Origin of the sequence: Micromonospora sp. NPDC050695 (assembly GCF_040654415.1) — a bacterium.
In the GTDB taxonomy this organism is placed as follows: domain Bacteria; phylum Actinomycetota; class Actinomycetes; order Mycobacteriales; family Micromonosporaceae; genus Micromonospora.
This window is the reverse complement of sequence record NZ_JBFAHZ010000022.1, coordinates 55874-96279: the sequence shown is the minus strand read 5'-3', so window position 1 is coordinate 96279 and position 40406 is coordinate 55874. Positions and strand designations below refer to the sequence as shown.

Sequence of the window (40406 nt, the reverse complement as noted above, 5' to 3'; positions counted from 1 at the left end):
GCCCTACGAAAGAACAGCCGAAACCCGCGCCGATCCCTACAACTACCAGGAATCACCTAGAACGGACATATCTCTACCTTGCGAACGCCCTGGGTCCGTCACCAGTCGAACACCTCGACGTGAGGCTACTGGAGAACCAGACTCGGCCTCGCTTGCGGGCGATCCAGGAGGGAGCTCGATCAGCACAGTCGGACATTCGATCTCGTATCCACGAGACCAGGTAACAGAGCCGATAAGGTCACGCGGAGTGGGTGCGATCGAGCCGTCTAGGGCGCGGGGATGGCGCACGACGCGGGTGTGCATCGCACCGCGACCCGCTACGTTCGAAGAGCGCCACGCAGTAGCGCCTTCACCGATGAAAACTCGGCCGGAACGAGTCGTCGTCACGGCCCCATCCGCATAGTGTACAGTGCGACCCCGAATCATTCGGGCTAAAGAAACCGCGTAAGAATCCTTGCCGCCGGATCCCGCGTGACAAACGATCAGCTCGATCGATTTCGCCTTCGACCCATATCGAGCTATCCATGCAGCAAGTGTCTTTGCCGGCACGACACCACCCTCGACCACCGGCATGTGCTGTGCACGTCCATTGCGCTGAACTAGCATGGCATGTGCGAAAACCCGCAACGTCCCGGCGTCTTTAGGAAATGCGGATGCGGCACGGAGAGTCTCGGCCTCAAGGATGTCGGCGAGAATGATGGCACTATCGGTGAATATGGCACCCTTGGGGGGAGCATCTGATGCGTCCCAAACGCCGATGCTATCGGGTCGAAAATGATCGTCCATTTGTTCTTAACTCCCTTTCGGGAACAAGGTGTTACTTCCGGGATGGCCTGTATGTTCAACGCACATCCTGAACCAGAGGTTCATCCTGGCGGTGGTTTGTCGCGTTCGTCATCTTTCTCTGCTCTGTGGGGTTACCTGAGGTGGATGTTGGGTCGAGCGGTTGGGGCGCCGGTGGAACCCAGCCGAGTCACCCATCGCCACCCCTGCACCAACCGGCAGCAGGTGACCACCGCTCCATCAAAGTGGGGGTAACTCAGAGCCACCCTTTTGGCACTACCCAGGTTGATGCGTTCGAGAGGGTTTGTGGATTTAAGGGCTCTGTCTCGCATTCGGCTCTGGCTCACATTCGGTGGTGACATTTCGTGACGGCATCGCCAGCGTCCGCCCAAGCCTCCGGTGCTCGCGCTTCGGTGCTGATCGGTCCCCGCCTGGCTGCCACAACCACAATCCGCTACACCGCTTGCCCTGACTGCACCAATTTGGGCAGCTGTACGCACACGAAGATAGGCCACTACTCCCAGTCACCACCCGCAAGTGAGTCAGAGCCGTTGGCGAGACAGTCCCCGCCGAAGGCCAGCAATGAGACGATGTTCGGATGGTCCACTCGGTGAAGCGCCTCGACCTCGCGCCGGAAGGGCACCCGCTGGATCTCGTCGGCGTTACGCCGAGAGATCAGCTTCAGGGCGACGTGGGCCCTGTCTCCCTGTCAGGGGTCAGTGAATCGACGGCGGCGGGCGTGAGACAGGAGCTACGCCCAAGTTCGCGTGAGTGCTTCTCAAGGGATGAAATACCGGCGTCGAACAGCTACGAACGATAGACAGGTTCCATGTAGGGGCTGTGCTCGTAGGCCAGGCGCTCAAGGTCTACGACAGCTTCCTCGATAGCGGCGGCGACACCGGCGTCTTCGTGGGCTTGAACATGGTCGCACCATGAGCGAGACACCATGACTAGATCATGGGCGATATCAACACACGCCCACTCCGGGTTCCCTGTGCTTACTCGTTGCCATGTCACACCGCGGGGGCCGGTGCCGACCGGGCACCGGCCCCCCGCGGATGTCACCTGAGGCCGAAGGCCCGCATGACGGTCTGCGTGACACCGCCGCCGTTGCGCTGCTTGGCGGTGACGCGGATGGACACGTAGTCGGCGCGGTGCGGCGCGTTCAGGGACGCCGTCCAGGTGCCCTTGCGTTCCTTCAGGTCCTGCCGCTGCCAGGTGCGCCCGTCGTCGTAGGAGACCTCGAGGCCGAGTGCGGAGACCCCGTCCCGGGCGGCGGTGCTGCCCACCACCACCGGCGTGATGGCGAGGTCGGTCCGGCGCGTAGCGCGGCCTGCCAGGTCCAGATCTGTCCCGTAGTCCAACTGGACCAGTGGGATGGCCTGCACGTCCTCGGCCGCACCGGAGAGGAAGTTCCACTCGGTGCGCCCGCTGCTGGAGTACGGGCTGTAGTCCGGGTTGGTCTCCGTCTCGACGACCAGCCGGTACGGCAGCTTCTGCGGTGACAACTCGCTGGCGTTGAACTTCGGCCACCCCTCCAACTGAACCAGCTGCTTGTCGCCCTGGTACAACGTGATCCGCTGGAGCATGCCGCTGCCGCCGCTGTGCGCGGCGCCCGCATCACCGAATCCCTGGATGTAGGCGCTCAGGTAGCCCTCGCTGCGGAATGGGATCTCGTTGGTGAGCAGACGTGGCCGGGTGATGGGCCCGAACCAGCGGTCCTTCTGGTCGCTGCCCGGCCGGTAGGCGATCTCGTCCGTGTGCGATCGCGTCCAGCCGTCGACGTAGGCGTCCTGCTTCCACCTGATGCCGTCACCGGCGGAGACCCAGTCGGTACGCGGCCCCGGGGTGACCGGATCGAACGGGAACGAGCGGGCGGCGGACCACTCGTACGGCGGGAAGTCCACCCGCGTCTCGGCGGACCGCTTGCCCGGCGGCGGGGTGAACTGGAGGTCGATCCGGGCGAGGCTGCGGGGGTCGGTCCTGGCCGACGGGTCACTGGGCACCCCGCCACGGTGGTAGTCGACCAGGTCGTACAGGTATTTCGGCGAGGGGTGGGCGGTGACGGTGAGTCGTACCCCCTTCCGGCCGGCGGCGGTGATCGTCGTGATCAGGGTTTCGCCCTCGCCCTTGACCAGCGAGGCGACCGGGACCGGCCCGGCGGTCGTGCCGTCGGCGTTTCCGTACCAGCCGCTGGTGCGGCCTTCGCCGTCGTTGACCACGAGGAGCATCGCCGCGCCGGCGGCCTGCGCCGCCGCCACCTGGTCCGCGGGGGTCACGGCGTCGCTGTCGCGTACGACCACGGCCCTGCCGCGGGCGGACACGCCGGTGTAGTCGGCCTTCGAGCCGGTGCCGGCGAAGACGGCGTCCAGGCGCGAGGTGCCGTCGGGCAGCGGTCGGGAGCCGGGTTGCACGAGGGGGTCGCCGACTCGGTGGCCGTTGTGGATGATCTCCAGCGGCGTCTGTGCGGCGCGGATCCGGGTGGTGAAGACGAAGCTGCCCTTCGTCACCTTGTCCCTGGTGGGCAGTGCCCACAGGCTGTCGTAGGTGGTGCCCGGCCAGAACGTCTCGCGCAGGGCGCTTCCGTCGCTGGGCGTCGGCTCGCGGGACGTGAACGAGCGGTAGACGTCGATGCGGCTGTTGGTGACGGCGGTCGGCTGGGTGGTCGCGACTGTGACCTGGCGGGCCTTCGAGGCGTCGAGGTCGACGACCCGGTTGCTCGTCAGGTCCACCTCGGGGGCGGTCAGCATCGCGAGCCCGAGGGAGTGGGCGCCGTGCAGACCCTTTACGTCGGTGGCGGCGACGACCGTGTAGGAGCCGGGGTCCCAGCGGCTGGTGAGCTTCCCGTCCCGTACCCACATGAAGGTGGAGATCCCGTCGGCGCTGACGATCTCCACCTCGCCGCTCGCGGGCTGTCCGGCGCGGTCCTTGAGGTTGATGGTCAGGTCGTACTTCTTGGATTCCACGGCGACCCCGACGGCCGTGTGCACCTCACCGGCCGGGTGGCGGGCGGTGACCTGGGCGGAGTAGCGGCCGGCGGCGAGCCCTTCCGGGTCCACCACCACGTCGACCGTCGACGTGCCGTGCGCCGGCACCGTGACCTGGGCGGCGCTCGCCGTGAACGTCGTGGCGGGGGAGTCGCCGCGATCGACGGAGAGATCGAGCGTGAGGGGGCTGCCCGTGGTGTTGGTGTAGCTGATCTTCCGGGTGATCCGCTGCGGCTGGATGCCGGGCGACCAGCCGACGAGGCCGGCGTCCACCGACCCGGTCGCGATGATCTGGTCCTGGTGGTAGGCGGCGGCCACGTTCAGCCGACCGCTGCCGGCCCGGTAGGCGTTGTAGTCGGGCGTGCGCACGCTGGTGCCCATCAGGGCGTCCTTGATCTGCTGCGCGCTCCACTGCGGGTGCTTCTGGGCCAGCAGGGCGGCGGCCCCGGTGACGTGCGGCGCCGCCATGGAGGTGCCGCTGTCCAGCTGGTAGAAGCCCTCACCCCAGGTGAGGTGCTGCGAGCGGGCCGCGAGCACGTCCACGCCGGGTGCGGTCATGTCGGGCTTCAGGGCGTCGTCGGCCATCCGCGGGCCGGCGCTGGAGAAGTCGGCCAGGTGGTCGGAGCCGTCGACCGCGCCGATGGTGAGCGCGGCGTCCGCGGTTCCCGGCGCTCCGAGGGTGTACGGGTCGGGTCCGCTGTTGCCGGCGGAGACGACGAAGAGCGCGCCCGTCTCGGCGGTCAACTGGTTCAGGGACTGGCTCAGCGGATCGTCCTGGGTGTGCCAGGCGTTGACCCCCAGGCTCATGTTGATCACCTTGGCGTGTTCGGTCCGCGCCGCCCACTCCATGCCGGCGATGATCCCCGAGATCGACCCGCTTCCGTTGCTGTCGAGGACCTTGCCGATCACCAGGCTGGCGTCGGGGGCGACCCCTCGTTCCTTGCCGCCGGAGGCGGCGCCGGTGCCGGCGACGGTGGAGGCGGTGTGGGTGCCGTGTCCGTTGCGGTCGATGATGTCCTCGCCGGGGATGAAGCTGCGCGACGCCACCACCCGGTTCGCGAGGTCCGGGTGGGTCGTGTCCACTCCGGTGTCCAGCACGGCGACGCGGACGCCGCTGCCGGTGCCCCCGGCGGCCCAGGCGGCGGGGGCACCGACCTGCGCCGTGGTGTCGGCGAGGGCGGCCTTCGCCCGGCCGTCGAGCCACACCGTGTCGACGCCGGCGGTAAAGGAGGGCGTGGCCGTGCCGGCGCTCCGGCCGCTCGACGGCGGAGCCGCCTGCGCCGCACCGCCGGTGAGGGCCGACCAGAAGTCGGCGGCCTGCGCCCGACGCGTACGGATCGCCTGGCCGCCGATCGAGGGCAGGTCCAGAGTGGTCTGCGCGCCGGGCAGCGCGGCGCTGGCCCGGAGGGCCGCCGCACCCGTCGTACGGGTGACGATCAGGGGGAGTGCGCTGGTCCGCGCGTCGTCGAAGCCCTGGGCGACGAGTTGGGTGACGTCGAAGAGCTGCTTGTCGAGTCGACCGGTCGCGAGGTACGGCATCGCCTCGTCCGGGTACACATAGGTGTCCCCACCCTCGGTGGCGACGCGGACGGCGCCGGTGGCGCCCGGCGCGCGCTCCACGTCCACGCCGGGCGGCGTCCCGTCGCGTCCCGGCGTCACCGTCACCGTGTCGCCGGTGATCAGCGTGACCGTGACCGGTGCGCGGTCGGCGGTGCCGGTCGTGGCCGGTGGCGCCGGCGGCGGTGGGGACGCGGGGGCGCCGTGGGCCGTCGTGGGGGTGACCAGAGCGGTGACGAGGGTGACGCCGACCGCTGCTGCCGCAGATCTTCGGGTGAGAGAGAGCCGCACAGTGCCTCCAGAGTTGAACCTGGAGGGATCCGATCACCTCGGGGGATTCATGTAAAGATCATCAACTTTGCCGGGAGGTTGCGGGATCGTTGCGTACCGGTGGGCTCACCTGGGGCCCCGGTCCCGTGAATTCGGCGCGGACCCACGTGCCGAGGTTGCGCCCTTCGGCGAGGATGGGCGCATGTCTTCATTCGGTAGGTGGTGGGGCCGGCTCAGCGCGGTCCTCGGTACGGTCGTGCTGGCGGTGTTCGTGCCCGTCGCGGCCTGGGCGTCCACGGGCACCGGCGAGCTGGTGGTGGAGGCGGCCCGACGGCGGTCCCGCGGCGGCGGGTTCGGATTCCTCGGGCTGCTCTGCTGCCTGGTGGTGGTGGCGGTGATCGTCTTCCTGGTACTGCGACTGGTGCGCAATCGTCGCGGCCCGCAGCGCTGACCGGGGGCGACGGGAGGTCACCAGCGGCCGGCCCTGGGCCGGCCGCCGGTGCTCACACCGCGAGGGCCGCGATGGCCTGCGACAGGAAGCGCGCGGTGGCCTCGCGGGTGCCGTCGCGCTTGACGCGGATGCGCTCGGCGGCGGTGACCAGCAGGGTACGAACCTTGGCGTGCCCCTTGGGCGGTGGCGCCGGTGCCGGACCGAGCAGGTCGGCGATGCTGGCGCCGAACGCGGCGGCGCGCCGCTGGGCCGGGTCGGTGATGCTGCCCTCGGCGTAGCGGCGGACGAGGAGGCTGGCGTTCAGCCCCCGCTCGTGGCCGAGGACGGTGCCGGCCTCGCCGTTCGTGGTCAGAAAGTTGATCACGTCGGTGACCGTGTCCGGGTGCCGGGTGCCCCGGAACGCCGCCCAGTACATCGACGCCCGCGCCCACTGGGCTCCCGGCGGGCCGGGGAAGCCGACCACACCCAACTCGGATTTGGTGAGGCGTTGCAGCTCCGGTAGCTGATGCGACCAGGCGAACGACGTGGCGGTCAGCCCGGTCACCACCGGTTGCCGGGCCGGCTCGCCGCTGTCGGCCTGCTCGACAAGCGCCGCGCCCGGCGTCGCCCGCTCGGCGCGGGCCCGCTGCCACAGCTCGAACCAGCTGATCAGCTCGTCCGCGCCGAAGCCCAGCTGCCGCCCCCGGTAGAACTCGCCGCCCTGCGAGCGCAGCCACAGCCACAGCGCCCGGTAGTCGCCGGACGCGTCCATGGTGCCGGCCACCCGGCCGTCGCTGGCCTCGGTGACCTGCTCCGCCCAGGAGATGTACTCCGCCCAGGTCATCCCGCCGCGCGGCTCCGGCACCCGCAACTCCCGCAGCAGGTCCCGGTTGAAGACCACGCCGGCGAGGGTCTGCCCGCTGGCGACCGCCATCGTCCGGCCGTCCACCGTGCCGTAGCGGATCAGGCCCTCCGGCAGGCCGCGCAGGTCCAACCGGTGGTCGGTGACCCGGTCGGTGAGATCGAGGACGATCTGGCGCTGGGTGTACTCGGTCAGCATGGAGTCGTCGAGCTGGATCAGATCCGGCACGTTGCCACCGGCCGCCTGGGTGGCCAGCCGGTCGTAGTAGCCGTCGATGCCCTGCCAGGTGACCCGGAAGGTGACCTGTGGGTTGCGGTCCGAGTAGAGCCGGAGCGCCTTCTCGGTGAGCTCCGCCCGTTTCGCGCTGCCCCACCAGAAGACCGACAGCTCGACCGGCCCGCTCTGGCTGGAGGTGGTGGCGCCGTCGCTGCAACCGGCCAGCCCGCCGGACGCCAGCAGGGGAGCGCCGAGCATCGCGGTGAGCAGGCGGCGCCGGCCCGGGTCGGCGCCGAGGCGGTCGATCGGGGGTCGAACAACGGGCACGGGGGTCTCCTGGCACCTGCGTGGGCAGCGGTCGGACCATTCACGCAGGCGGCGCAGGAGGGTGTCAACGTCCGTCCGGTCACCCCGCGTCGCCCCTCGGCGTGGGTAGTCGGATCAGCCTCTCCGGTGCCGCGTGGTGTACTAGGGCGCGTGGAACTTCTGCACTCGGGCAAGGTCCGGGACGTCTACGCCGACGGCGACGACCTGATCCTGGTCGCCTCGGATCGCATCTCGATCTACGACGTGGCCCTGCCGACGCCGATCCCGGACAAGGGTCGCCTGCTCACCGCGCTCTCGCTCTGGTGGTTCGAGCAGCTCGCCGACCTGGTGCCGAACCACGTCATCTCGTCCACCGACGTGCCCGCCGAGTTCGCCGGGCGGGCGATCCGCTGCCAGCGGCTCGACATGGTCCCGGTCGAGTGCGTCGCGCGCGGCTACCTCACCGGCGGCGGCCTGCGGGAGTACGAGCGCACCGGCACGGTCTCCGGTGTGTCGCTGCCCCGGGGGCTCGGCGAGGCGTCGATCCTGCCCGAACCGATCTTCACACCGTCGAGCAAGGCGCCGATGGGGGAGCACGACGAACCCATCACGTACGACGACGTGGTGGCCAAGGTCGGCGAGGCCACCGCCGAGCGGCTTCGGCAGATCACCCTCGACATCTACCGGCGCGGCGCGGAGCTGGCCGCCGACCGGGGCATCCTGATCGCCGACACCAAGATCGAGCTGGGCTGGGCGCCGGACGGCACCCTGGTCCTCGCCGACGAGCTGCTCACCTCCGACTCGTCGCGGTTCTGGCCGGCCGAGTCGTACCAGCCGGGTCGGGTGCAGTTCTCCTACGACAAGCAGTACGTGCGCGACTGGGCCACCGGCACCGGCTGGGACAAGCAGGCCCCGGCGCCGGACGTACCCGCCGAAGTCGTCGAGGCGACCCGCGCCCGCTACGTCGAGGTCTACGAGAAGCTCACCGGCAACCGCTGGAGCTGAACCACGCGGATCTCAGAACCGGTCCGGCCGACTGTTGCCCGTACGCGCGGCCCGCACCCGGTCCCGCGCCCACCGCAGCGCGTCGCACCCGTCGGATCGGCAGCGCCCACACCCGCCGTCGACGTGATGCTGGGTGATGATCCGCCTGGCCAACAACGGCACCCACTCGCTGCGGGGCAGCTCGCGCTCCAGCATCGCACCTCCAAGAAGGGCAGGTCCGGCCACCGGCCCCTGGTCAGGCAGCCGGACCGCTTCCCCGAGGGCCGAGCTGGCGCGGTGCCACCGGCCCCGGGAAGAGCCTCCCTGTCATACCAGACAGTGTCAAGTCTGACAGCTGCCACATGTGACACTGACGGGTGCGCATAGCGTCCGATCCATGGTCCGCAGGCTGTACGGCAGCGCCGAGCTACAGGAACGTCTCCAGGTGTCCCGCGCTCGCGTCGTGCAGATCACCAGTCGACCGGACTTCCCGGAGCCGTTCGATCGGCTGGCCGGGGGAGCGGTGTGGCTGGTCACGGACGTAGAGGCGTGGATTTCTGAGCACCGGCCGCACCAGGCGCGGGACGCCGAGTCGGACGAGGAGAGCTAACGCTTCCAGAACTGGCGCGGGGCGTAGCCGTCGCGGCGTAGCCAGTGCTCGGTGTAGACGATCCGATCCGCCTCCACCACCACGAGCGGCCCGTCGGGCGGGTCGTCCAGACTGCGTGACCGCTCGACGTGGTCGGACTGCCAGCGCACCGCCGGCCAGTAGTGGGCGAAGTCCTCATCCTGTGAATCGAGGACCCGGGCCCGGCCGAAGAGCTGTGCGCCTCGGCTGCTGGCCTGGCCGACCAGCGGGGCGAAGACGCCGATCGACACCCGGGGGTCGGCGGCGATGTTGCGCATCTTCGGCGAGTTCGCCGCCGCGGTGAACAGCAGCGCGAAGTCGAGGTGGAAATACCGCACGGGGGTGGCCAACGGGCCGTCCGGGCCGGTGGTGGCCAGTACGCACATGTTCTGCGAGGACAGCAGGTTGAGGATCCGCTCCTGCAACCTCGGACGGTCGAGGCGTTCCCGGGGGCTGGGGCCGCCCAGCCACGGGTTGGTCACCGGCACGGCTCACTCCACCCAGTCGAGGGTGCGCTGCACGGCCTTGCGCCACTGGTGCAGCTCCTGCTCGCGCAGCTCCGGGGCCATGGCCGGCTCCCACTGCGCGTCGGAGCGCCACTGCGCCCGCAGGGTGGCCAGGTCGGGCCAGAAGCCGACCGCGAGACCGGCCGCGTACGCCGCGCCGAGGCAGGTGGTCTCGGTGATCCGGGAGCGGACCACCGGCACGTCGAGCACGTCGGCGAGGAACTGCATGAGCAGCCCGTTGGCGGTCATCCCACCGTCCACCCGGAGTCGGCGCAGCGCCACGTCGGAGTCGGCGTTCATCGCGTCGACCACCTCGCGGGTCTGCCACGCCGACGCCTCCAGCACCGCCCGCGCCAGGTGCCCCTTGGTGATGTAGCCGGTCAGGCCGGCGATCACGCCGCGCGCGTCGCTGCGCCAGTGTGGAGCGAACAGCCCGGAGAACGCCGGCACGACGTAGCAGCCGCCGTTGTCGTCCACGGTGCCTGCCAGATCCTCCACCTCCGCGGCCGACGAGATCAGCCCGAGGTTGTCCCGCAGCCACTGCACCAGCGAGCCGGTGACCGCGATGGCGCCCTCCAGGGCGTACGCCGGGGGTTGGCCCTCGATCCGGTAGGCGACCGTGGTGAGCAGGCCGTGTGTCGACGGGACCGGGCTGGCTCCGGTGTTGAGCAGCAGGAAACTGCCGGTGCCGTAGGTGCACTTCGCCTCGCCCGGCTGGAAGCAGGTCTGCCCGAACAGAGCGGCCTGCTGGTCGCCGAGGGCGCTGGCCACCGGCACCCCGGCGAGCACGCCGGTGCCCGTGCCGTACACCTCGGCGGAGCAGCGGATCTCCGGCAGCATCGCCGCCGGCACGCCCATCGCGTCCAGCAGATCCGGATCCCAGTTCAGGGTGGTGAGGTCCATCAGCATGGTCCGGCTGGCGTTGGTCACGTCGGTCACGTGCTCGCCGGTCAGATTCCAGATCAGCCAGCTGTCCATGGTGCCGAACAGCACCTCGCCGCGTTCGGCGCGCTCGCGCAGGCCGTCGACCTCGTCGAGCAGCCAGCGCAGCTTCGGCCCGGCGAAGTAGGTGGCCAGCGGCAGGCCGGTGCGGGTCCGGAACCGCTCCTCGCCGTACGCCGAAGCCAGCTCGCGCAGCAGCGGCCCGGTGCGGGTGTCCTGCCAGACGATGGCGTTGGCCACCGGGCGGCCGGTGGCCCGGTCCCACACGACGGTGGTCTCCCGCTGGTTGGTGATACCCACGGCGGCCAGCCCGGCCGTGTCGGTGCCGGCGGCCCGCAGCGCCTCGGAGACCACCTGCTGGACGTTGTCCCAGATCTCCTCGGCGTCGTGCTCCACCCAACCGGGTCTGGGGAAGATCTGCCGGTGCTCGCGCTGGGCCACGGCGACGATCTCCCCGGCGGAGTCGAAGACGATGCACCGTGACGAGGTGGTGCCCTGGTCGATGGCGGCGACGTACTGGGGGGTCACCGCAGCACCGTACCCAAACCGGCGGCGCGGAGCGACCGACGTCACGCGGGCCTCCGCTTCGCCTACGATGTGCGAACGTGCGCGACATCGCCGTTTTCAGTGGAACCGCCCATCCCGACCTCGCCGCCGAGATCTGCGCCCACCTGGGGGTGCCGCTGCATCCGGTGCGGGTCTCCCGGTTCGCCAACGACTGTCTGGAAGTGCAGCTGCAGGCCAACTGCCGGGAGCGGGACGTCTTCCTGATCCAGCCGCTGGTGCCGCCCGTCCAGGAGAACCTGGTCGAGCTGCTACTGATGATCGACGCGGCGCGGGGTGCCTCCGCCGGCCGGATCACGGTGGTGCTGCCGCACTACGCGTACGCCCGCTCGGACAAGAAGGACGCGCCGCGGATCTCGATCGGCGCCCGGCTCGTCGCCGACCTGCTCACCTCGGCCGGGGCGGACCGGGTGCTCGCGATGACCCTGCACTCGCCGCAGGTGCACGGCTTCTTCAGCGTCCCCGTGGACCACCTGCACGCCCTGCGGGAGCTGGCTAACCACTTCCGGCGCTACGACCTCAGCGACACCGTGGTGGTCTCGCCCGACCTGGGCAACGCCAAGGAGGCCGCCGCCTTCGCCCGGCTGCTCGGCACGCCGGTCGCGGCCGGTGCGAAGCAACGGTTCAGCGACGACCTGGTCAAGATCAGCGCGGTGATCGGCGAGGTCGCCGACCGGGACGTCATCGTGCTGGACGACGAGATCGCCAAGGGCAGCACGGTCGTCGAGCTGATGGAGCACCTGCGCGGCCTGAAGGTCCGCTCGATCCGGTTGGCCTGCACGCACGGCCTGTTCTCCGGCGACGCGCTGCACCGGCTCAGCGATCAGGACGGCGTACTGGAGATCGTCTGCACCAACACGGTTCCCATCCCCGCCGCCAAGCGGGTGCCGAAACTCCAGGTGCTCTCGGTGGCTCCCGCCCTGGCCGAGGCGATGCGCCGGATCCACAACGGAGAGTCCGTCTCCGCCCTCTTCGCCTGACCCCGCGCCGCCCCGACCTCGCCCCGTCCCGTCCCGTCCCGCGATCTTGCAGTTTCTGTCCCCGTGATGGGCGGGTTTGCGTCATTCGTCGGGACAGTTTGTGCAAGATCGGAGGGGTGGCGGGCCGGGGTGGGGGCGGCCCGGCGTGGGTTAGCGGGACGTGTGGTTGGTGAGGGCGCTGGTGATGCGGACGGTCGTGCCCGCGGCGCTGGTGGCGACATCCATGTCGTCGGTCAGCTCACGGGCCAGCCAGAGGCCCCAGCCGCCGGCCGTGTCGGGTGCCGGGCGGCTGCGGTCGCCCAGCCGCTGCGGGCTGATCCCGTGCCCGTGGTCGGCGACCTCGCAGACCAGTGCCCCCGGCTCCTGCCAGAGCCGCAGCCAGCCCCGCCCTCCGCCGTGCCGCACCGCGTTGGTGATCAGTTCGTTGATGGCCAGCACGAAGTCGTCCAACCGTTGGCCGGCCAGCCCGGAGGCGTGCGCGCAGGAGGTGACCGAGTGTCGAATCTCGGTCACCTGGGCCTGGTCGAAGGCCTCGGCGATCAGGAGGGATGGTTCGATGGGCACAACCGTACGCGGTGCGTGCGGATCTGCATTCGTCATGGCCCCGTCCCGACGGCGAATCTCGGAGTATTTCGCGGCATTTCCACCGTACGTCAGGGTTTCCCGAAGCGCACTCGTTGCCTACCGCGCGCGCGTCCCGGCTGTGGCATCCTGACCGCCATGTCGTCGCCGCCCGGTGGTTTCGAGGTGCCACTCTGGCGTGCCCTCGCGGTGTTCCGGTTCGCGTCGCTCGCGTACGTCTGCGCGCTCTCGGTGCGCGACGCCGACCGGTACGCCCACCCGTACGCCGCCGGCGCCCTGGTCCTCGTCATGATCGCCTGGACCGTGGCGACCGCCGTCGGCTACGCCCGTCCGGCCTGGCGGCGCTGGCCGCTGCTGCTGGCCGACCTCGGGGTGGTGATGGCCATCGTGCTGTCCACGCCCTGGGTGGTCGGACGGGAGGCGCTCACCCACGGCGTACCCACCCTGGGGGTGGCCTGGATGGCCGGCCCGGTGCTGGCCTGGGCCGTCGCCGGCGGCCGGCGGCGAGGCACGGTGGCCGCGCTGCTGGTCGCCGGCGCGGACCTGGCGACCCGCGAACGGGTCGGCCAGTCCTCGTTCACCGGGCTGATCCTGATGCTGCTCGCCGGTGTGGTGGTCGGGCACGTGGCCCGACTCGCGGTGGCCGCCGAGGAGCGGCTGCAACACGCGGTGGAGCTGGAGTCGGCCACCCGGGAGCGGGAGCGGCTGGCCCGGGACATCCACGACTCGGTGCTCCAGGTGCTGGCGCTGGTCCAGCGGCGTGGCGCGGACCTGCCCGGGGAGGCCGGCGAGCTGGCCCGGCTCGCCGGCGAACAGGAGGCCGCCCTGCGGGCACTGATCGCGGGCAACGCCCCGGCTCCCGGCGGGTCGGACGGCGACGCGGTGGACCTGCGGGGCCTGCTCGGCCGGTACGCGTCGTCGGCGGTGTCGCTCTCGGCCCCCGCCACGCCGGTGCCCCTGCCCCGACAGGTGGCCGGCGAGTTGGCGGCCGCGACCGGCGCGGCCCTGGACAACGTGGGGCGGCACGCCGGTGGACGGGCCTGGGTGCTCATCGAGGACGAGGGGACGACGGTGACCGTGTCGATCCGTGACGAGGGGCCGGGGATCCCGGACGGCCGGCTGGCCGAGGCCGCCGCGCAGGGCCGGCTCGGCGTGACCCAGTCGATCCGGGGCCGGGTCACCGACCTGGGCGGGACGGTCCGGATCATGTCGGTGCCGGAGGCCGGCACCGAGATCGAACTGACCGTACCGAGGACGCAGCGGTGACCCCGGTGCGCGTCATGGTGGTCGACGACCATCCGATGTGGCGCGAGGGTGTGGCCCGCGACCTGACCGAGGCCGGCTTCCTGGTGGTGGCGACCAGCGGCGAGGGGCGGCAGGCGATCCGGGTGGCCGCCGCCGCCCGACCCGACGTGGTCGTCCTCGACCTGCAACTACCGGACATCTCCGGGGTCGAGGTGATCCTCGGGCTGCGCGCGGCGCTGCCCGACGTACGGGTGCTCATGCTCAGCGCCAGCGGCGAACAGCAGAGCGTGCTGGACGCGGTCAAGGCGGGTGCCACCGGTTACCTGGTGAAGTCGACGGCGCCGGCCGAGTTCCTCGACGCGGTCCGTCGTACCGCGGCCGGTGACCCGGTCTTCACCCCCGGCCTCGCCGGGCTCGTCCTCGGGGAATACCGCCGGCTGGCCGCCGGACCGGGGCCGGGGGTCGACCCGGGCGACGGCGGTGAGCCGGGTACGCCCCGGCTCACCGACCGGGAGACCGAGGTGCTGCGGCTGGTGGCGAAGGGGATGTCGTACAAGCAGATCGCCCAGCGGCTCGGGCTGTCGCACCGCACCGTGCAGAACCACGTGCAGAACACGCTGGGCAAGCTGCACCTGCACAACCGGGTCGAGCTGACCCGGTACGCCATCGAACGCGGCCTGGACGACTGACCCGGCTCAGACCGAGCGCGGCGGTTCCGTCTCGTGGATCGCCAGCTCCTCGGCGGTCGCACCGCCACCGGCCGAACCGGCGTCGTACGCCACCGAGTCGGTCTCCTGATCGGTGTGCGCCCCCTCGTCCGGCTCGACCAGCCGACCGACCGTCGCGTCGGCCACCGTGCCGAGCTGGCCGTGGTCGTACAGCGACACCGGCGAGTTCGGGTCCGAGGTCGGCCCCGGGTCCATCACGTCGGCGTCCAGCTGGGCCTCCGCCGCGGCCTCCAGGTTGTCCGCCTCGAAGGCGATCTTCGGGTCGATCGTCCCGGCCAGCGGGTCGTCCGCCGGGCGTTCGTAGACCTCCCGGTCCAGCTTGTAGTCCAACGACTCGCCGTCGAGCTGCTCCTCGGCGGTGGTCCCGAAGCGGTCCACCGCGATCGGCGTCCGGTCACCCGGCAGCTGGGCCGGGTCCGGGCCGTCCGCCTCGCGCCCGGTGAGGACGTCGTCGTTGGCGGTCGAGTCGTCATCGGCGGTGTCGGGAAAACCCTGGGCCTCGGTGTCGGACACGGGGGTCGGGTACTCGTTGTCGCGCATGTCTGATCACTACCCGCTGCCCTCCCGCCGTAACCGGGCCACCGCCAGCCGAACCGGGCATCGGGGTGGGAAAGCCCCGTCAGCCGACCTCGTCGTCGGGGTGCAGCACACACCAGACGACCTTGCCGTCCGGTACGGCGCTGCTGCCCCACCGGCGGGTCACCGTGTCGATCAGCAGCAGCCCCCGGCCGCCCACCCGGTCCGGCGGGGACAGCCCCGCGAACGTCGGCCGCCGCGAGGAGTGGTCCCGGACCGCCAGGCGCAGGGTGCTGTCCTCGTGCGGGGCCAGCCGCACCGTCATCGGGGTGTGGGCATGCGCCACCACGTTGTTGACCATCTCGGTGACCGCGATGCACGCCGGGTCGGCGAGCGTCGGCACACCCCAGCGCTCGCACCCGGTGGTGACCAGCTCGCGGGCCTCCCGTGCGGCACCCACCGTCGGGGTCAGCTCGGCGGTGAGCACCGCCGCCAACGGAGTCTCGGCGACCGCCGCCAACGCGCCGTCCAGGGTCGACCAGGCCGGCACGCCCGCCACCGCGGCGCCCACCGGGTCGGGGCCGGCGACCGTCGGGTCGCAGAGCAGCAGATCCGCGGCCGGCCAGTCGGCAACCTCCCGGCGCACCTCGGCGAAGACGCCCCGCACGGCCGGGTCGGCGAACCGCAGCCCGGTCACGTCGACCACCACCGGACCGGGACGGTCACTGAGCCGCGCGAGCAGCGCGTCGCGGACCGTGCCCGCCGCGCCGGCATCGAGCACGCCGGTCAGCCGGACCACCGCCGACGACTCGTCGATCTCCACGAAGCACCGCACACCGGTCGACATGATCGCCCCATTGTGCGCGCCGGTGACGAGTGGCGCATCCGGTCGGTCGACGGCCGACATCAGCGCGCCAACCGGGAGCGCCGGTTGATCGCTGCCATCGTGCCGACCGCGGTGCCCGCGGCGGCGAGACCGAACGCGGCCGTCATCCGCACCAGCTGCCGACGCCGACCGTGCCAGCCGCCCTCCCGGCGCGCCTCGGCGTCGGTGCCGAACACGTTGCCACTGCTGTCCACCCGCGCGCCCGGACCGAACTGGGTGCGGTGGGCGTACCAGGCGAGGGTGCGCTCGACCAACGCCGGCGCCAGCCGCCACTGCAAGCCGACGAGCCGGGCGGCGCCGCCCGCGTACGCCTCGCGGCGTGGCCGGCGGAGCACCCGGACGATGGTCTCGGCGACCACCTCGGGCGGATAGACCGGCGGAGGTGGCACCAGCTCCCGGCCGGTGTGGTTGGCCGCGTGCCGGAAGAACGGGGTGTCGATGGTGGCCGGCAGGACGGTGCAGACGGAGATCTGCCCCCGCCCGGTGACCCGCAGCTCCTGCCGGACCGTGTCGGCGAGCCCTCGGATGCCGTGCTTGGTGGCGTTGTACGCCGACTGGTAGGGCATCGCCACCTCGGCCAGCACCGACGCGTTGTTGACCAGAACCCCGCCGCCGGCCGCTCCCAGGTACGGCAGCGCGGCCTTGATGCCGTGCACCGCCCCCAGCAGGTTGACCTCCAGCACCCGGCGGAACTCGGCGACCGGAATCTCGTCGAACAGGCCCACCGCGCTCACCGCGGCGTTGTTCACCCAGGCGTCGATCCGCCCGAACTCGGCCGCCGCCCGGTCCGCCAGCTCCCGCACCGACTCCAGGTCCGTCACGTCGGTCGGTACGACCAGCGCCCGGCCACCGAGCGCCCGGCAGCGCTGTGCCACCTGCTCCAGGGCCGGCTCGCTGCGGGCGGCGAGCACGACGGCGACGCCCCGGCGGGCCAGCGCGTACGCGGTGGCCGTACCGATCCCGCTGGACGCGCCGGTGATCACCACGGTCGAATCGTCGAGGCTGCGGGTCAACGGCATTCTTCAGCGGTACCCCCGCACGGGCCTGCTCATACCAGCGGAGGGTGGCAGATCATGGCGCGGGTTCTCATGATTGTCGTAGCGCAACCGTCGGCGGCACCTGCGGGGACTGTTCCCGATCTGCCAGGTTTCGACTCCGGGCCACCGGGTTAATGGGACGCTCGACCGGGAGGACCACCGCCGAGGGACAAGATCGCAGGGAGGTGACCCATGCGCGTCGGCCTCGTCTGCGCGCACACCAGCTCGTACCGGCACGCCGACGGCCCGCCGGTCGGCACCCAACAGCACATCGCGCGGGTCGCCGCCGAGCTGGCCGGCCGAGGCCACGACGTCCGGATCTACGAGCGCCGGGACGATTCCGAGCTGCCGGGGACCATGGACGTCGACGGCTATCACGTGCACCGGGTGTCCGCCGGGCCACCCGTCCCGCTGCCCACCGCCCAGCTGATCCCGCACGTCACCGAGTTCGGCCGCTGGCTCACCGACGAGTGGTCCGGCCCCTGGCGACCCGAGATCGTGCACGGCCACTACTGGGTCGGCGGGCTGGCCGCCGCGCACGCCGTCCGGGAAACCGACATCCCGGTGGTGCAGACCTTCCACTCCCTCGGTGTCGAGCAACTGCGGCACCTGGGCGGCCGGTACGACGGGCCGGGGGAGCGGATCCCGCTGGAGCGGGCGCTGACCCGGGCGGTGGACATCGCGGTGGCCCAGAGCAACGACGAGGTGGACGAGCTGACCCGGATGGGTCTGCAACGCAGCTCGGTGGCGATGGTGCCGGCCGGGGTGGACACCGACCAGTTCCACCCCGACGGCGAGGCCGCACCGCGCGAGCAGCGGTCCCGGATCCTCTCCGTCGGCGGGCTCGCCGCGGGCCACGGCCAGGATGACCTGATCCGGGCGATGCGGCTGGTCGGCGACGCCGAGCTGGTGATCGCCGGCGGGCCACCGGCCGAGGCGTTGGCCAACCACGCGGAGGCACGCCGGCTGCGAGAGTTGGCCGAGCAGGTCGGGGTCGCCGACCAGGTACGCCTGGTGGGCGCGGTGCCGCACGACCAGATGGCCACCTGGTATCGGTCGGCCGACGTGGTGGCCTGCACGCCGCACTACTCCTCGGCGGGGCGGGTCTCACTGGAGGCGATGGCCTGCGGGGTGCCGGTGGTCGGCTACGCGATGGGCGGTCTGGCGGACGCCGTCGTCGACGAGGTCACCGGTCGGCTGGTGCCCCCCGGCGACGTCCGGACGCTCGGTGTCTCGCTGCGTCGGCTGCTCGCCGACAACGCCGGCCGCTTCGCCTACGGCCACGCGGCCGTGGACCGGGTCCGCAGCAGCTACACCTGGGACCGGACGGCGGGCGCGCTGGAACGCCTCTACGAGCGGGTGGTGAGCCGCCGCAAGCCGGTCGAGGCCTGAGCGGTCAGGCCGACCGGCCGGCGCCGACCATGGCCGGATCCCGGCGGCGCGGCACCGACCGGTGCTGCTGGGGTTGCGCGTACCGGGTCAGCCCGATCACCGCGGCCAGAGTGACCAGGAAACCCACCCCGGCCAGCCATTCACGCCCCGGCCAGATCTTGTCGTTGAGCAGCAGCAGGCCGACGATCGCCGCCGGCACCGCGCCGGCCGCGTCCATCGCGGCGACCGCGGCGGTCGTCGAGCCGCGCTGCATGGCGAGGCCGAGCAGCAGTTGGCCGACGATCGAGTGGGCGATCAGCAGGTAGAACAGCGGGTTGGCGAGGAACGCCTCGGCGGACGGCGCGGAGGCCAGCGGACGGGCCGCGACCGCGGCCGACGAGAAGGCCAGCCCGGCCAGCGAACCGAGAGCCACCGACCCGGGCGCGCCGTGTAACCGGACGGCGAACACGCCGAGCACCGCGATGACGGCCAGCGCCACCAGCAGGGCCACCGAGCCGGCGGTGCCGAGCTGCTTCGACGGCGCCGGTCGGGCGGCCAGCACCAGCGCGGTGATCCCGGCGAAGAGCAGGGCCAGCAGTGCCACCTCGGCCACCGGCAGCCGCCACTTCAGCACCACCACACCGAGGATGGCGGTCACCCCGAGCCCGGCCGCCACGCTGGCCTGCACCAGGAACAACGGCAGGTCCCGACGGGCCAGGAACGCGAGCACGAAACCGCCGATCTGGCAGCTCAACCCGACCAGGTACGTCCGGTGCCCGGCCAGCCGCAGCAGCAGGCCCGGATCGAAGGTGTGGTGCACCGTGGTGCGCGCCGCGGCGACCGACTGGAGCAGGTTGGCGAAGCCGTACGCGACAATCATCGCCGCGAGGAAGCACCAGCCGGAGGAGACCACCTGGCGAGGATAGAGGTTGCCGGGGGTCAGCGCTCGGCTGGTCGATCCAGCCGAGCGAGGATGTCGGCGTGCAGTGCACCGTTGGTGGCCACCACGCTGCTCTCGGTGCCCGGCTCGCCGGTCGGGGCCGGTCGACCATCCAGATCCGTGACCGTGCCACCCGCCTCCGTGATGATCGGCACCAGCGCCGCCACGTCCCACAGCGACAACTCCGGCTCGGCCATCACATCCAGTGCGCCCTCGGCCAGCAGCATGTAACCGTAGAAGTCGCCGTACGCGCGGCTGCGCCAACTGGCCCGCAGCAGATCGAGCATCGCGTCGAGCCGTCCGGCGCTCTCCCACCCGGTCAGCGACGAGTAGCAGACGCTGGCATCGGCAATCTGCCGCACCGCCGAGACGCCGATCCGCACGCCGGCGTCCGGGCCCGGCCCCGCGTACGCGCCGCCGCCCGCGCTCGCCCACCACCGCCGGCCCAGCGCCGGTGCGGACACCACACCGACCGCCGGCCGGTCGCCGTCGTACAACGCGATGAGGGTGGCCCACACCGGCACGCCCCGGACGAAGTTCTTGGTGCCGTCGATCGGGTCGATGATCCACCGGCGGCCGTCCGGGTCACCGGCCGTCCGCGCGCCGTACTCCTCGCCGAGCAGCCCGTCGCCCGGCCGGTGCTCGGCCAGCAGCGCGCGGATCTCCCGCTCCACGGCGGTGTCCGCGTCGGAGACCGGGGTCAGGTCGGGCTTCGCCTCCACCCGCAGGTCGAGCGCCCGGAACCGGCCCGTGGCGATGGCGTCGGCCCGGTCGGCGAGCAGGTGGGCGAGGGCGAGGTCGTCGGCGTACCCGGTCATCCCGGCAACCTAGCCGACGCCCGCCGGGTCACTCGTCGGGCCCGCGCCGGTCACCCTCGCCCGGGCCGCGCTGGTCACTCTCGCCGCGCGCGTCACCCTCGCCGGCCCGGGAGGCGAGCAACCGGCGGTACGACGCCAGCCGGCGCGGATCGGCCTTGCCGGCGGCCACCCAGGCGTCCAGCCCGCAGTCGGCCTCGTCGGCCGTGTGCGGGCAGTTCGGTGGGCAGTCGACCGTGCCCTCGACCAGGTCGGGGAAGCCGTGCAGCAGGCTGTCCGCGGAGACGTGCGCCAACCCGAAGCTGCGGATGCCCGGGGTGTCGATGATCCAACCCGGGTCAGTGTCGACACCGGGCACCGGTGGCAGTCGCAGCGCCACGGCGCTGGTGGAGGTGTGCCGACCACGGCCGATGGCGCTGACCACGCCGACCGCGCGCAGGGCGTCCGGCACGAGACGGTTGACCAGCGTCGACTTGCCCACCCCGGAGTGCCCCACCAGCACCGACACCTTGCCGCTCAGCAGCGTGCGCAGGGCGTCCAGGTCGGAGTCGGGGCGGTTGAGCACGTACGGCAGCTCCAGCTCGGTGTAGTAGCCCAGCACCTCCTCCGGCCCGGCCAGATCGGCCTTGGTGAGGCAGAGCAGCGGCTCGACGTCCGCGTCGTACGCGGCCACCAGGCAGCGGTCGATGAACCCGGTGCGCGGTGGTGGGTCGGCCAACGCGCTGACGATCACCAGCTGGTCGGCGTTGGCCACCACCACCCGCTCCAGGCGACCCTCGGCGGTGGTCTCGTCGTCGTCGGCGGTGCGGCGCAGCACCGAGCGGCGCTCGGCGATCCGGACGATGCGGGCGAGGGCGCCCTCCGCGCCGGACGTGTCCCCGACGAGGCTGACCCGGTCACCCACCACCACCGACTTGCGGCCCAGCTCGCGGGCCCGCATCGCGGTGATCGTGGGCAGCTCGGCCCCGACCACGCCACGTTCGGCTCCGGCCAGCACGCACTGGTAGCGGCCCCGGTCGACGGCGATGACGAAGCCGTCCACCGCGTCGGCGTGCTGGGGTCGGGTGCGCGTACGCGGACGCGACGACTTCCCGGGCCGGACCCGTACGTCGTCCTCGTCGTACTCCCGCCGTCTGGTCGCCAGGACCTGTCCTCTTCTCGCGTCAGCTCTTGCCGGTCACCATCGCTGACCATAGTGCCGGGAACTCGGGCATGGTCTTGGAGGTACACCCCACGTCGTCCACCTCGATGCCGGGCACGGCGAGCCCGGCCACCGCGGCGGCGTGCGCCATCCGGTGGTCGTGGTATGTGCGGAACAGGCCGCCGCGCAGCGGCCGCGGCCGGATCTCCAGGCCGTCCGGTGTCTCGGTGATGTCCGCCCCGAGCCCGCCGAACTCTCGCGCGAGCGCGGCGAGCCGGTCGGTCTCGTGGCCCCGGATGTGCCCGACGCCGGTGAAGACCGACGGCGAGTCGGCCAGCATGGCCAGCGCGGTCAGCACGAGCGTCAGCTCGCCGACGTCGGAGAGGTCGGCGGTCAGGCCGTGCACCACGCCGGTGCCCCGCACGGTCAGCCCGTCGGTGGAGAGGGTGACCTCGCCGCCCATCCGCTGCAGCAGCGAGCGGAGCTGTTCGACCGGCTGCGCACTGCTGTGCGGCCAGCCCTGCAGGGTCACCTCGCCGCCGGTGACCAGGGCGGCGGCGAAGAACGGCACGGCGCCGGAGAGGTCCGGCTCGATCTCCCAGCCGCGCCCGGTGAGCGGGCCGGGCTCGACGGTCCACACGTCGGGCGTGGAGTCGTCGACCGCCGCGCCGGCGGCCCGCAGCATCTGCGCGGTCATCCGCAGGTGCGGCGCGGAGGGCACCGGCGGGCCGACGTGGCGCACCACGACGCCCCGGTCGAAGCGCGGGGCGGCCAGCAGCAACCCGGAGACCAGCTGGCTGGAGGCGGACGCGTCGATCACCACCTCGCCGCCGGTGACCCGGCCGGTGCCCAGCACGGTCAACGGAAGGCTGCCGGAGCCGGTGACGTCGATCCGCACGCCCAGCGAGCGCAGCGCGTCGACCAGCGGACCGAGCGGCCGGGTGCGGACGTACGGGTCGCCGTCGAAGGTGACCTGCCCGTCGGCCAGGCCCGCCACGGGCGGCACGAACCGCATCACCGTGCCGGCCAGCCCGACGTCGACGTGCGCGGGGCCGACCAGCGGGTGCGGTCGGACCAGCCAGCGCTCGTCGTCGCTGATCGACACGTGCGCGCCCATCGCCCGCAGGCCGGACGCCATCAGCTCGGTGTCGCGGGCGCGCAGCGGCCGCGCCAGCGTCGACGGGCCGGCGGCCAGGGCGCTGAGCACCAGGGCGCGGGCGGTCATCGACTTGGAGCCGGGCAGGCGCAGTGTCACCGCCACCGGGTCGGACGCGGTCGGTGCGCTCCACGGCTGCGGTGGCCGGGTCGCGGTCAGGTTCCCCACGGTTACATTCTGCCGTGTCGGCCGGTGCACGGCGTCGGTCGGTGCTCGTACTCCCGGTTGGCGGGACAGTCGACGGGGCCCTCGGCGGGTTAGCGTGGGCACCATGTGCGGCAGGTACGCGACGACCCGGAGCTCCGGCGAGCTGAGCGCGCTGTTCGAGTCGTCCGACGACACCGACGGCCAGGTGCGGCCGGATCACAACGTCGCGCCCACCGATCCGGTGCCGCTGGTGCGGCTCACCCCGGAGGGGCACCGCAGCCTGTGCGTGGGCCGCTGGGGGTTTCTGCCGCACTGGTCCCGCTCGGCGGCGGGGGCGGCCCGGATGATCAACGCGCGGGCCGAGACGGTGGCCACCAGCCGGGCGTACGCCGGGGCGTTCGCGCGCCGCCGCTGCCTGGTCCCGGCCGACGGCTGGTACGAGTGGGTCCGGCTGCCCGACGGCGGCCGGCAGGCGTACTACATGACCCCCGCCGACGGGTCGGTGCTCGCGCTGGCCGGCATCTGGTCGGTCTGGGAGTCCGGCACCGACACCCGGCTCACCTTCAGCGTGCTGACGACGGCGGCGCTCGGCGAGCTGGCCGAGGTGCACGACCGGATGCCGGTGCTGCTGCCGTCGCAGCGGTGGTCCTCCTGGCTGGCGCCGACCGACGAGCCGGACCATCTGCTCGCCACGCCGTCGCCGGACTGGCTGGCCGGTCTGGAGATCCGTCCGGTGGGCCCGGCGGTCGGCGACGTCCGCAACGACGGTCCGCATCTGACTGCCCGCGTGCCGATGGAGCCGGCACCGCAGGAGTTGACCCTGTTCTGACGACCACGCATCGTCGGGCACCGATTTGCCAGGGTTGCGCGTGATTCGTCTCCTGGCCGTTCAGCCATGTTCCCGGCAGCCCCTTGTCCCGGCGTCCATAAATGCGATAGAACACAGCGCCGGTAGTGGGTGTCGATTCGCACGGGGCGGACGACAACCATCGATCTTGCCGGTCCCACGGGGGAGGTGGGTGGATGACACGGGCACGTATGCCCCGCCCGCACGAGGTGGCCGCGGCGCAGCGAGATCCGAGACTGCTGCGGGCCTTGCGGGAAAGGCGGCAGGACGACGCATGGCGCACCAGAGGCACCTGCCAGAGCGTCGATCCGGAGACATTCTTTCCGGCACCGAACGAGCCGGCGGACGCCGCCGTCGCACTGTGCCGCACATGCGACGTGCAGGGGTCCTGCCTGGCCTGGGCACTGGAGGTCGGTGACTGCCACGGCGTATGGGGCGCGACCACGCCCCGCGAGCGCAGAGCGATGCTCGTCGCCTGGCGCGGCGAGGTCGAACCGGATCCAGCCGCCGCCGACGAGGCGGGCCCACCGGTACGGGACCGCCTGCTCACCCTGGTCCCGCTGAGCTGACCATCGGCCCGGTCGCCGCCCGGCCCGCGGCGGGGCGGCGCAGAATGGGCCGGTGCCGCTCAGCGACCAGATCGACACCCCACGCGGGCCAGCGCGGATCGACACCGACCTGCCAGCCCGGCCGTACGCCGCGCTGCTGGTGCTCGGGCACGGCGCGGGTGGCAGCGTGGACGCGCCCGACCTGCTCGCGGTGCGCGACGCGGCGGTCTCGGCCGGCCTCGCGGTGATCCGGGTGACCCAGCCCTACCGGGTCGCCGGCCGCCGCGCGCCGGCCCCCGCCGGCCACCTCGACGAGGCCTGGACGGCGGTGCTCGCCGCCGTGCTGCGCGACCGGCACCCCGGCGCTGCGACGCTGGTGGTCGGCGGTCGCTCCAGTGGCGCGCGGGTGGCGTGCCGGACGGCGCACGCGGTGGGCGCGGCCGGTGTCGTGGCGCTGGCGTTCCCGCTGCACCCGCCCGGTCGCCCGGAACGCTCCCGGGCCGCCGAACTGGACACCGGCCTGCCGACGCTGGTGGTCAACGGCGACCGCGACCCCTTCGGGGTGCCGCAGCCCGGGCCGGCCGTGCACGTGGTGACCCGTCCGAGGGAGACGCACGACCTGCGGCGGGATCCGGCCGGCACGGCGGACGTGGTGCGGGACTGGCTGCGTACCCGGGGCTGGACGGCCGACTGAATCGGCGATCCTCGTTCCGGCGGGCCGGGGGGACCGTGTCCGGTGCCGGGCGCGGGTCGTTGCATCCGATGGTGCCGCCAGACCAGTTCCGGACGGGCGGTGCCGACCCTCCCAGGCCCTTCCTGGTCCCAGCGCCGGCCGCCCGTCGGGGCCGGGACCAGGAACGGGAGAGGCGGCCGGAATGCCCCACCCGTCATCTCGCGTTACTACCCCCGGACGACTTTTCTGCGAGGGGGGTGACCGGTGCCGACCGAGACACGGATCCGGGAACGGGACGAAAGGGATGCCCAGCAGCTGAAGCGGCTGTTGGACGCTCCGGAGTGGCCCGCGACGGTGGAACCGGGCGGGCTGGACGCGGTGAGCGCGGGCACACCGGCCGGAAGTGAATCTGTGGCCAGGTCCGTGCGCGTATCCTCGGCGGGAAAGCATCCGACGCGAGGGGATGTGCGGTTGACCACCGAGAAGACGGACGAGCGCAGGGCCCGGTTCGAGCGGGACGCGATGCCATTCGTCGATCAGCTCTACGCTGCTGGGCTGCGGATGACACGCAACCCGGCGGATGCCGAGGATCTGGTCCAGGAGACCTACCTGAAGGCGTACGCCGCCTTCCACCAGTTCGAGCAGGGCACCAACCTGAAGGCCTGGCTGTACCGGATCCTGACCAACACCTACATCAACTCCTACCGCAAGCGGCAGCGCCAGCCCATCCAGGCGCCCACCGAGGAGATCACCGACTGGCAGCTCGCCGAGGCCGAGTCGCACACCTCCAGCGGTCTGCGTTCGGCCGAGACCGAGGCGCTCGACCGGCTGCCGGACAGCGACGTCAAGGAGGCCCTCCAGCAGTTGCCGGAGGAGTTCCGCCTGGCCGTCTACCTGACTGACGTCGAGGGCTTCTCGTACAAGGAGGTCGCCGACATCATGGGCACGCCGATCGGCACCGTGATGTCGCGTCTGCACCGCGGCCGTCGTAATCTGCGAAAGCTGCTCGAGCGCTACGCCTCGGAGCGGGGCTTCAGTGCGGCCCGCTCGTCGAAGGGCTCGACCGCTGCCGCTGCCGGCCGGGAGGTGTGACGTGAGCTGTGGGGAGCCGCACGAGACGGACTGCCGCGAGGTGCTCGCGGAGGTTTACCTCTACCTGGATCTGGAGTGCGCCGACGAGCGGCGCACGCTGATCCGGCACCACCTCGACGAGTGCGGGCCCTGCCTGCGCGAGTACGGCCTCGAGCAGGAGGTCCGTGCGCTGGTCGCCCGTTGCTGCGGCAACGAGACCGCGCCGAACGAGCTGCGCGAGCGGTTGCGGGTCAAGCTCACCGAGCTGGTGGTCTTCGAGACCAGTGAATCCCGCGAGCTGGCCGACTGAGCGTCGGCACATCTGACGGACGAAGCCGGTGGCCCGGGTCGATGTCGACCCGGGCCACCGGTGTACCCGGTGTCCGCCGGGCTCGGGCTGATCGGTGACGGGCCGTGGCCCGCCGCGCCGACTCAGGAGTTGGGACGCTTGCCGTGGTTCGCGGCGCTCTTCTTACGGGCCTTCTTCTTGCGGGACTTCTTCGCCATGCTGACCTCCTCGTGATGGGTCGGATCCCTCGTGCGCACAACCTCGGCGCCCGTGCACCCTCCGGCCGCCCGGCGTCGGGTCCGACCCGCTGATGGTAGTGCGGTCGACACGCGCCGCCTTCCCCAGGGCGGGCGCGGCAACCGGGCCGCACCGCTCCGCGCCCACCGTCCGCTGCCGCATGATTGGATACGTCGGCAGGCACATCGCGAAAAGGGAGGGCCTGGACATGGCCGAGGAGATCCGCGCCGAGATGGTGGCGAACGTCTGGAAGGTCGTCGCGTCGACCGGTGACACCGTGTCCGAGGGCGACACCCTGGTGATCCTCGAGTCGATGAAGATGGAGATCCCGGTCGTCGCCGAGTCCGACGGTGTGATCGAGCAGCTCGTCGTCAACGAGGGTGACGTCGTGCAGGACGGTGACCTGATCGCGGTGATCGGTTGACCGGCGTGCTGGTCCGGCGCGCCGAGCCGGGCGACTTTGCGGCGGTGGCCCGGCTGACCGTGGCCGCGTACGAGGCCGACGGTCAGCTCAAGGGCGAGCACGGGTACGCCGTGGTGCTGGCCGACGTGTCGATTCGCGCTGCCAGTGGCGAGGTGCTGGTCGCGGTGGACGAGGCGACCGGCGCGGTGCTCGGCTCGGTCACCTTCGTGCTGCCGGGCACGCCGTTCGCCGAGTTGTCCGGGCCGGGCGAGGCGGAGTTCCGGATGCTCGCGGTGGACCCGGCCGCGCAGGGGCGTGGTGTCGGCGCGGCACTGGCCCGGGCCTGCGTGGACCGCGCGGTCGAGCTGGGCTGCACGGCCGTGGTGATCTGCGTCCGGGCCGGGATGGCCGCCTCGGCGCACCGGCTCTACGAGCGGCTCGGATTCGTCCGGTTGCCCGAGAAGGACTGGTCGCCGGAGGAGGGTGTGGACCTGCTCGGCCTGCGGCTGGAGCTGCCCCGCGGCTGAGCCGCCGGTCGGTCAGCCCTGCGGGCTGCCCGAGCTGGCCGGTGTGGCGCTGACGTCGGGCTCGGCGTCCTCGCCCGGCTTGGCGTCCTCACCCGGGTCGGCGTCCTCGCCCGGCTTGGCGTCCTCGCCCGGCTCGGAGCCGATGGCGGCCAGCAACTCGTCGGCCACCTCCAGGGCGAGCCGGCGGCGTTCGTCGTCACTGATGTCCGGCGCGCGGACGGCGAACCAGCTGGTGTGCACGGCGAACAGCGACAGCGCGGCGCGCAGTTGGGCGGCGGGGGAGTCGTCGCCCCGGCAGAGCGCGTTGGCGAGCTGCATCATCCGGCCGCGCATCTGCTGGCCGGAGGCGAGGCTCTTGAGCACCGTCTGGTTCTGCTCGAAGAAACGCATCACCGTGGGCAGGTCACCGGCGAACATGGTGTCGGCGTACCGGGAGATCAGCTCACGTCGGGTGGTCAGGGTCGCGGGCTGCGACTCGGCCCACGCGGTGAGCGCGTCCATCTTCTCCAGCCGGTCCTCGACGAAGCTGGCGACGATGTCGTCCTTGCTCTTGAAGTGGTAGTAGAGGGCGGCCTTGGTAACGTTGAGGCGCTCAGCGATCTCCCGCAGCGACGTCTTCTCGTACCCCTGCTCGGTGAAGAGCTCGAGCGCGACGGCCTTGATCCGCTCCCGCGTCCCGCCTGTGCTCTCCCTCACCCACGCCCTCCAATTGGTTTGACTGTGACTTGCTACCCAACTTACCGTGCGGCTAGTAAGGTGACTAGCCGGGCGGCAAGTAAGTATGGCAATCCTCGGGGGGAGCTTACCCATGACTCAGGCAACCCAGGCCGGCGCACGACCCAACGTACGGGTCGTGCTGTTCGGTTTGATGATCGCGATGATGCTCGCGATGCTCGACAACATGATCGTCAGCACCGCGCTACCGCGGATCGTCGGCGAGTTCGGCGGGCTCGACCACTTCACCTGGGTGGTCACCGCGTACGTCCTGGGCACCACCGTCTCCACCCCGATCTGGGGCAAGCTCGGTGACCTCTACGGCCGCAAGTCGGTCTTCCTCACCTCGGTCATCATCTTCCTCATCGGCTCCGCCCTCTGCGGCATGGCCGGCTCGGGGATGTTCGGTGGCCCGCAGGACGGCATGGTCCAGCTCATCGGCTTCCGGGCCGTGCAGGGCCTGGGCGCCGGCGGCCTCATGGTGGGCGTGATGGCGATCATCGGCGACCTGGTCCCGCCCCGCGAGCGTGGGCGCTACCAGGGCATGATCGCCGGCATCATGGCCATCGCCATGGTCGCTGGCCCGCTGGTCGGTGGCTTCATCACCGATCACCTGTCCTGGCGCTGGGCGTTCTACGTGAACCTGCCGCTGGGCGGCGTGGCGCTGCTCGTGCTGATCACCACGATGCACCTGCCGAAGTACCGCACCGAGCACCGGATTGACTGGCTCGGCGCCGGGCTGCTCTCGGTCGGCATCACCGCGATCGTGCTGATCACCACCTGGGGCGGCAGCCAGTACGCCTGGGCCTCCGCGCAGATCCTCAGCCTGGCCGTGCTGGCGGTGCTCGCGTTGGTGGCGTTCGGCCTGGTCGAACGCCGGGTTCCGGAGCCGATCCTGCCGCTGGGGCTCTTCGCCAACCGCAACTTCGCGCTGATCTCGGTGATCGGCTTCCTGCTCGGCTTCGCGATGTTCGGCGCGATGAACTTCCTGCCGCTCTACCAGCAGACCGTGCAGGGGGCGTCGGCCACCAACAGCGGTCTGCTGCTGCTGCCATTGATGTTCGGCATGCTGGTCGTCTCGCTGGTCATCGGGCGGGCGATCACCAAGAACGGCAAGTACCGGGCGTACCCGATCATCGGTGGCGTGGTGATGACCGCGGGCATGGCGCTGCTGACCATGCTCGACACCGGCACCAGCAAGGTGGAGTCCTCGCTCTACATGGTCGTGCTCGGTGTCGGCATGGGCTTCCTCATGCAGACCTCGATGCTGATCGCGCAGAACAGCGTGGAGCAGAAGGACCTGGGCGCGGCCAGCGGCGCGGCCACCTTCTTCCGGTCGATCGGCGGTTCGTTCGGCATCTCGCTGTTCGGCGCGATCTTCGCCAACCGGCTGGCCGACTCCGCCGCGGGCGACGCCTTCGGTGGCAAGGCCGGGGCCGAGATGGACCTGGAGATGCTCAAGCAGCTGCCCGCCCAGGCGCGGGAGCTGGTGCTCGGCGGTCTCGCCGACGCCATCTCGCACGTCTTCCTCTGGGCGGTGCTGTTCACCATCGTGATCCCGGTGCTCGCCTGGTTCATCAAGGAGATCCCACTGCGCACCGCCAACGAGGCACCGGCGCAGGCCACCCCGGAGGAGGAGGCCGAGATCGCCCTCGGCAAGGCCCCCGTCGCCTGACCAGAAACCCCCGCCAAGCGCCGCGTCGACCTCCGGGTCGGCGCGGGGCGGGGCGGGGGTTAGCGGCGATGGGTTAGGCGGTGCCAGAGGCGGCGTAGCGGGTTGCGGGGGCGGGGGAGGGTGTGGTGGGACTGGCGGTCGGCCAGTAGCTCGGTGGCCAGGGCCGCGGTGGTGGCGTCCAGGACCGGAGCGGCCAGCGCCACATGGGCCAGCGAGGCGGCGATCGGGACGGGCCTGGCGCGGGCCACGGCGGCGACGTCGGCCAGCCGCTCGGCCACCACGCGGGCCACGTCAGGCCGTACCTCCGGGTCCACCCACGCGGCGGTGACCAGGGCGAACAGTGCCGCCTCCGTCACCCAGTCCTCCACGCCCCAGACCAGGTCCAGCAGCACCCGGCGTCGCGTCGAGCCGTCCCACGGCTCGTCGGTGCGATGGTGCAGCAGTCCCAGGCAGGCCCACACCTGCACGCCGCGTACCCAGACCGACGGGTCGTGGGCGGCCAGCAGGCGGCCCACCGCGTTGGCCGGCGCCGCCGGTGGATGCACCAGCAGACCGAGCAGGTCCGGTACGTCGAGGCCGGCCAGGCCCACCGCCGCGTCGTAAGCCGCCGGAGGGTGCGGCCACGCCGGGTGGGCGACCTGCCCGATCCGCTCGACCGCCACCGCCGAGGGCTCCGGCAGCGCGGGCGTCGGGACGGCGTCCGCGTAGTCCCACAACCGTTGGGCGGACGCCCGGCGGGGCTCGCGCGGGTCCGGCTGTGGGGTGCCGGTGATCTCGATCCGCAGCCCCGGGGCCGTCGACGTGGCTGTCCGTACGGCGCTCGGCGGTGCCGCCGCCGCCAACCGGACCGCGCTGCCGACACCGTTGTCGTCATCGGCCACCGCCCGGCGCATCGCGTCGATCAGCGGGCCACCGGCCGGCGTGAGCTGCCCGAGCCAGGGGCGACCCCGACAGCACTGGGCCAGGTCGCCGTGCTCGTGGGTGTCGTCCGGGTGGTCACGGACGAAGTCGGCGAGTGCGACGAGGTGGGCCAGATCCCCGTCGCGCAGGTGCCGCAGTCGGTGGGCGGTGTGCACCGCGCAGTCGAACGACGGGTCCCGGGCCAGCGCCCGCTCGGTCCACTCCAACGCCTCGTCGAGCCGGCCGGTCTCGGCCAGGGTGCCGGCGATGTCGGCGTAGATGGCCAGGTCGTCGGGGTCCAGCGCGACGGCCCGGTTGAGGGCCGCGAGGGCGTCGCGGGTCCGGCCCGCACTGCGGTACGCGTACCCGAGCCAGACCTCGCCCATCTTCGACGACTCGGCGCGTACGCCGCGGGCGGCCCAGCGGATCGCCAGCGCGACCTCGCCGAGCCGCCGGGCCAGCGCGGACGCCGCGCCCAGCAGCAGGCCGTGGTCGGGGTGGACGGTGATCGCGTTGCGGGCCAGCGTGAGGTACGGCGCCAGTGCCGGTCGGCCGATCCGCGGCACCGGGTCGGGCAGCGCGGAGCAGACCTGCATGAGGATCCGGGCGATGTGCTCCGGGTCGAGCCGCTCGGCGAGTTCGGGTGCGGTCACCCAGGGCACACCGGCCCATTCGGTGCCCGGCGCGTACCCGGTCGCGGCGGCCAGCAGTTCGAGCCCTTCGGCGGGACGGCCGGTGGCGGCCAGCAGGTGGGCGCGGGCGACGACCGCGCCGACGAAGGTGTGGTGGTTGATCGGGAAGAGGTCGAGGCCGCCGCCACTGGCGGCGGCCAGTCGGGCCAGGGTCTCGTGCACCTCCGGCAGGGTGGGTGCCCGGGCCAGCGCGCCGGCGAGGTGGCCGGCGGCGTGGTGGAGGTCGCCCTCGTCCAGTGCCAGCCGAGCGAGGGCCAGCTCCTCCGTCGCGGAGAGTGCGGGGTCGTCCCTTCCCTCGGGCACGTCGTCCTCTCGTCGCAGCGGCACGGGGCTCAAGGGTAGTTGATGTTGGGATGGTTTGGTGATCAACTGCGCACTGCTGCTCGTTCGATTGCTCCCTTACCTTGAAAGGTGCAAGACTGAGCAGGAAACGCGCGGCAATCGCGCAAAGGGGGGGAGTTTCCGTGACACGTGCAGGGGCCGGAATGGCCGCCGACATCGAGGAGCAGCCGGCCGGCTACGCGCGCCTGCTCTCCGTCGCCAACGCCGGGGAGATCGCCCGGGTGGCGGCGGCCGTGGCCGAGCGCCGGCCGCGACACGTGGTCTTCACCGCACGCGGCACCTCCGATCACGCGGCCCTCTACGGGGCGTACCTGACCGAGATCCGCCTCGGCCTGCCCGCCGGGCTGGCCTCACCCAGCGTGGTCACCCTCTACGGCGGCTCACCCGACCTGTCCGACGCGCTGGTCGTCGGGGTCAGCCAGAGCGGCGGCTCACCCGACCTGGCCGAGGTGCTGCGTGCCGCGCGGGCCTCCGGCGCGCTGACCCTCGCGGTGACCAACGCCCCCGACTCGCCACTGGTCGAGACGGCCGAGCTGAGCATCGACATCGCCGCCGGGCACGAGCGGGCGGTGGCCGCCACCAAGACGTACACCGCGGAGCTGCTCGCCCTGCTGATGCTCATCGAGGGCGTCCGGGCCGGTGACGGCGTGCTCCCGGCGGCCGAACGGGAGGCGCTCGCCGCACTGCCCGAGCTGGCCGCCCGCACCCTGGCCGACGACACCCCGGCCCGACTCGCGCCGCGCTACCGCTTCGCCCAGCAGCTGGTGACCACCGGGCGCGGGTACGCCTACCCGACCGCCCGGGAGGCGGCGCTGAAGCTGATGGAGACCTCGTACCTGCCGGCGCTCTCCTTCTCCGGCGCCGACCTGCTGCACGGGCCGCTCGCGATGACCGACCCGGAGGTGCCGGTGCTCGCCGTGGTCGGCTCCGGCCCCGGTGGCCGGTCGATGGGGGAGGTGCTGCCCCGCCTCGGCGAACGCCGCGCCGACGTGGTGGTGGTGGGCTCCGCCGACGTACCGGGCGCCACCCGGCTCGCCGTTCCCGAGGTCGACGAGCGGTACGCCCCGCTGCTGGACATCCTGCCGTTGCAGCGCCTGGCGCTGGCGTTGGCGCTGACCCGGGGCGAGGATCCGGACGCACCGCGTGGGCTGAAGAAGGTCACCGCGACGAGGTGAGGCGCGGCGTGGCACCCTGGTCACCGTGTCCACGCTGCGCGACCTCGCCGAGGAGCACACCCATCTCCGTCCGGCCGACATCGACCACCTGCACCGGATCGCCGGCGACTGGCAGTTGCTCTCCGATCTGTCCTTCGCCGACCTGCTGCTCTGGGTGCCGGTCGACGCCGACGGCACGTTCCTCTGCGTCGCCCAGGTCCGCCCGACGACCGCGCCCACCGCGTACCAGGACGATCAGGTGGGTCGGATCGTCGGCGGGCCGGAGGTGGCCCACCTGGGGGTGGCGTACTCCCAGGGCCGGATCTGGCGGGAGGGCGACCCGGTCTGGTACGGCGACGTGCCGGCCCGGCACGAGGCGATCCCGGTCCGGCTGCGCAGCGCCGAGGGTGAGGCCGGCGAGGTGATCGCCGTGGTGGGGCGGGACACCAACCTCTCCACCGCGCGTACCCCCAGCCAGCTGGAACTCAACTACCTCACCACGGCCGACGACCTGGCCCAGATGATCGCGGACGGCACCTTCCCGCCGCCCCGGCACCCGGGTGAGACCACCTCGGCGCCCCGGGTCGGTGACGGCCTGGTGCGGCTGGACGCCGGCGGCAAGGTCACCTACGCGAGCCCGAACGCGCAGTCCGCGTACCGCCGGTTGGGCTACGCCTCCCACCTGGTGGGGGAGGACCTGGCGGCGTTGCACCGCCGGCTGGCCGGTGACCCGCTGGACGGCACCGAGGCGGCCAACGGCATCCTGGCCGCGTTGCGCGGAGAGGCGCCGCCCCGGCGGGAGATCGACGCTCGTGGCGCCACGATGCTCACCCGGGCGCTGCCGCTGATGCCCGCCGGGGTGCCGATCGGGGCGCTGGTGCTGGTCCGGGACATCACCGAGGTCCGCCGCCGTGATCGGGCGCTGATCACCAAGGACGCCACCATCCGGGAGATCCACCACCGGGTGAAGAACAACCTGCAGACGGTGGCCGCGCTGCTGCGGTTGCAGGCCCGCCGGGTGGCCATGCCGGAGGCCCGCGTCGCGCTGGAGGAGTCGGTCCGTCGGGTCGCCTCGATCGCCCTGGTGCACGAGACGCTCTCCATGTCCAGTGACGAGGCGGTCGAGTTCGACGGCATCGTCGACCGGGTGGCGAGCGCGGCGACCGAGGTCGCGGCGACCGAGGTGAGCGTCGGCATGCGCCGGCGGGGCACCTTCGGGGTGTTGCCGGCGGAGATCGCCACCTCGCTGGTGATGGTCCTCAACGAACTGCTGCTCAACGCCGTCGAACACGGCTTCCCGCCGGCGGACGAGGCGGACGAGGCGGACGAAACCCCCGTGCCGGCCGCGTCGGGCGTGGTGCCGGCCGCCGTCGCCGAGGTCGACCCCGCGGTGCGGCCGGAGGTGGTGGTCTCGGCGCACCGGTTCCGCAAGATGCTGCACGTCTCGGTGACCGACAACGGGCGCGGCCTGCCACCGGAATTCGACGCCGAGCGCGGCAGCCGACTCGGCCTGCAGATCGTCCGGGCCCTGGTCACCGGGGAACTGCGCGGCACCATCGAGTTGCGCGCGGGCGCCACCGGCGGCACCGAGGCGGTGCTGGTCGTACCGCTGGCCCGCAACGCCCACGAGGGCCGCTCCCAGGGCTGAGCCGCCCTCCGTCGGGCGGGTCGCCGTGGGCACGGATACCAGAGTGAGCGTGATGCCTGTCAGTCATCAAGATGACTCACAGGCATCACGCTCATCGAGGTGTGCCGCCCCGGGGGCCCGCCGGCTGAGGTGAGCCGTGCCGGCTGAGCAGTCAGGCCGCCAGTCGACGCCACCGGCCCGCCGCGGTGACCGGTCGTCAGCGGCTGGTGAGCAGGGCGACGGTCAGGCCGGGCCGCTGCCAGACCTGCGCGACGGTGAAGTCCGACCGCAGCGCGTCGCCCTTGGCGCCGGACACGGCGGCCAGCGGCTCGGCGTGCCGCCCGGCGACGACCAGCCACACCCGCCGCGTGCCGGCCAGGCACTGCGCCGGTAGCGGACACTCGGCGGCCCACAGGTCGCCCCGGCGAGCCTCGTCCTCGGTGACCAGCACGTCGCGTGGTGGGTCGCCGAGGTGGTACTCGATACCGAGGTCGAGGAAGAGCCAGCTGCGCCGGGGCGAGTAGACCACCGCGTCGCCCGGTCGCTGACCGTCGGCGATCACCCGGGCGGCGCCCGCGTAGTCGACCGGGGCGTTGCGCGGCCACTCGTGGGTCCGTCGCAGCGCCGCCTGGTCGGGCAGGCCGAGGAGCCCGGCCAGGACCACCACGGCCAGCGCGGCCGGTGTGGCCACCGCCGCCAGTGCCGCGCCGGCCAGCAGGCAGGCGAATGGCACCACGAAGACCAGGTAGCGGGGCACCCACAGCGGTACGACCGCGCCGGCGGCGAAGAGCAGCAGCACCGGCAGCAGCACCGCGCTCACCGGCAGCAGAGCGCGCCGCCCGAGCCGGGCCGCGCCGAGCACGGCGACCCCGACCAGCAGACCGCCCACCACACTGCTCTGGGCGACACCGCCGGGCAGCGCGCTCAGGTCGTCCGGCCGGGCCAGGTCGACCCAGTTCAACTGCGCGGACCGCTGCGCCCGCGCCTTGAGCAGCAACGGACCCACCAGCAGCACGGCCGGCACCAGCGTGACCGGCCATCGCCACCACAGCTGCCGGTCCCGGCCGCCGGCGCTGCCGTCCGGGGCGATGCCGGCCCCGGCGGGTCCGCGCCGCCAGGCGACAAGGACAACCAGCGCGTGCGCGGCGAGCAGGGTGAGCGCGATCAGGTGGATGAGGCCGAGCGCGGCCACGGCGGCGGCGTACCCGGCCCACCGCGCCCAGCCCGGCCGACGCAGCGCGGCGACCAGCAGCAGGGTGGCCAGTACCGCGAGCATGGTGGCCAGGGCGTACGGGCGGGCCTCCTGCCCGTACCGGGAGGTGCCCGGCAGCACCGCGAACAGCAGCCCGGCGACGAGGCCGGTGCGCCGGTCGACCAGCCACGCACCGAGCACGGCGAGCAGCCCGGCGGCCACGGCCATCGCCACCACCGCCGGCACGCGCAGAGCCACCGTGGAATCGCCGACGACCGCGAGCCAGACGTGCATCAGCAGGTAGTACGGGCCGGTGGCGGCGTCGATGGTGCCGGCCAAACGGACCAGGTCGTCGGGCGACCGGGTGGCCGCGCTCCAGGTCGCCAACTCGTCGCGCCACAACTGGGCGGAGCCCAGCCCGGTCAGGGTCACCGCCAGGGTCAGCAGCGCCGGAGGGAGCCAGACCGGGACGCGGGACCACCGCACCCCCGCCACCCCTTGCCGCTTTTCGGACATTGCGCCCACGTATCGAGCCTGCCACAGGCCCGCCCCGGAAGCTGGCCCGTGATGTGGGATCCGGCACGCAGTCATTGGCCGGGCACACTGCGGTGTGGCAGCATGGGGCCCATGACCGCCGCTGTCGTCCGCCGCTTCGTGGCACGTCGCCACGTCGACTACGGCCGCGTGCGCAGCGCGATCTGTCCGGCCTACTGACGACGCCCGACCAATCCGTCTCGGGCGCGCTCCGCGCCGGCTGTCTCAGACACCGTTGTCCCGCCCGCTTCGCCGGGCCGGCCGCCGCGCCCCGCGTACCCCGAGGCACAGCAGACAACGGAGGACGCCGCGATGGCGGTCAGCAGCATCCCGGCTCGTTCCGAGGACCCGACGGCCCGCCCGGCGCGGGCGGCGCGCCGGCCGCGGGGTGAGGGTCAGTGGGCGCTCGGCCACCGCGAACCGCTCAACCCCAACGAGCGGATCAAGAAGGACGACGACCCGCTCAACGTCCGGGCCCGGATCGAGACCATCTACGCGCACCGCGGCTTCGCCTCCATCGACCCGCAGGACCTGCGCGGTCGGTTCCGCTGGTGGGGCCTCTACACGCAGCGCAAGGCGGGCATCGACGGTGGCCGTACGGCCGTGCTGGAGCCGCACGAGCTGGAGGACGAGTTCTTCATGCTCCGGGTCCGCATCGACGGCGGGCAGCTCAGCCTGGCGCAGTTGCGGGTGATCGCGGACATCTCCCGGGAGTTCGCCCGGGACACCGCGGACATCACCGACCGGCAGAACATCCAGTACCACTGGATCCGCGTCGAGGACATGCCGGAGATCTGGCGTCGACTGGAGTCGGTCGGCCTGCAGACGACCGAGGCGTGCGGCGACTGCCCGCGGATCGTGCTGGGCAGCCCGGTCGCCGGAGTGGCCCGCGACGAGGTGCTCGACCCGACCCCGGCCATCGACGAGATCGTCGCCCGGTACGTCGGGGACAAGCAGTTCTCCAACCTGCCCCGCAAGTTCAAGACGTCGATCTCCTGGCAGGTGGACACCCCGTACGAGTCGAACGACATCTCCTTCCTCGGCGTCGACCACCCCGAGCACGGCCCCGGCTTCGACGTCTGGGTCGGCGGCGGCCTCTCCACCAACCCGATGCTCGCCCAGCGGCTCGGCGTCTGGGTGCCGCTGGCCGAGGTGCCGGACGTGTGGGCCGGCGTGGTCGGGATCTTCCGCGACTACGGCTACCGCCGGCTGCGCAACCGTGCCCGGCTGAAGTTCCTGGTGGCCGACTGGGGCGTGGAGCGCTTCCGCGAGGTCCTGGAGAAGGACTACCTCGGCCGTACGCTGCTCGACGGCCCGGCGCCGACCCTGCCGTCGAAGCCGGTCGACCACGTGGGCGTGCACGAGCAGGCCGACGGGCGGCACTACGTGGGTGCCGCGCCGGTGGTCGGGCGGGTCTCCGGTGGGCAGCTCGCCCAACTGGCCGACGTGGTCGAGGCGCACGGCAGCGACCGGGTGCGACTCACCCCGTACCAGAAGCTGCTGGTGCTCGACGTGCCGTCGGAGCGGACGGAGTCGCTGGTCGACGCGCTGCGCGGAATCGGTTTGGAGGCCCGGCCCTCGGCCTGGCGACGCGGCACCATGGCGTGCACCGGCATCGAGTACTGCAAGCTCGCCATCGTCGAGACGAAGGCCCGTGGCGAGGAGTTGGTGGCCCGACTGGAGCAGCGGCTGCGGGACTTCGACGCGGACATCTCGATCCACATCAACGGCTGCCCGAACGCGTGCGCCCGCACCCAGGTGGCCGACATCGGGCTCAAGGGTCAGCTGGTGGTCGGCCCCGACGGCCGGCAGGTGGAGGGCTTCCAGGTGCACCTCGGTGGCGGCCTGGGCATGGCGCAGGGGCAGACGGCCGGCTTCGGCCGCAAGCTGCGCGGCCTGAAGACCACCGCCGACGAGCTTCCGGAGTACGTGGAACGACTGGCCCGCCGTTACCTGGCCGGGCGGAGCGAGGGCGAGACGTTCGCCAACTGGGTGATCAGAGTCGACGAGGAGGCACTGCGGTGAGCAGCGAGAACCGAGCGGCACCTCTGTACTGCCCCTACTGCGGCGAGGAGGACCTGCGGCCGCACGAGGCGGGGCACGGCGCCTGGGAGTGCCATGCCTGCACCCGGGTCTTCGCGGTGAAGTTCACCGGCCTGCTGAGCCGGGCGGTGACCCGATGAGCCTGGTCTCCGCCGCCGGTCTGGGTCTGGTCGGCCCGGCTGGCCCGACGCCGGTCGACCCGTCCCGCCGCAATCCGGACGAGCTGCGGACGCTGGCCGAGGAGGCCGCCCGGGAGCTGGAGGGCGCTCCGGCGCTGGAGATCGCCCGGTGGGCGGCGCAGACCTTCGGTGACCGGTTCTGCGTCACCAGCTCGATGGCTGACGCGGTGCTGGCGCACCTGGTGTCCCGGGTGGCCCCGGGGGTGGACGTGGTCTTCCTCGACACCGGCCTGCACTTCCCCGAGACGTTGCGGGTGCGCGACGAGGTGGCCCGGACGCTCCCGGTGAATGTCCGGTCGATCCGGCCCCGGCTCACCGTGGGGCAGCAGGACGGCCAGTACGGTCCCCGGCTGTTCAACAAGTCACCGGACGACTGCTGCCAGTTGCGCAAGGTGGAGCCGCTGGAGCGGGCGCTGTCCGGGTACGACGCCTGGGCCGCCGGCCTGCGTCGCGACGAGTCGCCGACCCGGGCCAACACGCCCGTGGTGACGTTCGACGCGCGGCGCGCCAAGGTCAAGGTCAACCCGATCGCGGCGTGGTCGCAGGGGGATGTGGACGCCTACATCGCCCGGTGGAACGTGCCGGTCAACGAGCTGTTCAAGCAGGGGTACGGCTCGATCGGCTGCTGGCCGTGCACCCGTCGGACGAAGGCCGGCGAGGACGCGCGGGCCGGCCGGTGGGCCATGTTCGAGAAGACCGAGTGCGGGCTGCACGTCTGACCTCCCCGGTGCCGACCCCGACCGGCCCGGACGTGGCCGGCGGGGCGGATCCGGTGGTGCTGGTGGCGCACGGCAGCCGGGATCCGCGGGCTGCCGAGGCCACCCGTGCGCTGGCCCGGGCCGTGTCGGCGGCCCGGCCCGGCGTCGCGGTGTGCGCGAGTTGGCTGGACCACACCGAGCCGGGGCCGACCGAGGTGCTGCGCGCCCTGGCGGCGGCCGGTCACCGGAGCGCGGTGCTGGTGCCGTTGCTGCTGACCGCCGCGTACCACCGTCGGGTGGACATTCCGGCGGCCGTCGCCGCCGCGACGCGGTCCGGGCCACCGCTGGCGGTACGGGTGACCGACGTGCTCGGCCCGGCGGACGGGACGGTGGCTCCGGCGCTGCTGGCGGGGCTGCGCCGCCGGCTCGGTGAGGTGTGCCCGGGCCGCTTCGACGCGCTGGTGCTGGCCGCGGCGGGCACCCGGGACGCGCGGGCACGTGGCTCGGTGGGCCGGGTGGCGGATGCCCTCGGTGCGGAGTCCGGGGTGCCCTGCCGGGTGTCGTACGCCTCGGCGGCCCCACCGCGGACCGGTGTGGCGGTGTCCCGGTTGCGGGCGGCCGGTGCCCGCCGGGTGGCGGTGGCCGGGTACTTCCTGGCGCCGGGCCTGTTCCATGACGCGGTGGCCGAGGAGGCTCGGGCGGCCGGTGCGGTGGCGGTGGCCGCCCCGTTGACCGACGCGCCGGAGGTGGCCGAGTTGGTGCTGCGCCGGGTCGATGACCGGTCCGGTCGTGTCGTGGCATCGGCTGGGTGATTCCGGGCTGTCGTCGCGGGCTGAACCCGTTCTGGACAGCGGAACGCCCCGGTGGGCGGACCCACCGGGGCGTGCAGCTGTGTCGTTGGGATCAGGCGGAGTGAGCGCGCAGCACCCGGAGGCCGCCGCGCCGCTTGACAGCGCGTCGTTCCTCTTCGCTCATTCCGCCCCAGACGCCGGCGTCCTGACCCGACTCGAGTGCCCATTGAAGGCACTGGTCGGTCACGGAGCAGCGCCTGCAGACGGCCTTGGCCTGCTCGACCTGCAGGAGAGCCGGTCCGGACGTCCCGATTGGGAAGAACAGCTCCGGGTCCTCGTCGCGGCAGACAGCATGGTGACGCCAGTCCATGGCGGCAACACTCCTCATTCTGGATGGGTGGCAATTATTGCTTGTCGTGCTTTTCCTATATGCATCCGCAGTGCCGACGGTGACAGTTCGCGTCCGTCCATTCGGCAGTGCGTGAGCAGGCAGTTGGCTCCGGGGACCTGCTGGAACAGCTCAACCTGACGAGCATATCCAGGCAATGTCCCGGTAACTCAAGTTCGCTTGTGAATACTTTCACGAACATTCGCGATGTCAAGGGTGACGCTCGGAAAAACTCCGGGCGGTGAGCAAGCCCACAACCCATTTGCCCGGTTCCGGCGCCTTCCCGGTTACCCGCCGTGCCAC

At 72.2% G+C, this 40406-nt stretch carries 38 protein-coding genes; 21 read left to right on the top strand and 17 right to left on the bottom strand.

Annotated features, from left to right (window positions below; genetic code table 11):
- Positions 1–1844 precede the first annotated feature (1844 nt).
- A complete protein-coding gene (locus tag AB0H52_RS18720; RefSeq protein WP_357948813.1) occupies positions 1845–5618 on the bottom strand; it encodes a S8 family serine peptidase in 3774 nt (1257 codons plus the stop codon).
- A gap of 181 nt (positions 5619–5799) precedes the next feature.
- Here AB0H52_RS18720 and AB0H52_RS18715 point away from each other — a divergent pair, with 181 nt between their 5' ends.
- Positions 5800–6048, top strand: a complete 249-nt coding sequence (locus AB0H52_RS18715) for a hypothetical protein (RefSeq protein WP_151490006.1) — start codon at positions 5800–5802, stop codon at positions 6046–6048.
- 52 nt (positions 6049–6100) lie between these two features.
- On the opposite strand, the gene AB0H52_RS18710 is transcribed toward AB0H52_RS18715, so the two are convergent.
- Entirely contained in the window at positions 6101–7432 is a 1332-nt protein-coding gene (locus AB0H52_RS18710; RefSeq protein ID WP_192580270.1) for an extracellular solute-binding protein, read from the bottom strand.
- A 150-nt stretch (positions 7433–7582) separates the two neighbouring features.
- On the opposite strand from AB0H52_RS18710, the gene AB0H52_RS18705 reads away from it, so the two are divergent.
- Positions 7583–8416, top strand: coding sequence for a phosphoribosylaminoimidazolesuccinocarboxamide synthase (locus AB0H52_RS18705; protein WP_151490005.1), 834 nt, complete (start codon positions 7583–7585; stop codon positions 8414–8416).
- 12 nt (positions 8417–8428) lie between these two features.
- Here the strand turns inward: AB0H52_RS18705 and AB0H52_RS18700 are convergent, their stop codons facing one another.
- The gene (locus AB0H52_RS18700; RefSeq protein WP_151490004.1) at positions 8429–8611 is read right to left on the bottom strand and encodes a hypothetical protein; all 183 of its coding nucleotides are present in this window, start codon (positions 8609–8611) and stop codon (positions 8429–8431) included.
- A gap of 181 nt (positions 8612–8792) precedes the next feature.
- On the opposite strand from AB0H52_RS18700, the gene AB0H52_RS18695 reads away from it, so the two are divergent.
- Complete coding sequence (locus AB0H52_RS18695) at positions 8793–9005, top strand: DNA-binding protein (RefSeq protein ID WP_151490003.1); 213 nt, start codon at positions 8793–8795, stop codon at positions 9003–9005.
- On the opposite strand, the gene AB0H52_RS18690 is transcribed toward AB0H52_RS18695, so the two are convergent.
- Entirely contained in the window at positions 9002–9511 is a 510-nt protein-coding gene (locus AB0H52_RS18690; RefSeq protein ID WP_151490002.1) for a pyridoxamine 5'-phosphate oxidase family protein, read from the bottom strand. The genes AB0H52_RS18695 and AB0H52_RS18690 overlap by 4 nt on opposite strands.
- A 3-nt stretch (positions 9512–9514) precedes the next feature.
- The gene (gene glpK / locus AB0H52_RS18685; protein ID WP_151490001.1) at positions 9515–10999 is read right to left on the bottom strand and encodes a glycerol kinase GlpK; all 1485 of its coding nucleotides are present in this window, start codon (positions 10997–10999) and stop codon (positions 9515–9517) included.
- A 77-nt stretch (positions 11000–11076) separates the two neighbouring features.
- Between glpK and AB0H52_RS18680 the strand changes: the two genes are divergently transcribed.
- Positions 11077–12015, top strand: a complete 939-nt coding sequence (locus tag AB0H52_RS18680) for a ribose-phosphate pyrophosphokinase (RefSeq protein WP_151490000.1) — start codon at positions 11077–11079, stop codon at positions 12013–12015.
- Positions 12016–12165: 150 nt separating this feature from the next.
- On the opposite strand, the gene AB0H52_RS18675 is transcribed toward AB0H52_RS18680, so the two are convergent.
- Entirely contained in the window at positions 12166–12615 is a 450-nt protein-coding gene (locus AB0H52_RS18675; protein ID WP_357948806.1) for an ATP-binding protein, read from the bottom strand.
- A 120-nt stretch (positions 12616–12735) separates the two neighbouring features.
- Between AB0H52_RS18675 and AB0H52_RS18670 the strand changes: the two genes are divergently transcribed.
- Positions 12736–13863, top strand: a complete 1128-nt coding sequence (locus tag AB0H52_RS18670; protein ID WP_151489998.1) for a DUF5931 domain-containing protein — start codon at positions 12736–12738, stop codon at positions 13861–13863.
- A 14-nt stretch (positions 13864–13877) separates the two neighbouring features.
- On the top strand, positions 13878–14531 hold the full coding sequence (locus AB0H52_RS18665; protein ID WP_151490008.1) for a response regulator transcription factor: 654 nt from the start codon (positions 13878–13880) through the stop codon (positions 14529–14531).
- Between the two features lie 6 nt (positions 14532–14537).
- On the opposite strand, the gene AB0H52_RS18660 is transcribed toward AB0H52_RS18665, so the two are convergent.
- The 3 genes from AB0H52_RS18660 to AB0H52_RS18650 all read right to left on the bottom strand — a co-directional run bounded on the left by AB0H52_RS18660 (position 14538) and on the right by AB0H52_RS18650 (position 16991).
- Positions 14538–15110 (bottom strand): DUF5709 domain-containing protein, encoded by a 573-nt coding sequence (locus AB0H52_RS18660; protein WP_151489997.1) that lies wholly within the window; start codon positions 15108–15110, stop codon positions 14538–14540.
- A gap of 79 nt (positions 15111–15189) precedes the next feature.
- The gene (locus AB0H52_RS18655) at positions 15190–15933 is read right to left on the bottom strand and encodes an ATP-binding protein (RefSeq protein WP_225854500.1); all 744 of its coding nucleotides are present in this window, start codon (positions 15931–15933) and stop codon (positions 15190–15192) included.
- A gap of 59 nt (positions 15934–15992) precedes the next feature.
- A complete protein-coding gene (locus AB0H52_RS18650) occupies positions 15993–16991 on the bottom strand; it encodes an SDR family oxidoreductase (protein WP_151489995.1) in 999 nt (332 codons plus the stop codon).
- A 210-nt stretch (positions 16992–17201) separates the two neighbouring features.
- Here AB0H52_RS18650 and AB0H52_RS18645 point away from each other — a divergent pair, with 210 nt between their 5' ends.
- Positions 17202–18401 (top strand): glycosyltransferase, encoded by a 1200-nt coding sequence (locus AB0H52_RS18645; RefSeq protein ID WP_151489994.1) that lies wholly within the window; start codon positions 17202–17204, stop codon positions 18399–18401.
- Positions 18402–18405: 4 nt separating this feature from the next.
- On the opposite strand, the gene AB0H52_RS18640 is transcribed toward AB0H52_RS18645, so the two are convergent.
- The 4 genes from AB0H52_RS18640 to aroA all read right to left on the bottom strand — a co-directional run bounded on the left by AB0H52_RS18640 (position 18406) and on the right by aroA (position 22600).
- Entirely contained in the window at positions 18406–19293 is an 888-nt protein-coding gene (locus AB0H52_RS18640; RefSeq protein WP_151489993.1) for a hypothetical protein, read from the bottom strand.
- Positions 19294–19319: 26 nt separating this feature from the next.
- Entirely contained in the window at positions 19320–20138 is an 819-nt protein-coding gene (hisN, locus tag AB0H52_RS18635; protein ID WP_357948800.1) for a histidinol-phosphatase, read from the bottom strand.
- A 28-nt stretch (positions 20139–20166) separates the two neighbouring features.
- Positions 20167–21177, bottom strand: coding sequence for a ribosome small subunit-dependent GTPase A (gene rsgA / locus AB0H52_RS18630; protein ID WP_151489991.1), 1011 nt, complete (start codon positions 21175–21177; stop codon positions 20167–20169).
- Positions 21178–21298: 121 nt separating this feature from the next.
- Complete coding sequence (gene aroA, locus AB0H52_RS18625; RefSeq protein ID WP_357948796.1) at positions 21299–22600, bottom strand: 3-phosphoshikimate 1-carboxyvinyltransferase; 1302 nt, start codon at positions 22598–22600, stop codon at positions 21299–21301.
- 103 nt (positions 22601–22703) lie between these two features.
- Between aroA and AB0H52_RS18620 the strand changes: the two genes are divergently transcribed.
- From AB0H52_RS18620 to AB0H52_RS18590, 7 genes are all read left to right on the top strand, one after another.
- Complete coding sequence (locus tag AB0H52_RS18620; RefSeq protein WP_151489989.1) at positions 22704–23408, top strand: SOS response-associated peptidase; 705 nt, start codon at positions 22704–22706, stop codon at positions 23406–23408.
- 194 nt (positions 23409–23602) lie between these two features.
- A complete protein-coding gene (locus AB0H52_RS18615; RefSeq protein WP_151489988.1) occupies positions 23603–23995 on the top strand; it encodes a WhiB family transcriptional regulator in 393 nt (130 codons plus the stop codon).
- A gap of 52 nt (positions 23996–24047) precedes the next feature.
- Positions 24048–24668 (top strand): alpha/beta family hydrolase, encoded by a 621-nt coding sequence (locus AB0H52_RS18610; RefSeq protein WP_151489987.1) that lies wholly within the window; start codon positions 24048–24050, stop codon positions 24666–24668.
- Between the two features lie 243 nt (positions 24669–24911).
- On the top strand, positions 24912–25739 hold the full coding sequence (locus AB0H52_RS18605; RefSeq protein WP_151489986.1) for a sigma-70 family RNA polymerase sigma factor: 828 nt from the start codon (positions 24912–24914) through the stop codon (positions 25737–25739).
- A gap of 1 nt (position 25740) precedes the next feature.
- Entirely contained in the window at positions 25741–26028 is a 288-nt protein-coding gene (gene rsrA, locus AB0H52_RS18600) for a mycothiol system anti-sigma-R factor (RefSeq protein ID WP_151489985.1), read from the top strand.
- 418 nt (positions 26029–26446) lie between these two features.
- Positions 26447–26668 (top strand): biotin/lipoyl-binding carrier protein, encoded by a 222-nt coding sequence (locus AB0H52_RS18595; RefSeq protein WP_192580271.1) that lies wholly within the window; start codon positions 26447–26449, stop codon positions 26666–26668.
- Entirely contained in the window at positions 26665–27174 is a 510-nt protein-coding gene (locus tag AB0H52_RS18590) for a GNAT family N-acetyltransferase (protein WP_151489983.1), read from the top strand. The genes AB0H52_RS18595 and AB0H52_RS18590 overlap by 4 nt, the downstream gene beginning before the upstream one ends.
- A gap of 12 nt (positions 27175–27186) precedes the next feature.
- Here the strand turns inward: AB0H52_RS18590 and AB0H52_RS18585 are convergent, their stop codons facing one another.
- On the bottom strand, positions 27187–27870 hold the full coding sequence (locus AB0H52_RS18585; RefSeq protein ID WP_357948791.1) for a TetR/AcrR family transcriptional regulator: 684 nt from the start codon (positions 27868–27870) through the stop codon (positions 27187–27189).
- A gap of 112 nt (positions 27871–27982) precedes the next feature.
- Here AB0H52_RS18585 and AB0H52_RS18580 point away from each other — a divergent pair, with 112 nt between their 5' ends.
- A complete protein-coding gene (locus AB0H52_RS18580) occupies positions 27983–29563 on the top strand; it encodes an MDR family MFS transporter (RefSeq protein WP_357948788.1) in 1581 nt (526 codons plus the stop codon).
- Between the two features lie 59 nt (positions 29564–29622).
- Here the strand turns inward: AB0H52_RS18580 and AB0H52_RS18575 are convergent, their stop codons facing one another.
- Complete coding sequence (locus AB0H52_RS18575; protein ID WP_357948823.1) at positions 29623–31458, bottom strand: tetratricopeptide repeat protein; 1836 nt, start codon at positions 31456–31458, stop codon at positions 29623–29625.
- 182 nt (positions 31459–31640) lie between these two features.
- On the opposite strand from AB0H52_RS18575, the gene AB0H52_RS18570 reads away from it, so the two are divergent.
- Entirely contained in the window at positions 31641–32672 is a 1032-nt protein-coding gene (locus tag AB0H52_RS18570) for an SIS domain-containing protein (protein WP_151491584.1), read from the top strand.
- Between the two features lie 25 nt (positions 32673–32697).
- Entirely contained in the window at positions 32698–34299 is a 1602-nt protein-coding gene (locus AB0H52_RS18565; protein ID WP_151491571.1) for a PAS domain-containing sensor histidine kinase, read from the top strand.
- Positions 34300–34495: 196 nt separating this feature from the next.
- Here the strand turns inward: AB0H52_RS18565 and AB0H52_RS18560 are convergent, their stop codons facing one another.
- Positions 34496–35956 (bottom strand): glycosyltransferase family 39 protein, encoded by a 1461-nt coding sequence (locus AB0H52_RS18560; protein WP_225854669.1) that lies wholly within the window; start codon positions 35954–35956, stop codon positions 34496–34498.
- 360 nt (positions 35957–36316) lie between these two features.
- Here AB0H52_RS18560 and AB0H52_RS18555 point away from each other — a divergent pair, with 360 nt between their 5' ends.
- From AB0H52_RS18555 to AB0H52_RS18540, 4 genes are read left to right on the top strand one after another with little or no spacing between them, the layout of a single operon-like run.
- Entirely contained in the window at positions 36317–38029 is a 1713-nt protein-coding gene (locus AB0H52_RS18555; RefSeq protein ID WP_151491572.1) for a nitrite/sulfite reductase, read from the top strand.
- Positions 38026–38187 (top strand): hypothetical protein, encoded by a 162-nt coding sequence (locus AB0H52_RS18550; protein ID WP_192580389.1) that lies wholly within the window; start codon positions 38026–38028, stop codon positions 38185–38187. The genes AB0H52_RS18555 and AB0H52_RS18550 overlap by 4 nt, the downstream gene beginning before the upstream one ends.
- A complete protein-coding gene (locus tag AB0H52_RS18545; RefSeq protein ID WP_151491573.1) occupies positions 38184–38945 on the top strand; it encodes a phosphoadenylyl-sulfate reductase in 762 nt (253 codons plus the stop codon). Before AB0H52_RS18550 ends, AB0H52_RS18545 begins: the two co-directional genes overlap by 4 nt.
- 8 nt (positions 38946–38953) lie before the next feature.
- Positions 38954–39736: a CbiX/SirB N-terminal domain-containing protein gene (locus AB0H52_RS18540; RefSeq protein WP_357948820.1), complete on the top strand. Its 783-nt coding sequence runs from the start codon at positions 38954–38956 to the stop codon at positions 39734–39736.
- Between the two features lie 91 nt (positions 39737–39827).
- Here the strand turns inward: AB0H52_RS18540 and AB0H52_RS18535 are convergent, their stop codons facing one another.
- Positions 39828–40085, bottom strand: a complete 258-nt coding sequence (locus tag AB0H52_RS18535; RefSeq protein ID WP_007072794.1) for a WhiB family transcriptional regulator — start codon at positions 40083–40085, stop codon at positions 39828–39830.
- Positions 40086–40406 lie beyond the last annotated feature (321 nt).

Bases quoted from the DNA above. Each gene is read 5' to 3' on its own strand.
- AB0H52_RS18555 (WP_151491572.1), top strand. From the start codon at position 36,317: ATGGCGGTCAGCAGCATCCCGGCTCGTTCCGAGGACCCGACGGCCCGC.
- AB0H52_RS18580 (WP_357948788.1), top strand. From the start codon at position 27,983: ATGACTCAGGCAACCCAGGCCGGCGCACGACCCAACGTACGGGTCGTG.
- AB0H52_RS18700 (WP_151490004.1), bottom strand. From the start codon at position 8,611: ATGCTGGAGCGCGAGCTGCCCCGCAGCGAGTGGGTGCCGTTGTTGGCC.
- AB0H52_RS18645 (WP_151489994.1), top strand. From the start codon at position 17,202: ATGCGCGTCGGCCTCGTCTGCGCGCACACCAGCTCGTACCGGCACGCC.
- AB0H52_RS18570 (WP_151491584.1), top strand. From the start codon at position 31,641: ATGGCCGCCGACATCGAGGAGCAGCCGGCCGGCTACGCGCGCCTGCTC.
- AB0H52_RS18655 (WP_225854500.1), bottom strand. From the start codon at position 15,933: ATGTCGACCGGTGTGCGGTGCTTCGTGGAGATCGACGAGTCGTCGGCG.
- hisN (WP_357948800.1), bottom strand. From the start codon at position 20,138: ATGACCGGGTACGCCGACGACCTCGCCCTCGCCCACCTGCTCGCCGAC.
- AB0H52_RS18650 (WP_151489995.1), bottom strand. From the start codon at position 16,991: ATGCCGTTGACCCGCAGCCTCGACGATTCGACCGTGGTGATCACCGGC.
- AB0H52_RS18670 (WP_151489998.1), top strand. From the start codon at position 12,736: ATGTCGTCGCCGCCCGGTGGTTTCGAGGTGCCACTCTGGCGTGCCCTC.
- AB0H52_RS18675 (WP_357948806.1), bottom strand. From the start codon at position 12,615: ATGACGAATGCAGATCCGCACGCACCGCGTACGGTTGTGCCCATCGAA.
- AB0H52_RS18695 (WP_151490003.1), top strand. From the start codon at position 8,793: ATGGTCCGCAGGCTGTACGGCAGCGCCGAGCTACAGGAACGTCTCCAG.
- AB0H52_RS18615 (WP_151489988.1), top strand. From the start codon at position 23,603: ATGACACGGGCACGTATGCCCCGCCCGCACGAGGTGGCCGCGGCGCAG.
- AB0H52_RS18715 (WP_151490006.1), top strand. From the start codon at position 5,800: ATGTCTTCATTCGGTAGGTGGTGGGGCCGGCTCAGCGCGGTCCTCGGT.
- AB0H52_RS18620 (WP_151489989.1), top strand. From the start codon at position 22,704: ATGTGCGGCAGGTACGCGACGACCCGGAGCTCCGGCGAGCTGAGCGCG.
- AB0H52_RS18665 (WP_151490008.1), top strand. From the start codon at position 13,878: ATGGTGGTCGACGACCATCCGATGTGGCGCGAGGGTGTGGCCCGCGAC.
- AB0H52_RS18545 (WP_151491573.1), top strand. From the start codon at position 38,184: ATGAGCCTGGTCTCCGCCGCCGGTCTGGGTCTGGTCGGCCCGGCTGGC.
- AB0H52_RS18535 (WP_007072794.1), bottom strand. From the start codon at position 40,085: ATGGACTGGCGTCACCATGCTGTCTGCCGCGACGAGGACCCGGAGCTG.
- AB0H52_RS18660 (WP_151489997.1), bottom strand. From the start codon at position 15,110: ATGCGCGACAACGAGTACCCGACCCCCGTGTCCGACACCGAGGCCCAG.